Source organism: Mesorhizobium huakuii, from assembly GCF_030160235.1.
In the GTDB taxonomy this organism is placed as follows: Bacteria; Pseudomonadota; Alphaproteobacteria; order Rhizobiales; family Rhizobiaceae; genus Mesorhizobium; species Mesorhizobium huakuii.
Window position 1 is genome coordinate 1 of record NZ_BSNY01000014.1, and the last position, 54,810, is coordinate 54,810.

The following is a 54,810-nucleotide window of genomic DNA, read 5'->3' on the forward strand; positions in this document are numbered from 1 at the left end:
ACCCGCCTCGATACGCCGCCCTTCTCAAACCGTCATCACCCATTTTCCGCCATAGCTCAGACTCACAAGCGCGCAGCCACAGGCGCATTGACGCGAGCTGGACCATGGCGAGGAAGTTGTCGGCGAGCTTGTCATAGCGGGTTGAGACGCGACGGAAGTGCTTCAACTTGGAGAAGAAGCGTTCGATCAGGTTGCGCTCGCGGTAGAGCCGCTTGCTGAAGCAGGGCTTCCATTTCCGGTTGCTCTTGGCCGGGATGTTGGCCGTGGCACCCTGCTCCTGGATCAGTTCCCGGATGCGGTCGGCGTCGTAGGCTTTGTCGGCCAGCACGATGGTGCGTGGGCCAAGATGATCGAGAAGCCGATCAGCGATCTGACCGTCATGTGCCTGTCCTGCTGTCAGGCCGAGCCGGATCGGGAGCCCTTGCGCGTCGACGACGACGTGGATCTTCGTCGTGAGCCCACCGCGCGATCGACCGAGACAATGATCTGGCCCCTCTTTTTTACCGTCGCAGCCTGCTGGTGCGCCCGGATGGAAGTGCTGTCGATCATCTGTATGGCGCCGTCGTGGGCGGCGCTGATGGCGTCCATCAGGCGGTCCCATACGCCTGCCTTCCGCCATCGCACAAACCGGTTGTAGCAGGTGGTCCGCGGCCCATAGCGCTCGGGCAGATCCCGCCACGGCGCGCCGGATCGCAGCACCCAGAAGATACCGTTCAGCACGCGGCGGTCGTCGACGCGCGGAACGCCTCGCGATTTGTTGGGTAGCAGCGGCTCGATCACGCGCCATTCGAAGTCAGTCAGATCATATCGGCTCATCCCGACGCTGAATCAGCTTATCTCGGCTCAGGCAATCCGTTCAATCGATAACGCTGATCGAAACCGGGGTGCCGTCCGGCAGGTCCTTGGTCTGCGCGTAGATCGAGGCCGTATAGCTGATCCACTCACTCCACGAGCACATCCAGATGTTGTCGGTCTTATACTCTCCACCGAACAGGGGAAGCGTCGTGAAGGCGTAGCACTGGGAGGGAGTTGGGTTCATCCCCGCCGACCGGCACTGATCCACCAGCGGGCGCAACAACCAACCATCTTCATCATCGATGCACCGATGACGAAATTCCTCCTTAGAAGCAGCGATCTTTGTGATCGAAGCCGCAGACACTTCCAGCATGTGAACTGCACCGTTGGCATCAGCTAAAAACATGTCGGCGAATAGGTTGGCTCCCACGACACGGCATCGTGCTGGCAAAATGTCCGCCCACCCGCTTAGATCGGCGGCGGTCACCTCATCGGGGAGGAAATCCGAGCGAGCATGGTCCATCACGCAACCATGAACGGTAAGCCGACCGACGACAAGCTGGGACGCCACAGTCTGTATCGTTTATGAGTTTACGACCTAATTAAAGACATGGGTTACCATGGCCTTACCATTCAGCCGAACGCCGGCTGGCTCAATCTATCAGGCAGCAGTCTTTTTGTAAGGGCCGCGCTTTCCCGGCTTCAAACTGAGACACTACCGGATTAGCCCAGATTTTCGAACTTAGTACTCCTGCGCCGTCGGCCTGAACAGGATCTCGTTGATGTCGACCTCATCGGGCTGGCTCATGGCGAATATGACCGTCCTGGCGAAGGAATCCGCCGGGATGGCCACCCGGTCATAGAGCGCGCGCACGCCTTGGGCGACATCGGGCTCGGTGACGCTGTGGGGCAGTTCCGTCGCCACGGCGCCCGGCGAGATGATGGTGGTGCGGATGTTATAGGGCTTAACTTCCTGCCGCAGCCCTTCCGATATGACGCGCACCGCGTGCTTGGTGGCGGCATAGACCCCGCCGCCCGGCCCGACCTTGTGGCCGGCGACCGACGACACGTTGATGATGTGGCCGCTCTTCTGCGTCTTCATGTGCGGCAGCGCCGCGGCGATGCCGTAGAGCACGCCCTTGATGTTGACGTCGATCATCCGGTCCCAGTCCTCGACCTTGCCGCACTCCAGCGGCGAGTGCGGCATCAGCCCGGCATTGTTGATGATCACGTCGACACGGCCATGCGTCTTCACCGCATGGTCGACGAGCCGCCGCACCTGGCCGACATCGGTGACGTCGGTCGAAAGGATCGCGTCCTTGCCGAGCGACAACTCGGCGGCCAGCGCCTCGAGCCGGTCGAGGCGGCGCGCGCCCAGCACCAGCTTCGCGCCCTCCTTGGCCAGCCGCCGCGCGGCGGCTTCACCCAGCCCGCTGCTGGCGCCAGTGATGACGACGACCTTGTTCTTGATGTTCTCGGTCATGGGATTTTCCTTCCGCCTCAGCGATCGATCCGTGCCGCCTGTTGCGGCGAATAGCGCTCGCCCTGCACGGCAATCGCCGAGACCGCGTTTTCGATGTCGGCAAGATCCTGCGCCGCGCGACCGAGGCCGATCCGATGTTCTCCTCGAGGCGGTTGAGCTTGGTGGTGCCGGGGATCGGAACGATCCAGGGTTTTTGCGCCAGCAGCCAGGCGAGCGCGACCTGCGCCGGGGTCACTTTCTTCCGCGCAGCGGTCGCGACGATGGCATCGACCAGCGCCTGGTTTGCCTTGCGCGCCTCCTCAGCGAAGCGCGGCACGGTGTTGCGGAAGTCGCTGCTGTCGAACCGCGTATCGGCATTGATGGCGCCGGTGAGGAACCCCTTGCCCAGCGGGCTGAAGGGCACGAAGCCGATGCCCAGTTCCTCGAGCACCGGCAGGATCGCCTCTTCGGGTTCGCGCCACCACAGCGAATATTCGCTTTGCAGTGCCGCGACCGGCTGCACCGCATGGGCGCGGCGGATGGTGCGCACACCCGCTTCGGAAAGGCCGAAATGCTTGACCTTGCCTTGGCCGATCAACTCCTTCACCGTCCCCGCCACCTCTTCGATCGGCACGACCGGATCAACGCGGTGCTGGTAGAGAAGGTCGATGCGGTCGGTCCTCAGCCGCTTGAGCGAGGCCTCGACGACGTCGCGAATATGCTGCGGCCGGCTGTCCATGCCCCCATGTCCGACCGTGCCGGCAATGTCGATGCCGAATTTGGTGGCGATCACCACCTGATCGCGGATCGGCTGCAGCGCCTCGCCGACGACCTCCTCGTTCGTGAAAGGTCCATAGACCTCCGCGGTATCGAAGAAGGTGATGCCGCGCTCGAACGCGGAGCGGATCAGGCGGACCGCATCCACCGTCTCCATCGGCGCCCCGTAGGACTGGCTGATCCCCATGCAGCCTAGCCCGATGGCCGAGACTTCGAGACCGCTGTTTCCAAGTGCGCGCTTTTGCATTGTCTTGCTCCTTTGTTCAGGCCTGGTACTGCGCGTCGCTGACATGCTCCATCCAGTCGACAGCCTTGCCGTCGAGCGCTTCCTGGATGGCGATGTGCGTCATGGCGGTTGTGGGCGCCGCGCCGTGCCAGTGCTTTTCGCTGGGCACGAAGCGAACCACGTCGCCCGGCCGGATCTCTTCGACCGGCCCGCCCTCGCGCTGCACACGGCCGCAGCCGGCGGTGACGATCAGGAGCTGCCCCAGCGGATGAGTGTGCCACGCGGTGCGTGCGCCGGGTTCGAAAGTGACGGCATTGCCGGCCGCGCGGGCAGGCGCGATGGCCGCAAACAACGGATCGATGCGCACCGTGCCGGTGAACCAGTCGGCGGGGCCTTTCGCGGAAGGCTGCGAGCCGTTTCGCTTGATATCCATGGTTTTCCTTCTCGATGCCGGTCAGGGCACAGCCCGGCCTCCAAGACCGTCGATTTTGGACAGCCTCATTGCGATGACCTCTATTTAGCGCCTGCGATTGATCAGGATTAGGTGCTATATCCAGCATGTACTTATGAGGAGAGCTCATCAATGCCGCGAGACAATCTGAACGAGCTGACCGCCTTCCTCGCCGTCGCGCGCGAAAAAAGCTTCACCCGGGCGGCGGCACAGCTCGGCGTCTCGCAATCCGCGCTCAGCCACACGGTGCGCGCACTGGAGGAGCGGCTGGGCGTGCGGTTGCTGACGCGCACCACGCGCAGCGTGGCGCCCACCGAGGCCGGCGAGCGCCTGGTGCGCTCCGTCGGGCCAAGGCTCGACGAGATCGAGGCCGAGCTTGCCGCGCTCAGCGCCCTGCGTGAAAAGCCCGCCGGCACCATCCGCATCACCGCCGGCGAGCACGCCGCCGAGGCAGTGCTGTGGCCGGCGATCGCGCGGCTTTTGCCTGACTATCCCGACATCAGGGTCGAGATCATCGTCGACTACGGCCTGACCGACATTGTCGCCGAGCGCTATGACGCCGGCGTGCGGCTTGGCGAACAGGTGGCGCACGACATGATCGCGGTGCGCATCGGCCCGGACATGCGCATGGCCGTGGTCGGATCGCCGGCGTATTTCGCCCGACAGCCGAAGCCGCGCACGCCGCAGGACCTCACCAACCACAATTGCATCAATTTGCGCCTGCCGACCTATGGCGGGCTCTATGCCTGGGAGTTCGAAAAGGCTGGGCGCGAGCTGAAGGTGCGCGTCGAGGGCCAGCTGATCTTCAACACGGCGGGCCTCCGCATGAATGCGGTGCTGGACGGCCTCGGCCTCGCCTATCTGCCAGAAGACCAGCTGCGTGCGCATCTGGCCGACGGCCGGCTGGTGCGGGTGCTGGCAGACTGGTGCCCACCCTTCCCCGGCTACCACCTCTATTACCCCAGCCGCCGCCAGGCCACGCCGGCCTTCTCGCTGCTGGTCGATGCGCTACGCTATCGCGGCTAGAACGACTGGACGGCGCAAGCAGTCGTTCTATCTTCGCGATCGGGCGTGATCTTTCCCAAAAGCGCCGGAGCATCGCCGTGACCGAGACGGACCTCTACCGAGGCTATATCGACTGCCTCAACAACCAGGATTGGCAAAGGCTGCATCGCTTCGTCCATGACGAGGTGCACTACAACAGTGAGCGGGTCGGGCTCTCAGGCTACCGCGCCATGCTGGAGCGGGATTTTCGCGAAATCCCGGATCTCTATTTCGATGTCCAGCTGCTGATTGCCGACCCACCCTTCATCGCCAGCCGCCTGCAGTTCAACTGCACGCCGAAGGGAACCTTCTTCGGCCTGCCCATCAACGGCCGGAAAGTCTCGTTCAGCGAGAACGTCTTCTATGAATTTCTGAACGACCGGATCAGGAACGTCTGGTCGGTCATCGACAAGGCGGCCATCGAAGCGCAGCTTTGATGGCGCAACGCCCTGTCAATCACACCGGCTATCATCACTTCGTGCGTTGATTCGTTATTCTGCCGACGCTTGCGCCGCCCCTCATCTGGCTGCCGCCATCTTCTCCCCGTGAACGGGGAGAAGGACGCTGTCATCGGCGGTTTCGCCAATCACCGGCGTTGCAAGAGGGTCGCCGGCGTCGCAGCCAGCTTCTTTCTCCCCGTTTACGGGGAGAAATGCCCGGCAGGGCAATGAGGGGCGGCACCAACTTTTCAAAATGAACCCAATCATTCGCAAAAATCGATCATTCTGACCATAACAATTCGTTGGAAAGATCGTTTCAGGAATGGCATTCCTCCGGCATACCTGCCTGGAGCATTGCATTGTCTTCCCTCACCCACATCGCGAACGATATTCCGAAAGCCTGATGCCGGCCGATCTGGCCGCAGGGCGCAAGCGGCTCGATTCGGTGTGGAACGGCGTCATCCCCGGCGTCGTCCTGGTGGCGATGATCACGGCCGTGGCCTTCTCGGCGCACAATGTCTCCGGCTTCGCCTTGTTCAGCCCGATGATCCTGGCCGTCGTCGCCGGCATGGTCTATTCCAACGTGCTCGGCACGCCGGCGCACGCAAAGGCCGGCATCGCCTTCTCGCAAAAGCGCCTGCTGCGCTTCGCCATCGTGCTGCTCGGCTTCCAGCTGACGCTCGGCCAGGTCGTCTCCATCGGCGCCGGCGGCGTCGGTATCGTGGCGGCGACGCTTGGCGCCACCTTCCTCTTCACCGTCACGCTCGGCCGGCTGATCGGCGTCGACGCCAAGCTGGCGCAGCTGATTGCCGCCGGCACCTCGATCTGCGGCGCCTCGGCCATCGTCGCCACCAACATCGTCACCGATGCGCGCGACGAGGACGTCACCTATGCCGTCGCCTCGATCACGCTGTTCGGCACCGTCGCCATGCTCGGCTTCCCGCTGCTCGCCCCCGCGCTCGGCCTCGACCAGCATGCGTTCGGCCTGTGGGCCGGCGCCTCCATCCATGAGGTGGCGCAGGTCATCGGCGCCGGTTTCCAGAACGGCACCCAGTCCGGCGAGATCGCCACCGTCGCCAAGCTGACCCGCGTCGCCATGCTGGCGCCGATGGTCATCGCGCTCGGCCTGATGGCGCGCCGCAAGACGAGCAGCGACCAGGCGGCCGCGCGGCCGCCCATGCCGTGGTTCGTCGCCGCCTTCATCGCCGTCGTGGCGCTGAACAGCCTGGTCACCGTGCCCGCCGAGGTGAAGTCGGCCATGGCGCTCGCCACCACCATCATGCTGACCATGGGGCTCGCCGCCATGGGCCTGCAGGCCGACATTTCGCAGTTGCGCTCGCGCGGCCTGCGCCCGCTGGCGCTCGCCTTCTGCGCCTTCCTGTTCATCGGCTGCTTCAGCCTGATGCTGGTGAAGTTCGCTTAGGGCTCGGAGGTAGCTCCAAGGCAACGCCGTTCCGCGCCGAGCGGTCCTCAATCGCGATCAAGCACGTCCTCGATCATGATCGAGGTCTCTCCTTGCGTTCCTGTCCGCCGATATCGCGGCGTGAACACAGGCAACCGAACCGCCAATTGGCCGGGCTCCCGCCCTCAGCGCCTGGCACGCGAGATCTCGATGAACTTCTGGACCACGCTCTGCACCCTCCTTGTTTCGGCAATGCTGATGCAACACCCGGCCAACGCCGCCGACGCTGTTGGCGTTCGTCATTTTCCCGCTCACTCGGCCGAACGCGGCATCGATCTCGACGTGACGGTCTGGTACCCGGCGCAGCCGGGCGGCGAAGCGGTGATGCTCGGCGACAGCAAGCTTTTCGTCGGCACATCGGCCATGCGCGATGCACCGATATCGGAAGGAAAATTTCCGCTGATCCTGCTGTCGCACGGCGCCGGCCTGGCGGGAAACCCGCAAACGCTGAGCTGGATTGCAACGCCTTTGGCGAGACAAGGTTTCGTCGTCGCCGCTCCCACCCATCCCCGAAATACCGGGCCTGACAAATCCGCTGCCGAGACGATGAAACTCTGGCTGCGGCCCGCCGACCTCACGGCGACGCTGGACGCGATCGGCAAGGACGGCTTGTTCGGCGATCACCTCGAGCAAGACAAGGTCGGCGTCCTCGGCCTTTCCATGGGCGGCAACACGGCGCTGGCGATTGCCGGCGCCCGCATCGACCCCAAACTGCTGGCGGCCTATTGCGATACGGACCGGCTCAATGCCTCGCTTTGCCAGTGGGTCAGGCAAAGCGGCGTCGATCTCCACGCCATGGATTCAAAGCCCGCCGGCCGCGACAACAGCGACGAGCGCATTCGTTTCGCCATGGCGATCGATCCCGCCCCGGTCGATGTCTTCGATATCAGGAGCTTCGCCGGCATCAAGATACCGGTCGCCATCGTCAATCTTGGCCAACCGGGAAAGATCCCCGCGACCACCGACGCTTCCGGCATCGCTAAGGCGATTGCAAATGCGAGCTACGCGACGATCGAGGATGCCAGCCACTACAGCATGTTCGGCGCGTGCAAGCCCGGCGCTGCCGCCATCATCGCGTCCGAGGGGATCGGCGACCCGGTTTGCGACGATGGCGGCGGGCGATCGCGCGGCGAGATCCACGCGCAGCTGATCGAGATGGCGGCAGCCTCTTTCAGGCGGGCGCTGAAAACGACCCCCGTAGGGCTGACTTGGGCAAGGGCCGGTGACACGCTCTTTCCTTGCGCCAGCACAACGATCGGCCAAACGCCTCTGCTAGGCTTGACGGATGGGAGAGCCACGAAGGAGGAGACGCCCATGCGGATCGATCCGAACATGTCCATGGACGAGGTCATGAAACGATGGCCGGCAAGCATTGCCGTGCTGATCCGCCACGGGATGCACTGCGTGGGCTGCCACATCGCACCCTTCCATTCGATTGCCGAGGCCTGCCGGGATCACCGAATTGACGAAGCCGATTTCCTGAAAGGCCTTGAACGGGCCGTCGCCGGCGGGCCGGTCAGCCGTCCCGATGCTCCGCCAGCATCACCAGGCGATGCGCGTCGGTGATGGTGACACGCTGGCGGCCGCTGACGATGATGCCGCGTTCCTCCCAGGCGCTCAGCAGCCGGCTCACCGTATGCAAGGTCGTCCCCGTCATCTCGGCTATGTCCTGGCGAGAGATCGGGAAGTCGATCTCGATGCCGGCATCGGTCTTGCGCCCCGTCTGCTTCACCAGCCGCAGCAGCGCACTGGCGACACGTTGCTCGACCTGCTCGGTGGCCAGTTCCATGACGCGCGCCTGCGTGTCTTGTAGCCTCGCCCCCACCGTCTTGAATGTCCCTGCGGCAAGAGCGGGAAACCGGGACGACAGATCAGGCCACACGGCATTCGGCCAGACCAGAACCACGCAGTCGACCGCGGCGATCGCGGTTGCCGGATAGGTCAGCCTGCCGAGTGCGGCGGCAACGCCGAATATCTCGCCTTCACTGATGTAGCGGGCGATCACCTGGCGCCCGTCGGGCGTGGCCCGCACGACGCGAATATGTCCCGCCAAAAGCACATAGAACGAGCGCGCCTCGGCCTCCTGCTCGAAAATCGCGGTTTCCTTGGCAAAGCGCACGGACCGGGCATCCCGCAGAATGCTGTCCAGGTCAGCAGGCTCCAGGCCCTCGAACAGCGAAAGCCTCGCGATGATCGACCGGTCAAGCGGCAACCCCAAACCCTCGCTGCCCACGGCTCCAGATGCCGCCGGCGGTCAGTCTATATTTCGTGCGCCAGTTTGCGCCAGCGCAAATCGCCTGTCCGTGCCGTCGGCTAGAAGGCTGCAACGGTTTGAGCCGTGATGCACCCAAGAAAGGACTTACCCATGAAATTTCACCTGATTGCCGCGGCCGCCGCCCTGCTCGCCCTCACGGGCGTCGCAAACGCCGAAGAGCACGTCGTCCAGATGCTGACCAAGGGAGACAAGGGATCCATGGTCTTCCAGCCTGATTTCATCAAGGCGGCTCCCGGCGACACCATCAAGTTCGTGCCGGGCGACAAGACCCATAATGTCGAAACCATCAAGGGAATGCTCCCCGACGGCGCCCAGGAAATCAAGAGCAAGATGGGCGAGACGACGACCGTCACCATGACGCAGGAAGGCGTCTACGGCGTGAAATGCAATCCGCATTACGGAATGGGCATGGTGGCGTTGATCGTGGTCGGCAAGCCCGTGAACCTCGACGCGGCGCAGGCGGTCAAGCAGGTCGGCAAGGCCAAGACCGTGTTCCCCACGCTGTTTGCCCAGGTGACGAAGGCGAACTGATTGAGGCCGACGGCCGCGCGGGCAGAAAGGTTCGTCCGCGCTTGACACCGGAATTGCAAAGTCTTGCGGGAGTGGCGGTGGCGTAGGCACCGTCACTCCCGCAAGGCGTTTTGGCGCCCGGCGCCATGCGGGGTTGCCAATCACCGGCAGTTTCCGGTCTCCCGAAGAGGCGTCGTGCACCCGGCAGAACCAGATCAAGGCAAATGAATTTCAAGTTTGCGCCAGCGCAAAGAAGTCCTGGTGGAAAGGCTTATTCTCCAAACATCGAATGGTTCAAAAAAAGGAGCGGGAAATGCTTACGAGACGCGAAGCCCTGTTAGGGTCTGTTCTTGCGGCGGCAGCCGCCGCGACGGTCGGCTCGATGCCGGCCATGGCCAGCGCCAAGGAAGTCGCCGGCTTGCCGCGGGAAAAGGTGACATTGGTCGCGCCGCCTTTCGTCCATGCCCACGACCAGGTGGCCAAAAGCGGTCCCAAGGTCGTCGAATTCACGATGACCATCGAAGAGAAGCCGATGGTGATCGACGCCGACGGCACCCAGCTCAACGCCATGACCTACAATGGCTCGATCCCAGGCCCCTTGATGGTCGTGCATGAGGGGGACTATGTCGAACTCACGCTGATCAACCCCGACACCAACACGCTTGCCCACAATATCGACTTCCATGCCGCCACCGGCGGGCTTGGCGGCGGCGCGCTGACCCTGATCAATCCGGGCGAACAGACGACGCTGCGCTTCAAGGCGACGCGCTCGGGGACCTTCGTCTACCACTGCGCACCGGGCGGCCCGATGATCCCCTGGCATGTCGTGTCGGGCATGAACGGAGCGATCATGATCCTGCCGCGTGACGGGCTCAGGGACGACAAGGGCAAGCCGGTCCGCTATGACCACATCTATTACATCGGCGAGAGCGACTTCTACATTCCCCGCGACGAGCAGGGCAAATTCAAGAAGTATGACTCGGCCGGCGACAATTACGACGACACGGTGAAGGTCATGCGTGGCTTGATCCCCACCCACGTCGTCTTCAACGGCAAGGCGGGATCGCTGACCGGCGAGAACGCCATGAAGGCCAAGGTCGGCGAGACCGTCCTGATCGTCCATTCGCAGGCCAATCGCGACACGCGTCCGCATCTGATCGGTGGCCATGGCGACCATGTGTGGGAACAGGGCAAGTTCGCCAACCCGCCGGCAAAGGACCTCGAAACCTGGTTCATTCGCGGGGGTTCGGCCGGCGCTGCCCTCTACACATTCCTGCAGCCGGGCGTCTACGCCTACGTCAACCACAATCTGATCGAGGCGGTGGAACTCGGCGCGACCGCGCATTTCATGGTCGACGGAAGCTGGGACGACGACCTGATGATGCAGGTCGAAGCCCCGAGGGCGATTGCGTCCTAGCTGCCGCCACGGGTCCTAAGGTAGACGCGGCCTTGCGCCATTCCCGCAGGGCCGCGAATGCGGGAAAACTGCCATGCCACTCAATCCCATCCTGGCTCTCGGCGGTGTGGCGGCTTGCGCGCTGTTCACGCTGGGCGCGACAGGCGCCGTCGGCTGGCTCCCGGCGCCGGATCAGCAATTCCTGGCGGGTTCCGAACTGGTCACTCTCGCGCCCGGGTCCTTCGCCCATCCGCTGCCCGGCGAATTCCTCAGGCAGAACCACCCCGTCAGTGCTCCCGTGGTCCGGGCAACGGTGGCAATGCCCTTCGAGATCATGAAATACCAGGTAAGCGCTTCCGACTACCGGCATTGCGTCATGGCCGGCGCCTGCAAGCCTGCCGATGGCCATGGCAGCGGCAATGTCCCGGTTACGGGCGTGAGCCATATCGATGCCGAGGCCTACGCCGACTGGCTCTCGGCCGAGACCGGATCGGCATGGCGCCTGCCGACGGACGTGGAATGGGCCTATGCGGCGGGCGAACGCTTTCGCGGCGACATCGAGGCTGGCGAGACCGACCCCAAAAACCCGGCTCAGCGCTGGCTCGTCCAATATCGCACCGAGGCTTCGCTTGGGCGGCAGCCGGACCCGCAGCCGCGGATCAGGGGCGGATTTGGACCCAATTCCAAGGGGGTGGCCGACATTGCCGGCAATGTCTGGGAGTGGACCTCCACCTGTTACGTCCATGCGACGGAAGCCGCCGACGGTGCCGGCATTGCGAGCTCGATCGACAATTGCGGCGTTCATGTCGTGGAAGGTTTCCATCGCACCTATATGTCGAACTTCATCCGGGACGGGAAAAGCGGCGGCTGCGCCGTCGGCACGCCGCCCGACAATCTGGGGTTCCGCCTTGTGCGCGACCGGCTCAACCTCGTGCAAGCCGCCATCCGGTGGCTGCGCCTTTCCTGATCACGACAACAACAGGGCTTCTGAAATGACACTGAAATCGTCGCTCGCGGATCATGCGCGTCCGGCCCCGGAAAAGCCGTTGCATCATGCAGGCGTGAATCGCGCCGCGATCGGCCGGCTCGTTCGCGAATTCTATGCGCGACTGCGCAAGAACGACCGTCTCGGACCGATCTTCGCGCGCGAGATCCCCGGCGACTGGGAACCGCATCTCGAGAAGATGACCGACTTCTGGTGCTCGGTCATCCTCAAGACGGGCGACTATCATGGCCGCCCGGTGCCGGCGCATCTGAAGCTCGGGGACGTGACCGAGGCCGATTTCGACATCTGGCTGGCGATGTTCAGCCAGACGGCGGCCGAACTCTTTGGCCCGGAAATTGCCGCGGTGTTCGTCGACCGGGCCGAACGGATCGCGGCGAGCCTGAAGCTGGCGATGTTCTTCCGCCTGGGGGATCGATCCTAGAGCGCCCGGCCCAGAACCGAACGTGACGCTCAGTCCTCGAACGAACTCGACGCGGCATAGATCGCGGCCAGCGTCTCGATGCCGGCCTGGTCGGCCTTGTCGAAGCGGCCGGGCAGCGGGCTGTCGAGATCGAGCACGCCGAAGACGCCCTCGTCGTCTTCCAGAAGCACCACCAGCTCGGAGCGCGAATCGGCATCGCAGGCGATGTGGCCGGGGAAATCGTGCACATCCTTGATCAGCATCGAGGTGCCGAGTTCGACCGCTGTTCCGCAGACGCCCTGGCCGACGGCGATGCGCACGCAGGCCGGCTTGCCCTGGAACGGCCCCAGCACCAGCTCCTCGTCCGAGGCCAGGAAATAGAAGCCGGCCCAGTTGAGGTCAGGCACCATCTGGAAGATCAATGCCGCGGTGTTGGCGGCATTGGCGATCGAGTCGCTCTCGCCGTCGAGCAGCGCCTTGAGCTGAGCGGCGAGGTCGCGGTAGAACGCGGCCTTGTCCGAGGTGTCGATGGTCTTGGCGGCAAACATGGCTTGTCTCCGTGTTCAGAATCGCGGTTCGCGTTTCCGCAAGCTCTCTGCACCAAACGACCACCGGACGATACTAGCTTGAATTCCAGTCGCCGTGAAAGTCGGAAGACGATGCCCTGTCCGACGCTCGGCAGCACGGCATCGAACCGTGCTGCCTTGATCAAGAAGGCAAATCCGTCAGCCGGCGGGTTTGTACGCGCCGGCAGCCTTCTTGGCGGCGGCGAGCACCGCCTTCATGTCGAGTTCTTCCAGGACAACCATCTCGGTCAGCGAGCCGCTCGCTCGCACCGCAAGGGCCATGCCGATCCCCGCCGACTGGTCCGGCACCTCGCCATTGACGACGACGTCATAGATGCCGCGCGTGAACATCACGCTGCTCATCTTGCCGCCGACGCTTTCAAAAAGCGCCTTGACCGCAGCCTGCCTGTCCGAGCCTTGCATCAATCCTTTGGCGGCATGAGGCGCATAGTTTGCCAAGATCGTCACTTTCATGGGTATTTCCTCCAAATGTCATTGTCTCGTGCCGCTCCATAATTCGAGCCGCACGGAGTGATTTATTTTTCGGAACAATTGCAGGCGCCCTGGGACGCGTTGGCGGCCAAGGGCTCGCTGCCGGACAAATATGCGCTGAAGCTAATATAATGACAATACCGGACACGCCGATGATGCCGACAGGAAGGTGGCCGGCTGGACCACGCCGGGCCAACGGCATCGAGCTCGCGCCGTTGACGCGCGGTGTGGTGCCGAGGTTGAACGGCCAGTGGCGGCGCGGCTTACATCGGGCGCTTGGGCTCGCCCTTTTGTGGCGTTGCCGTATCGGAATCGGATTTCTTGTGCTTGTCGGCGGCAATCCTGCGGATGCGGTCGAAGCGGCTTTCCTCGGTGGTTTCGGTCGTGACGACCGTCTGTGGCTTCTGCGCGAACACGATCATGGATCGATCTCCTGGGCTAGAGGCCTGCGCGCCGGGAGAAAATCCCCCGGCGGTAAGAACCGGCTCCTGGAGCCGGCGCGGATTGAGGTCAGGCCGTTTGCAGGCCGGCCTTACTTGAACCCTTAATAGCCGCCCATGCCGCCGCCGCCACCTGCGGGCGCCGCATCCTTGGCCGGGATGTCGGTGATCATGGCTTCGGCGGTGATCAGGAGGGCGGCGATCGAACCGGCGTCCTGCAGCGCGGTGCGCACCACTTTCGCCGGGTCGACGATGCCGGCCTTGATCATGTCGACATAGGTCTCGTTTTGGGCGTCGAAGCCCTGATTGTGATCCTTGCTGTCAGTGAGCTTGCCGACGACGATGGAGCCTTCGACGCCGGAATTCTCGGCGATCTGGCGGATCGGCGCTTCGAGCGCGCGCAGCACGATCGAAATGCCGGCGGTGACATCGGCATTGGCGCCGTTCAGGCCCGATAGTGCCGACCTTGCACGCAGCAGAGCCACGCCGCCGCCGGGCACGATGCCTTCCTCGACCGCCGCACGCGTCGCATTCAGCGCGTCGTCGATACGGTCCTTCTTTTCCTTCACTTCCGACTCGGTGACGCCGCCGACGCGGATGACGGCAACGCCGCCCGACAGCTTGGCCAGCCGCTCCTGCAGCTTCTCCTTGTCGTAGTCGGAGGTCGTCTCCTCGATCTGGCCCTTGATCTGGGCGACGCGCGCCTGGATGGTCGCCTTGGTGCCGGCGCCGTCGATGATCGTGGTGGTGTCCTTCTCGATCAGCACGCGCTTGGCGCGGCCGAGCATCTCGATGGTGACGTTTTCGAGCTTGATGCCGAGGTCCTCGGAAATCATCTGGCCTGAAGTCAGCACCGCAATGTCTTCCAGCATCGCCTTGCGGCGATCGCCGAAGCCCGGCGCCTTGACGGCCGCGACCTTGAGGCCGCCGCGCAACTTGTTGACGACCAGCGTGGCAAGCGCCTCGCCTTCGACGTCTTCCGAAATGATCAGCAGCGGCCTGCCGCTCTGCACCACCGCTTCGAGGATCGGCAGCATTGCCTGCAGATTGCCGAGCTTCTTCTCGTGGATGAGCACATAGGGCTCTTCCAGTTCGACACGCATCTTGTCGGCATTGGTGACGAAATACGGGCTGAGATAGCCACGGTCGAACTGCATGCCCTCGACGACATCGAGTTCGGTTTCGGCGGTCTTGGCTTCCTCGACGGTGATGACGCCGTCATTGCCGACCTTGTCCATCGCCTTGGCGATCATCTCGCCGACGGTTGCATCGCCATTGGCGGCGATGGTGCCGACCTGGGCGATCTCGGCCGACGACTTGACCTTCTTGGCCTTGGCCTTGATCTCGACGACGACTGCGGCGACCGCCTGGTCGATGCCGCGCTTCAAGTCCATCGGATTCATGCCGGCGGCAACCAGCTTGGCGCCTTCGCGCAGGATCGAGGCGGCCAGCACGGTCGCGGTGGTGGTGCCGTCGCCGGCGAGGTCGTTGGTCTTCGAGGCCACTTCGCGCACCATCTGCGCGCCCATGTTCTCGAACTTGTCGGCAAGCTCGATTTCCTTGGCGACGGTGACGCCGTCCTTGGTGATGCGCGGCGCGCCATAGGCCTTGTCGATGATGACGTTGCGGCCCTTGGGGCCGAGCGTGACCTTCACCGCATTGGTGAGGATCTCGACGCCGCGCAGCATGCGGTCACGCGCGTCGGTGGCGAATTTGATTTCCTTGGCAGACATTTTTTCAATCCCGTTCGAATTTGGAGTGGACGAACCCCGCGCGGAACGCGCGGCGCTCCAGTCAGGCGGCCTTCTTGGCTTCGACGCGCTTCTCGATGACGCCCATAATGTCGGCTTCCTTCATGATCAGAAGGTCCTCGCCGTCGATCTTGACCTCGGTGCCCGACCATTTGCCGAACAGGATCAGGTCGCCGGCCTTGACGTCGAGCGGCACGAGCGCGCCCTTTTCGTCGCGTGCGCCGGGGCCGACGGCGATGACTTCGCCTTCCTGCGGCTTTTCCTTGGCATTGTCGGGGATGATGATGCCGCCCTTGGATTTGATATCGCCTTCGGCGCGCCGGATGACGACGCGGTCGTGGAGTGGCCGAAACTTCATGAAAACTTCTTTCTGGGGCCGGCTTAGGCGGCCGCTTGCCCCATATAGGCGCTTTGGCACTCGATAGATAGGAGTGCCAAAAATTATTCGCAGGACCAATTAAATATTGAAAAGTATTATTTCACCTTGCCGTTTCGTGATATCCGAAGGTGGTCAAATAATTCAAAAAATTGAATTTTGCCGGTCGAGCGCCTATTTATCGGACAAGTTCATTTTCACGATTCCAGGCACCAAGGAGATTTATGCGATGGCCGACGGCAATCAGACGATCATGGAAAAAGCCGAAGCCCGCTTCGTCGACAAGCAGAAGAAGACGGCGGAGCGCAACAAGGCAACCGCCGAGTACATGTCCGAGGCGAAGGCCAGGGAGATCAAGACCGCAAAGCTCAGGACATTGCGCCTGGCCAAGGAAGAGGCGGATCGCGTCGCCGAAGCCCTGAACCCGACGCCGAAGAAGAAGCGGGCGACCAAGAAGGCCGCCGCAACGGAGGCAAAAACATGAGCCTGACCTTCCCCAATCGAAGCCGCAGCTATGACGAAGCCGGCAAGCGCATCCGCTTCGTCGGCCATGACGGCATGTTCCAGATTTCCTTCTCGGTCGCCGCCGATGCCATGACCAGGATGCAGCCGGCAACTGCGGCCAACGAGGCCGGTTACCTCGCCACGTTCGACACCGAGAACAGCGCCATCCGCGACGTGGCCTCGAAGGCCTACGGCCGCACGCGCAAGAGCATGTATGTGCTGACGGCAGACGACTTCGGCTGATCAGCCGAGGTCCATGTCCTCGATCATCGTCCGTATCTTCGCGGCCTTTTCGAAATGGTCGAGGCGGTGGGTCCTGATCCACCATTCCGCTGCTTCCATCAGCAGTTCGGGGTCGTCATTCCTGTTGGCGAAAAACGCGTAGAACGACACGCCGACGGCAGGCCCCTTCTCGGAAATCTTGCGGTCGCAGACCTCCAGTATCTTTTGCCTCAGGCTCGCTCTCACGGGAATCCTCTTGTCTTGGTGCGGCGGGATCTTGGCTCACCCTCTGGGCTGGCGGCAGCAACGTTCACCCCTTGCGCTCCGCCCTCTCCCGACGCCGGATGTCGCCGACATTCATCTGCACGACCATGTCCTCGGCCTCGCGCGGGCTCATGCCGACCATCACTTTCTGCCTGATCACGGCTGGCTGGCCGGTGAAGACATCCACGATGGCCCAGCTCTGGGGCAGATCCATGCGCAGCACGTAGCGATTGGCCATGATCCTCAGCCCTGCAACATGAAAAACACCGTGCCCAGGACCAGCATCGTCCAGGCGATCACCGACAGCTTCAGCGCCATGCCGCCATGCCTGGCCAGAAGTTCCCGCAAGCGCGCTACGATGCCGGCCGAAGCGACAGGCGACGCCACGACGGCGACGGATGCCTTGGCGCCAAGTTTTCCAAAGACCGGCAGCGGGGACGGTTCACGCACGAAAATGACCTCGAATGTCGGGGAAGATCGGAGCGAGCAGGCTCGCGCCCCTGCCATAGCACTCTTTTCGCCAGCGCCCTGCATGCCAAATGCAGATAGGTGGTTTTGACGTCGGCCCTATACCCGCGTGACCAGGGTCGTCGGAGGCGGCGATGGCCGCAACCACGCAAATCGGCCGAGACAGGAGGTCCGGCGCAGGGTCTCGGCTATAAGATTTTTGGAGGCCTCGCCTCGGGATCGAACCGAGGCTTCAGAGATTTGCCGTCTCCAGCGTAGCCGCTCCGCCACGAGGCCATTGCAACCGAACTAACGGGGAAATGCTTGCGGAAAAGTTAAGCCAGACGGCTGTTCTGTCGGCAGTTTGCGAAATGTCGCCTGGCATCGCCCTTCGGCAAGCTCTGTGCCCCGAAACCCCGACGGAGCGCGCGGTGCCGCGCGGACGATAAATGACCGACACGCAGTGCCGCCAGGCGATTCAGAGCTTCAAATCGCAGCCCTATCTCTTTGTTTGCAAACAATTCCAAGGGGAAGCTGTCCAGGCCTTCCCTGAAGAACTCAGGCCTTTACGCCGCAGCACTCCGGCCTTTCGCGCCGGCCTCGGCCTTGAAGATGCGGAACGTGTTGCGCCCTGCCGCCTTGGCGGCATAGAGCGCGGTGTCGGCCTGCGCGAACAGGTCGCAAGGCGAGCCCGCGCCGGCAAACGCAATGCCGATGGAGGCGCCCAGCCTGAGCGACTGGCCGCGCACCGCGAACGGCTTGCCCATCCCGTCGATGATCTCGCGCGCCACGCCGGAAACGGCAGCCCGGTCGAGATGCGAGCCAAGCAGCACCGCGAATTCGTCGCCGCCGACGCGCGCCACCAGATCCGCCTCGCCGCAACCACCGGCAAGGCGCTCGGCCGCCGCCTTCAGGCACTCGTCGCCGACGACATGGCCGAACGTGTCGTTGACCGCCTTGAAGCCATCCAGGTCGATCAACAGCAGCGCGCCGAGTGGACGGCTGGCATCCGCCTGTGCCAGCCGCGCCTGGAACCGGGCGCGGTTGGCAAGCCCGGTCATGGCGTCAAATTCCGCGAGATAGCGCATCTGGTCCGACAGGATCTTTTCCTCGGTGATGTCCTGCTTCATGCCGAAGATGCGCACCGGCACATCCGCCTCGCACTCGACCGTCGCGGTGATGCGGATCCAGCGGCTGTGGCCGGCGAAGGTGGTGATCTCGGCGTCGAGGGTGAAGCCGCTGCGCTCGGCGATCGCGCGGCTGCGCAAAGTGTCCAGCGCCTTGCGCGACTCCGCCGGATAGCACTTGATGATCTCCGAACGGTCGAGTGCCGCGCCGCGCGGCAGGTCGAACAGGTCGTAGACCACATCGGTCCAGTGCAACTGTTCGCCGGGCAGGCTGCATTCCCACACGCCGATGCGCGCGGCGACCGAGGCGCGGTCGAATATCTTGCGGCTGTGCGCCAGCGCAACCTCCTGGCCGGCGATCAGCGCCGCCTGCGCCGCGAGTTCGGCCTTGAGCTTGGAGATGGCGGCATCGCGGCGGCGCTCGGCCGAACGCGCATCCTGCCCACCCTCCCCGCGTCGTGGCGAAGCGGGGGGCCGCGCCGGACCTTTGGGATTGTAGGGTGTGTCGGACATTGCGGGGCTCTGCTGTCTTGGCGGACAGCCACCATGGCGCAGGAGCGATTAACACTTCGCTGACACTTCCAGAGCCGCAGCGGAATCTCCGGCGAAAAATCCGTCGATGCGAAGCATGCGGAGAAGCGATCGCCGACGTCAACTTTTCCCCTTGAACGCTCGCCCGATCTGGCCTAGCCTTGAGTTGAGAAAAGGTTTTTCCAAACAATTCCGATCGGGCTCGGCCATTGGCCGGGCCTTATTCCGGCCCGTAAGAGAAAACCTTTTCCCAACTAAGGATTCTCGGCGCCATGGCAGCGGACGATCAGCCTGTTCCGGTCTTTCCCAAGCCCGTCACCTTGCGTGACGTGGCGGCGCGGGCCGGCGTCAGCGTCGCCACCGCCTCGAAAGCGCTCAACGACCAGGGGCGCATGACCGCCGAGACACGCGAGCGCATCCGCGAGACGGCGCGCAGCCTGGGCTTCCGGCCCAACAGCCTGGCGCAGAGCCTGCTGAGGCGCCGCTCCTTCACCGTCGGCCTGCTCACCAACGATACCTATGGCCGCTTCTCGCTGCCGCTGATGTCGGGCATTTCGGACGCGCTGGTCGACAATGGCGTCTCGGTCTTCCTGTGCAATGTCGAGGAGGATCCGCGGCTGGGCCAGCTGCATGTCGAGGCCATGCTCGACAAGCGCGTCGACGGCATCATCGCCACCGGAAAACGCATCGACCGCCATCTGCCCGTCGACCTCGCCAATCTGCGCATCCCGGTGATCTATGCCTTCACCCAGCCCGATCCCGACGCCGTCGCCTTCGTCTCGGACGATGCCGGCGGCGCGCGGCTGGCGGTCGAACATTTCTGCCGGCTTGGCCGCAGGCGCATCACCCATGTCAGCGGACCGGCGAGCTTTGCCGTGGTGCACGCCCGCGCCCAGGCCTATCGCGACGTGCTCGGCGAAAACGGCCTGCCGGTCACCGAGCCGCTGCTCGGCGCCTGGTCGGAAGCCTGGGGACATGAAGCGGTGGCGCAGCTGTTCGACGGCAGGAGCGAACGGCCCGACGCCGTCTTTTGCGGCAACGACCAGATCGCGCGCGGCGTCATCGATGCCCTGCGCGAGCGCGGCCTCGACGTTCCCGGCGATGTCGGCGTCATCGGTTTCGACAATTGGGAGATCGTCGCCGAAGCGACGCGCCCGCCGCTGACCTCGGTCGACATGAACCTGGTCGCCCTCGGGCGCGAGGCCGGGCTGACCCTGCTTTCCCTGGTCGGCGGTCAGCCCGCCGCGCCGGGCATTCGAAAACTGCCGTGCCGGCTGGTGGTGCGTCAGTCCTGTGGCCGCCCACCGGACGGCTGAAAACGAAAGCGCCGCGTGACCGGCGCCAAGCCGCGCACCGCGGCCAACCTTGGAGGAGGAGAACATGAGGAACCTGATTGCCAAACTGGCCCTTACCGCTGCCGTACTGGGCGGTGGTCTCGGCACTGCCGCCGCCGACACCGCCAACATCTGGGTGCGCGCCGACGGCTCGAATTTCATGCCGCGCATCGTCGACGCCTACAACAAGGCGCATAAGGACCAGATCAAGCTCGACATCATCCCCAATGCCGAGATCATCCCGAAATATGGCGCCGCCGCCGCCGGCGGCACGGCGCCCGACGCGCTGTCGCTCGACCTGATCTACACGCCCTCCTTCGCCGCCGCCGGCCAGCTGGAGGACATCACCGACTGGGCCAAGTCCCTGCCCTATTTCGCCAGCCTGTCGCCGGCGCATGTCAAGACCGGGACCTACAAGGACCACATTTACGGCCTGCCTTTCTCGGCCGACGCCTCGGTGCTGATCTGGAACAAGAAGCTGTTCAAGCAGGCCGGCCTCGACCCTGAGAAAGGCCCCACCAACTGGGCCGAGATCGCCGCCGATGCCGAGAAGGTCAATGCGCTTGGCGGCAACATCAAGGGCTTCTACTTCTCCGGCAATTGCGGCGGCTGCAACATCTTCACCTTCACGCCGCTGATCTGGGCCTCGGGCGGCGATATCCTGAGCGCGGACGGCTCCAAGGCGACGCTGGACAGCCCGCAATTGCGCGGCGCCATCGATCTCTACCGCTCGATGGTCAAGAAGGACCTGGTGCCGGCAGGCGCGCAGACCGACACCGGCGCCAATTTCTTTGCCGCCTTCGCCGCCGGCAATATCGGCATCTCGCCCTCCGGCGCCTTCGCCATCGGCGCGCTCAACACCCAGTATCCCAATGTCGACTACGGCGTCACCTTCCTGCCGGGCAAGGACGGCGGCTGGTCGTCCTTCGCCGGCGGCGACAATTTCGTCGTCACCAAGGGCACCAAGAAGCTCGCCGTGGTGAAGGAGTTCCTGGATTTCGCCTATTCGCTGGAAGGGCAGACCATCCTCGCCAAATATGGCAGCCTGCCGGTGCGCGGCGACATCGCCAAGGACGCGCTGAAGGATCTCGATCCGCGCTACCAGATCGCCGCCGAGGCCATGGCCAAGGGCAAGACGCCCTATTCGGTGGTGTTCAACGATCTGATCAACTCCGCCAACGGCCCTTGGACGCAGATGATCAACGAGGTCTTCTTCGGCGACGACGTCGACGGCGCCATCGCCAACGCGCAGGAGACCATGCAGTCGATCATCGACCAGGCGCCGCAGAAGTAGCGGCCGCCTGCCGGCCGCCCGCCTCTCTCCCTGGGCGGGTGGCCGGCGTGCTCCTTGCCCTCCCCCTTGTGGGGAGGGTCGCTGCGAAGCAGCGGGGTGGGGGTCTGCGCCAGTCCCCCACCCGGACCTGCGGTCCGACCTCCCCACAAGGGGGAGGTAGGGCGCCCAATTGGATCTGCGGAAGCCAGCCATGACCACCATCACCGCAAGCACCACCGCCCCGCCCCGCGCCCGAAAACTCGTCGGCGCCGGGCGCCGGCAATGGATCGGCCTGCTCTACGTCGCGCCGGCCGTGGCGCTGGTCATGGTGTTCTTCGTCATCCCGCTCGGCATGACGGCGTGGATGTCGCTGCACAACTGGCCGCTGATGGGCGAGCACGCTTTCATCGGGCTCGACAATTACTGGGCGATCCTGCGCGACACCAGGTTCTGGAACGCGCTGAAATTCACCGGCTACTATACGGTGGTCGTCACCATCGCGATCTTCGCCGTCGCCTTTCCCCTGGCGATCTTCATCGAGAAACCGCGGCCGCTGACCAACCTCTACCGCACCTTCTTCTTCATGCCGGCGGTGGTCGGTTTCGCCTCGGCGAGCCTTTTGTGGTCATGGCTGCTCAACGTCGATTCCGGCCTGTTCAGCCCGGCCGCCTACGACCTCGGCCTGATCGACAAGAAGTTCAACCTGCTCGCCACTTTCCAGCCGGCCTTCTGGTCGATCATCGCCATGGTGGTGTGGAAGGTCGCCGGCTTCACCATGATCATCCTGATGACCGGCCTGCAATCGATCCCGCAGGATCTGCAGGAGGCCGCCGTCATCGACGGTGCCGGGCCGTTCGCGCGGTTCCGGGCGATCACGCTGCCGCTGATGCGCCGCACGCTGGCGCTGGCGCTGATCCTGTCGGTGGCAGGCTCGATCCTTGCCTTCGACCAGTTCTACATCATCCTGCGCGGTGGGCCGCGCAACCAGACGCTGACGGCGGTCTACTGGATCTTCAACCAGTCCTTCGTCTCGTTCAAGCTTGGCTATGGCGCCGCACTCTCCATGGTGCTGCTGGTCATCCTGGTGGCGCTCAGCCTCATCCAGCTGTGGCTGCTGCGCAAGCCAGAGGGCCTCGACTGATGGCGCAGGCAATTTCAGCCCGAGGCAAGTTCGCCGCCCGCCTCGCCAGGCACTCCACCGGCATCATCGCCTCGGTGCTGTTCGTCGCGCCGATCGTGTGGACGGCGCTGTCGGCCTTCAAGCCGGCGGCCGAAGCGCGCCTGCCGCCGCTGCCGCCATGGCCGACGACGGGCTTCTCGCTCGAGAATTATGCCACGCTGAACTCCTTCGGCGACGGGCTGTGGGCCTCGGCGCAGAACAGCATCTATGTCTCGGTGATGACGGTCCTGCTGTCGGTCATCGTCAGCGTGCTGGCCGGCTACGGCTTTTCGCGCTTTCGCTTTCCGTTCAAGGACCTGTTCTTCGTCCTCATCCTGTCGACGATCATGATCCCGTTCCAGTCGATCCTCACGCCGATCTTCCTGGTGCTGACCAAGCTTGGCCTGCACAATACGCTGACCGGCCTGGTCGGCGTCTATGTAACGCTGCAATTGCCGTTCTCGATCTTCATGATGCGCAACGCCTTCGACGCGGTGCCGCGCGAGATCGAGGAGGCCGCCCGCATGGACGGCGCCGGCAACGCCACCATGCTTTTGAAGGTGATGCTGCCGCTGGTCTGGCCGGGCGTCGTCACCATCGCGCTTTTCGCCTTCCTCGGCGCCTGGAACGAATTCCTCGCCGCGCTGGTGCTGATGACCGACCAGTCGAAATTCACGCTGCCGGTGATGATGACGGCACTGCAGTCGGGCCGCTTCGGCGCCATCGACTGGGGCGCCGTGCAGGCGGGCGTCACCGTGATGATGGTGCCGTGCCTGATCCTGTTCCTTGCTTTGCAGCGCTTCTACATCCGCGGCCTGATGGCCGGGGCCGTGAAGTAATCGCCTGACGGCCTCGGCCGTCAACCAATCGATGGAATAATGGAGTGAGTTCATGACCGCATCGCCATCCCCCCGCCCCGCCACGAAGGGGAAGCCGAAACTTGCCTTCCGGCCGCTGCCGGTGCCGCAGGTCGATGTGCATGGCTTCTGGGGCGACCGCGCCGACGCGGTGGCGACCCGCACCGCCGACATCCTCTATGAGCGCTGCGTCGAGGCACGCATGCTGGAGCAGATCGACCCGGACCGCCCCTCGCCCGGCATCGTCATTCCCTTCCACTCGCCATCGCCCGATGAAGCGGACCGCCAGGGCGCCGAATTCACCGGCTCTACGGTGACGACGCAGATGTTCTGGGATTCCGATCTCGGCAAGACGATCGAGACCGCGGCCTATTCGCTCTACCGGCGCAAGAACCCGGAACTGGAGAAGAAGATCGACGCCGTCATCGACATGTACGGCAAGCTGCAGCAGGAGGACGGCTATCTCTCCAGCTGGTACCAGCGCATCCAGCCCGGCAAGCGCTGGACCAACCTGCGCGACTGCCACGAGCTCTATTGCGCCGGCCACCTGATCGAAGGCGCGGTCGCCTATTACCAGGCGACGGGCAAGCGCAAGCTGCTCGACATTATGTGCCGCTACGCCGACCATATCGCTTCGGTGCTAGGCCCCGAGCCCGGCAAGAAGAAAGGCTATTGCGGCCATGAGGAGATCGAGCTGGCGCTGGTCAAGCTGGCGCGGGTGACGGGCGAGCGGAAATACATGGAGCTGGCCAAATACTTCATCGACCAGCGCGGCCAGCAGCCGCATTATTTCGACGAGGAAGCGCGCGCCCGTGGCGCCGACCCCAGGGCCTATCATTTCAAGACCTATGAATACAGCCAGTCGCACAGGCCGGTGCGCGAGCAGGACAAGGTCGTCGGCCATGCGGTGCGGGCCATGTACCTCTATTCGGGCATGGCCGACATCGCCACCGAATATGGCGACGATAGCCTGCGCGTCGCCCTCGACCGGCTGTGGGACGACCTCACCACGAAGAACCTCTACATCACCGGCGGGCTCGGCCCGTCGGCGCACAATGAGGGTTTCACCAGCGACTACGACCTGCCCAATGAGAGCGCCTATGCCGAGACCTGTGCGGCGGTAGGCCTGGTGTTCTGGGCAAGCCGCATGCTCGGCATGGGCCCGAACGCCCGCTACGCCGACATGATGGAGCGCGCGCTCTACAATGGCTCGATCTCCGGCCTGTCGCTCGACGGCTCGCTGTTCTTCTACGAGAACCCGCTGGAAAGCCGGGGCCGGCACAACAGGTGGAAATGGCACCGTTGCCCCTGCTGCCCGCCCAATGTCGGGCGCATGGTCGCCTCGATCGGCAGCTATTTCTATAGCCTGGCGGACGATGCGTTGGCCGTCCACCTCTATGGCGACTCCACCGCCCGCTTCGACATTGCGGGCACGCCGGTGAGCCTGACGCAGGCGAGCCGCTACCCCTGGGACGGCGCCGTCGAGATCACGGTCGATCCGCAAGCGCCGGTGGAGTTCACACTGCACCTGCGCATCCCGACATGGAGCACCAGCGCGATGCTTCAGATCAATGGCGAGGCGGTCGACCTCGAAGACATGACCAGCGACGGCTATGCCGCGATCCGGCGCAGCTGGAAAAAGGGCGACCGCGTCCGGCTCGACCTCGAAATGCCGATCGAGCGGCTCTACGCCAATCCCGAAGTCCGGCAGGATGCCGGCCGCGTCGCGCTGTCGCGCGGGCCGCTGATCTACTGCGTCGAGGCATCGGATAATGACAGCCGGCTGCATCGCCTGACCCTGCCGCGTACCGCAGGCATCGAGGCGCATGAAGCGCCCGGACTGCTGGGCGGCGTGGTGACGCTTTCGGCCATGGCGCGAGCCGATGCCGGCGACGGCTGGCAGGCCGGGCTCTATCGCTCCGAACCGCCGGCCAGCGTCGAGACGCGGCTGACCGCCATCCCGTATTACGCCTGGGACAATCGCGAGCCCGGCGAGATGCTGGTGTGGCTGCGGGACGGCTGAGGCTCGCCTGTTTCAAAAATCGCTCTGGCGAGTCATATGATGGTGGCAATGGTGGCGACATTCAGCTCAAATCCGTTCCTCATGGCAAACAACTGTATGATGGGCCGGCAGGCAGGAGAGCGAACTCATGCGCCATTTTACTGAATTTCCACCTGGAAGAGCTATTGATCTCGAGTTTAATATTCAATGTTCGGCGACTGGCCCTGAAGAAATAGACGAGCCAATCAGAATGATTATCAAGGGCTATGAACTGAAAACGCTGAAAGACAACAAGAGCCGGGTATTTGTGATTTACGAGTCAATTTATTCAAAAACAGAAATATTTGGTGGCGTCAGGATAATTGAAGATGTAATCGGCCATCAACGCACCACTACTGTTGGAGATATCCTTGAGATGAAGGATTTTTGCAGATTTACCGGATCGAATTTCGAGTTCTTACGATACCTCGGTTCGGGGGTCGTCGGCTCTTCAAGCTTGCTAGAGAGCCATCGTGTTGTGGCGTTGGCGCGGGATGATGACCTTCATGCAAAAATAGAAATACCTGAAGACGTTCAGAGGAATCGATCTGGGATGATCATCTTGGCTGACAGCAAGGACGCGTTCATCCGATAAGCTCTCCGGCAGCAGGCAGCGCCGTCTTCGGTGCCGCTTGCGGCGCGCTGTTGTCGATATGCGCCCAGGCCGGCCGCTCGAACAGGAACATGCCGAAGCCAAAGCGTTTGACGATGAAGTAGAGCACCACAGGGCTGATGATCGAGACCAGAAGCACCGCCAGGCTGAGCATGCCGGTGTCGGTCAGCAGGCCGCTTGCCAGCGCAGCGCCACGAAAGAGCGACATCGGAATGGTGAAGGCGACATAGACGACCAGCGAATGTTCGCCGAGCCAGCGGAGCCATTCCATGACAGGGAATGTCGACAGCAAGCCGCCAAGCACGCAGAGCGCCACCGCGCCGGCGACGGCCAGGGTGAGATGCAGCGGCGGCCATGCCGCCAGCCCCATCTGCATACCGACCGGATGCATAGCATATCCAGGCGAATAGACGAGCAGACCGTTCACGATCGCCCACACAAGCAGGCCGGCGACGGCCAGCATCGGGCGGGGTTGCGTCCACTCGACGAGGCGGAACACCAAGGGTGCCATGACGAAGCCGACATAGAAGAACACGAAATAAGCCGCGAACTGTTCAACCGCATAGCTGTCGGGATGCGGCGCCCACATCTGCAGGGCGGCGGCGATCGGGATGACGATCCAGGCGGGAACGCCGAACTGCCGCAAGAGCTTGGCCACAAGGCCAAACACCGCCAGCATGTAGATGAACCACAGCACGCCATAGGGTTGGACGACGGCCATTGCGAGGTCATGCAGCATGCCGCCGGGATCGCGGCTGAAGATGCCGATCTTCAGCCCGATCGAGATGATCGCCCACAGCACGTAGAAATAGAGATAATGGACGACGCGCCGGTCGATGTAACGCCGCCACGGCCGGTCGATCACCTGCGACAGGAACAGGCCTGAGATCAGGAAGAATTCCGGCATGCGGAACGGCGTAGCAAAGCCGATGACATAGTGCAGGAAGCCGACACCGCCCGTGTACTCGCCCGTATTGTAGGCCGAGTACATCATGACCACGAGGATGATCGAGAGGCCTTTGGCCGTGTCCACCCACGGCATGCGCATCGGGCTGTTCATGGCAAATCCATTCGGGGCCGGCCAACGAGGCCAGCCATCATCCCGAGATGTCTAGCACCATCAAGCTTCCCAGATCGTAAACACGGATGGTCTTGGGGGCTTGGCTGACTGCGGCCTGCGGGCCGCTCCTGCCATGTTGAAGTCATTGGCAATCTTCTGCCGTCAGCGCTGCCCCTCACCTGCCTGTGCCGGCATCCTCTCCCCGTAAACGGGGCGAGGGAAGCTGTTGTCGCTGCTTTCGCCAATCGCCAGCGTTGCAGAAAAGTCGCCGGCGGCGCTGCCAGCCCCTCTCGCCCCGTTTACGGGGAGAGATGTCCGGCAGGACAGTGAGGGGCAGCGCCGACGTTGACCGCTATGCGTATTGGCGATGACACAGCAGAATTACTTCCGCCCCTTCGACTTGTTCAAAGCCACGGCAGCCCGCACCAGCGCCTTGAACGCGTCCTCGTTGACCTCTTCACCCTTCTGGAAATCAATGGCCCGCCGCGTATTGCCGTCGAGGCTGGAGTTGAACAGCCGCGTGGGGTCGGGCAGCGCCGCGCCCTTGGCGAAGGTGAGCTTGACGACGCTCTTGTAGGTCTCGCCGGTGCAGATCATGCCGTCATGCTCCCACACCGGAACCCCGCGCCATTTCCAGGTCTCGACGACATCGGGATCGGCTTGATGGATGAGCCCGCGCAGCCGGCCAAGCATGTCGCCGCGCCAGTCGCCGAGTTCCGTGATCCTGCCGTCGATCAGTTCGGAGGGAGATTTGCTCTCTTGCGATACGGTCATGCTGTTTCTCCTCGAGACATGAACAATAAAGCGCTCACATGCGCTCGCCAGGCAATTGGCTGGCCTGCTTCACCCAGGCGCTGAATTGCGCCTCGTCGAACGCGTCGTCCTCATGAATGTCGAGGTAGCGCGTTTCCTCGCTCCTGGATTCGCCCGGCGGCACCGGCTTCAGCGACGCGCCGCGAAAGAAGGCCACCTTGATGTATCTTGTGAAGCAATGGACGCCGAGGAACCAGCCCTCGCCTTCGATGCCATAGAGCGGCGAGTTCCACTTGACCGCCTTGTGCACGCCGGGCACGGCGCGCTCGATGAGCGCATCGAGCCGCCCGCCCATCTCGCGCTTCCAGCCCGGCATGGCCGCGATATAGGCCTGGACGGGAGCATCGCCATAACCCTTGGCGATTTGCGGATTGCCGCCTGAAAGCAGCTTCGGCTCAGCCTTGGCCGGGGTCGACTTGGCCATGCGCTTTCCTCCTATCCGTTGGCCCGCTCTGTGCTGCGTCCTTTCGCGACATAGGGCAGCACGAACATATAGAGGCCGCTGAACAGCATAAGGAAGAGCGGCGGCAGCGGCGAATAAACCACCCAGGCGGGCGGCTGTCCAAACGCCATGGTGACGAAATTGGCGACGACGGTCGCCGTGAAGACGATCGACAGCCAGCGATGCGCTTGCCTGATCCATGTGCTCCAGTCCAAGATAACCTCCCGTGAAAAATGCATAAAACCAGCGGGGCGCGCTGCTACCAGCGCGCCAGTTCGGTGATCTGGATGAGATTGCCGCAGCCGTCGCTCAGCTTGGCGATGGTCGAGCCGGTCGCCTCGGTCGGCGCCATGGCGAAATTACCGCCGCGCGCCTTGATGCGCTCATGATCGCCCTTGATGTCGTCCGTGAAGAACATCACCGCCGGCTGGCCCTGCTCGAACATCGCCTGCTGATAGGCCTTTGCCGCCGGCTGGTTGTTGAGCGCCAGTTGCAGCTCGGTGCCCTCGGGCTCATCAGGCGAGGCGACCGTCAGCCAGCGGAACGGCCCATTGCTGAAATCGGCCTTCTTGGCCAGGCCGAGCACGCCGGTGTAGAAGGCAAGCGCCCTTTCCTGGTCGTCGACATAGATGCTGGTCAGTTTGATCTTCATCGTCTTTCTCCATAGGTTTTGCTGGCGGCCAAGCCGCCCGGTGAAGTCAAGTGTTGGGTTCAATGGGCCCGGTCAGTCAGTCCGGTCGAGAAGCTGCTCCAGCTTCTCGAAGAATTGCGGCCAACCCATCTTGGCGCCGCCATAGGCGCGCCGCTGCTCCGGCCGGAAGCCGGATTGTTCCATGCGCAGATGTGTCCCGGACGAGGTCGGGGTGAGCGTGAAGGTCACCACGCTTTGCAGATTGAACGCCGGATCCGGGTGCGCGAGGTTCCATGTGTAGGACAGCGTCTTGTTGGGCTCGACGGCCAGCACCTCGCAGTCGAGCATGCCGCCCCAATCGGCGCTGATGTTGAAGCGGTGGCCGACAGCGGGCTTGAAATCGTTTTTCATCAGCCACTCCTCGATCAGATGCGGTTGCGTCAGCGCGCGCCAGAGTTTTTCCGGCGGATGGGATATCTGCCGCTCGACGACGACAGTGCGGTTTTCAGTGGCACTATCGTTCACTGGTCCATCCTTTTGAGCAAATCCTCGAGATCATCGAACCGAGCCTCCCAAAACCCGGCCATCTCACGTGTCCAGTCCATCAGCGGCGCCAGCGCGCCGAGCTGCGCGCTGTAATGCGTCTGGCGGCCCTCGTGGCGGTCGCGCACCAGCCCGGCCTGCTTGAGCACGCCAAGATGCTTCGACACGGCCGGCTGCGAGACGCCGGACTGGCTCGTCAGCGCCCCCACCGTCTGTTCGCCCTGGCGGCACAGCCGTTCGAAGATCGCCCGCCTGGTCGGATCGGCGAGCGTCCTGAAGAGCATGTCATGGGTATCCGGCATCTCAGATCGATAACCCGTTGGCTATTGGTTGACGTATAACCGCAGGGATATATGTTCGTCAAGCGGTAGATTGCAGCGCCCGAAGTATCGGCGGACGGCTAGCCTGCCGCATGCGCTCGCCCGATCTCCTGCGCCACCAGTTCCTGCAACTGCCACAGATTGCGGTCGCGTATGCCGCAAGCGTCGAGGTGGCGGATCGTCTCGAACAGATATTGCGCACCCGAGCCCCAGTGGCCGACGGCCCTGGCCAGCGTCGCCGCCACGGCAGGCTTGTCGAGCTTGCCGGCATAGCGCGGATTGGCGGGATCGACGACGAAGCCGAGCGCCCGGCTCGCCCGGCCCTCGGTGCTGACCTGCAGCCAGCGCGGCACGTTGACTGCGGGCAGGATGGTCATCTCGCGACGCAGCAGCGCTTCCAGATTTTCGGCGACCGGCTCGGCGATTTCGAACACCATGCCCTGGCACTGGCCGCCACGGTCGAGCGCCATCATCAGGCCGGGCTGTTCGAGCGTGCCGCGAAAGCGCTGCACCGTGAAGCAGAACGACCGGTGCCAGCCCCGCGCCACCGCGCGTTCGCCACCCCTGACCTCGCCCGCCGGCTTCCACAGCAGCGAGCCATAGGCGAACAGCTTCAGCTGTCCAGGCGGTGCCGAGGCCAGGATCCCGTCGCGGAACCGCGCATAGTCGGCGTCCGTCATATGGACCATGCCCGGCGTCGGCCCGGCATCCTCGACCACCCGCATGGTCCGCGCCACCAGCGCCTCGGTCAGCGCCATCGGCGCCTTGCGCGGTACGGACTTGCCCGGTGCGACGGAAATGGCCTTGCTCATCCTTGCGCTCCCAGCCTTGCCGCCATGTTGCCGAAGGCTGGGGGATTCTCAAGGGCGACCGGCACGAAATCCGCCGGCTGATGCCGGGCGTGCGCGGCACGCAAGCCCGGCAGGTCTGCTCTAGTGCTTGGTGCTCTTGCCGCCAATGGGGATGCGCTTCGCCTTGCTCTGCGCCTTCTCGGACTTCGGCAAGCTCACGGACAGAACGCCGTTGCGGAAATCGGCCGCGACCTTGTCCTCCGCGACTTCGAAGCCGATCGGGATGCGACGTTCGAAGCGGCCATAGAACCGCTCGGAGAACTGACGCTCCTTGTCGTCGGTTTCGGAGTGTTTTTCGCCGCGCAACGTCAGGACGCCATCATCCAGCAACACCTCGATGTCCTTCTCCTCCATGCCGGGTATCTCGGCTGTCACGCGGATCTCCTTGTCCGTTTCGGAGATTTCCACGCTGGGCCAACCGGTGCCGGCGGAAGAGAACCTGCCCATGGACGGAAGCCGCGACTCGAAGCCGCGGAACATGTCGTCGACCAGGCGGCTCATCTCGCGATGCAGGCCCATGAACGGGTCCCGGTCGGCATCGCGCAAGAGGCTCGGAGACTGGCTGGTGTCGCGGCTCCACGGCATGAGATCACGAATGGTCATTGCATTTTCTCCTTTCTTGATCCTGTTTCTGGTACGTTCGTACGCACTGGCTGCCATGCTCCGGAGGACAACGCGCCGTCTGAAGCCGGCATCGCTCCCCGCCCCATCTGTGCTGCTTTTTTGGCTCTGCTTCTGGTCCGATCCGCTCAACCTTTGGGAACGCCCTCGCCCAGTCGCGGGTCTCCTGCAACGTCATCGCTTCCGGCACATGATGCCCGAGTTCGACGGTCACGAGACCACCGCCCCGCGCGCCGCCCGCGTCTGCACCGGCTCATCTGGCGGCGGCATGGTCGATCTGGGGTTCGTTGCGAGGGGGTCAAGACCTGGTAATGCAATGTGATCGTGGAAAGCAAAGCGCGCCTAACGCCTCATGCACCCGGCGATATCCTCATAGACCTGGTCAGCATTAGAAAACATGGGCTTGAGCGGCTGGCTGCACGATGTGCGCGAGCGACCGCCGTTGTGTTCGGCGATCGTTGCAACCGCCTGATTGGATTCAGGAATGCCGCGACGCCGGCTAAGGGCTTCTGGCCTGGGTTGAATCGTTCTGCCGCATCGGCTCCACCGTCCATCCGAGCTGATCCATGAAGTGGACGAACCGCCGCACAACGGCATCGGGCGTCGCCTCCCTGTGCCATTGTCGTCGCGCGATCCTCGTGTCGACATAGCGGAATTCGATCCGCCCTGAATGCAGCGGGCTCACCCTCAAATAGGGTCCGGAATAGGGCTCGACATCGACCTGCTGGATGCAGAGGTCGAACATGGATGTCCACCCGTACAGAACCGAGCTCAAGGGACCGCTTGCTATGAACGAGGCAAGCGCCTCCACACCGCCGAACGCCGAAGCGAATAGATTGGCTGGTGTGAAGCGCCTCTCTCGAATGGAAGCGACAATATCTGGCCAGCAGTTCTGCATCGGCTGAAGGTGCGGGGACGGGGCGCGGCTTGTCAACAGGACGAGTGGCGCGCGTCAGGCTCAGCGGCTGTGACCGCCAGCTACGACACCAGCGGCATCGGCACCTTCAGCCCGTCGATCAGCGCATCTCGAAACAGCGCGATCGGCCGGGCGAGCCGTCCCGCCGGCGGGCGGTGCAGCAGCCAGGCGCGCACTTGCGGCGTGAAGTCTGGGCAGTCGAGCACCTCGACCTTGTCGCGCCAGCGGCTGTCGGCGAAGGCGCCGGGCGTGACGATGCCGATGCCATGGCCGCGCGCCACCAGCGACATTCTGAGGTCGACGCTGAGCGCCTCCACCCCGACCTGGAATGGCAGCCTTGCCGCCTCGAAACTCTGGCGGATGAAGGCGCGGAAGCCGCAGCCGTTTTCGTTCATCACCCAGGCAAAGCGCGACAGGTCGGCGAGCTTCGCCGGCTTCGGCACGCCAAGGCTGGGGGACGCGACCAGCAGCACCGATTGCGCGCCGAGATCGTCGCAGGCCAGCTCGTCCGGCGGCGCCAGGCCTTCGGCGAGGCACACCGCCACGGCGTCGAGCTCGCTGCGCGCCACCTGCTCCACCAGCCTTGGCGACCAGCCCGAGGTGATGCGCAGCGTCAGTTGCGGAAAAGCGGCGCGCAGGGTGTCGAGCGGCACGGCAAGTGCGGCGTCGGAGAGATAGGGCATGACGCCCAGGCGGAACTCGCCCTTGACCTCGCCTTGCGGCGACACGCCCGCCCTGAGATCCTCCAGCGAGCGCAGCACCCGCCTTCCATGCTCATAGGCCTCGCGCCCGGACGCCGTCGGCTTCAGCGGCTTCGACTGGCGGTCGAGCAGCGCTGTCGCCAGCCCATCCTCCAGATTCTGGATGCGGCGGGTGACGCCCGGCTGCGTCAGGTTGAGCCTGGCCGAGGCGCCGACGATCGAGCCGGTTTCCACCACGGCGATGAAGGCTTCGAGGTCATGGATGTTCATGCACATCTCGCATAATCATTATCGAATTGATTGAATTGTAGCATGATAATGCTTCAGCATAAAGTCCTCTCACAATATGCAAACTTTTGAGGACTCAATGCTCGACACCAAGGACGGCCAGCTGTGCGAGCGGCTGCCCGCCGGCACCATCACCGGCCCGCAGACGCTGCTCTTCGCCACCTCCACCGGCATCATCGTCACCAATCTGTTCGCGTCGCAGACGCTGGTCGGGCTGATCGGCCCGTCGCTCGGCGCCAGCGCCGCCAGCGTCGGCCTCGTCGCCATGGCCACGCTGCTTGGCTATGCCGCCGGCCTGTTCTTCCTGGTGCCGATGGCCGATCTCGCCGAAAACCGCGCCCTGATCCTGCGCATGCTGGCCGCGGCCGCCCTTGCGGCTGGCGTCGCCGCCTCCGCACCCACCATCGGCTCGCTGCTGGTCGTCCTGTTCATCCTTGGCGCAGCCTGCTCGGCGATCCAGATCCTGGTGCCGATCGCCGCCTCGATGGCGCCGCCCGGCGAGGCCGGCCGCGTCATCGGCGATGTGATGAGCGGACTGATGATAGGCATCCTTCTGGCGCGGCCGCTGGCCAGCCTGATCGCCGACGCCTGGGGCTGGCGCGCCTTCTATGGCCTCAGCGCCGCCGCGCTCGTCCTGCTCGCCGGCGTGCTCGCCTTCACCTTGCCGCTACGCCGCGCGGAAGCAAAATCGACCTATGGCGCGCTGATCGTCTCGCTGTTCGGCCTGCTGCGCGACGAGCCGGTGCTGCGGCGGCGCGCACTGACGGCGGCGCTTGTGATGGCGGCGTTCAGCCTGTTCTGGACGGCGGTCGCCTTGCGTCTTGCACAGCCGCCTTTCGGCCTTGGCCAGCGCGGCATTGCCCTCTTCGCGCTCGTCGCCGCCGGCGGCGCCGTGGTCACGCCGCTGTTCGGCCGCGCCGGCGACCACGGCTGGACACGATCCGCCACCATCTTCTGCCATCTGGTGCTGATCGGCGCGATGGCGCTCGCCGCCTGGGCCGGCGCCTCTCAGTCCGAAGCGTCATGGCAGCCGCTGGTGCTGATGGGCGTCAGCGCCGTGCTGCTCGACATTGGCGTCACCGGCGACCAGACGCTCGGCCGCCGTGCCGTCAACCTGCTTCAGCCCCAGGCGCGCGGCCGCCTCAACGGCCTCTTTGTCGGCATCTTCTTCATCGGCGGAGCCGTCGGCTCATTGCTGGCCGGTGTCGCCTGGAGCTGGGGCGGATGGACTTGCGTGTGCACCATCGGCGCGGTCTTTGGCGCCGCCGCGCTGCTGGTCGACTGGATCGGCGGACCGGAATGATCGGACGTTCTCAGAACCGTGCCGAGAAACTCGCCTTGAAGGCGTTCTCCATCGCGCCTGAGGCGAACTGGCCGTCATAGGTGAAGCCGAGCCGGCTTGCCTGGCCGACGGCGAGATCGATACCGGCCTGCAGCGCCAGCGCATCCCTTGCAATCGGCACGCCGGTGACCGTGAAGGAGTCGCCGCCGGCAAAGGACCGCCGCGCTGCCGGCAGGTCGGCAAAGGCGTGACGCCAGCCAAGTGACGCACGCGCCTCGAGCGCCGAGCCGCCGATCGTGATCTTCCGCGAGACCCGCGCGCCGAGCGTGGTGAAGGTGGCGTCATTGCCGATGCCATCCGAGGCAAGTGCGGCGGCTCCCCCTTCCTCGCCAAAGCCATCGGTCGACAGATGGACATAGGCCAGCCCCGCGAACGGCTCGACTTTGAGTGCCCCGACATCGAAAGCGCGCGACGCCTCGCCGAACAGCTGCACGGTGCTTGCGCCATAGCTTGCTTTCAGTTGGTCGCTGAAGCCGGAAAAGGCCGGATTGCGCGTGGTGTTGATGTCGTGGTGGGTGTAGCCGGCGCCGAACTTAAGCTGCACGTTGCCGATCATGCCACCGCCATAGGCGCCAAAATGCACGCTGGTGATATCCGCCGAGGAAGCGCGGTCGTCGACATCGAGCTCGGTGACGCTGATGCCGCCGAGGAAGCCGAGCGTCCAGCCGTCTCCCACAGCGCCGTCCGCGCCGGCGAAGAAGGCGCCGGTGCTGGCATCGACATCGGCGGCATTGCCGTCGCTGCCGAGTGAGCGGGCAAGGCCGGTGCCCTGCATCCAAAAGCCCCTCGCCCCGGGCTCGGCGATTGCAGCACCCGTCCGCGCCAATGCGGCGTCGCGCAGCAACCGGCTTTCGTCGAGCAGCAGGCCGGACACGGCCGCGTGCACTTCGCCCGACAGCTGGTCGAAGGCAAAGCGCGCGCCGTCAGCCGAAAGCGGGGCCACGGCGTTATAGACCGGGTTGCCGGCGCCGAGCGCCTCGATGCCGCCGGCCGCCGCCTTCTGGTTCGGCGTTTCGGCGACGGACGAGAAGTCGACCGCGTTGCGGGTCAGCGTCAGCACGACATTGTTGCCGTCGCCGCCGGTGTAGGTCACGTTGGGCGTCAGGAAGGCGTAGACATGGCTGATCGCGGCGAACGGACCGGTCACCGCGCCGGCGCCCTGATTGTCAATGATGGTGTAGGTCTGGCTCGGCTGCCAGCCGGTGCCGGTGAGTTCATGCAAAGCGAGCGTGCCGCCGGTCACGTCGACAGTGCCCGTCACCACGACCTTGTCGGCACTAGCGGTGTCGACCTCGATGTCGAGCGTGCCGGCCAGCCTGTAATTGCCATTGATGGTCTGCGTGCCGATCGAGGCGCCGGGCGCATGATGGCCGCCGGCCTGGATGGTCACGGTGCCGCCGGCCAGCCCTCCGATCGAACCATTGCCGCCAAGCGTCGCGCCGCTCGCCACTCTAAGATCGGCCGAGCCCAGCGAGCCGTCGACCTGCAGGATGCCGGCGTTGACGGTCGTGGTGCCAAGATAGGTGCTGGCGCCCGACAGGATCAGTCTGCCGGTGCCGTCCTTGGTGAAGCTGCCCTTGGCCAGCGCCCCGCCATCGGAGATGACGGCCGAAATCGTCTCGTCGAGGTTGAGCGCCCCGGTCTTGAGCATGTGCGCTCCGAGCGCGATGTCACCGGCGCCGGAGACCGAGCCCAGCGAAACGCAGTTGCACAGGCCCGCCGCGTCGAAGGTCGAGAGATCGAGCTTGCCGCCGGCCTGGTTGATGATCTTCGCCGCATCGGATGTGTTGTCGCCGCGGAACGCCGTGGCGCCGCCGCCCTGGTTGGTGATGACGGCCGAACCGGCGCTGCTGCCGGCCAGGAACACCGTCCTGCCGTTACCCTGATTGGTGATGGTAGCGGTGCCCGCGCTCGACTGGTTGTCGAAGACGACGGAACCGTTCTGCGTCGAGATCGACAGGCCGCCGGCGCTGACCTGGCCGGCAAAGCGCAACACCGGCTTCAGCGTTGCCGCCGGCGCGCCCGACACCGAAACCCCACCGGTGCCGAGCGCGCCATTGGCCGCCGCAACGAGTTCGCCCTCCTTGATGGTCGAACCGCCCTGGTATGAATTGGCCACGCCCAGCGTGAGTTTGCCGTCGCCGAGCTTGACGATGCCGCCCGTGCCGGCGATGCCGACATTGATGATGGCGCTGTTGACGCTGGCCCCGGGATCGGCGGCGACGATGATCTCCGTGGCGGCTGAATTGGTCACCAATGCGCCACCGGCGCCGGCCGACAGCGTGTAGGTCCAGTCCGTCGGATGCGAGACGAAGCGCAGGCCGGTGAAAGTCTGCGAACCGACCACCGTCACGGTGCCCGGCGTGCCGGCGAACACCGCCTTCTGGCCGGCCCAGGCGGCGTTGATGTCGCCGGCGGCATTGGTCCAGTTGGTGCCGGAAGCATTCCAGGTGCCATTTCCGCCGCGCCCATTGGCGATCACGCCGGGCGTCATGTTGGCGCCGTCCCAATATTGTTCGCCCGCACCCGTCGCAACCAGCAGGTTGACCACGCCGCCGCCGCTCTGGATCGACCAGTCGCCCGGGTTGAAGCCCGGCGGCACGGTGCCGATGACGAGGCCGTTATTGGTGAACGTGCCGCCATAATTGGCGATGCGATAGGTGCCATTGCCGAAGCCGCCGGCGTCGCTCACCGAAAGCTTGCCGTCCAGCGTCAGCGCACCGGTGACGTCGAACAATGGCGTGGTGCTGGCCGCGCCCAGCGAGACATTGAGGTTCGAGGTGTCGTTGAGCGCCAGCGAGGCCATGGTCAGCGTCTGGCCGGCGACGCCGAGCAACGTGCCGCCATTGGCGATTGTCGTCGCGCCGAGCGTGCCGGCGCCGCCGAGCGTGCCGCCGGCATTGACCTGGAACGAGCTCGACGCCATCGAGCCGTTGACGGCAAGTGTGCCGGCATTGACGTTGGTGGCGCCGGAGAAATTCTTGTTGCCGGTGATGGTCATCGCGCCCGGGCCTTGCTTGGTGAAGGTGCCCGTGCCGTTGATCTGCCCCTGGTAGAGCGTGTCCGCCGCGGCACCCGCGGTGAGCGTGCCTGTCCGGATCTCGAGCCGGCCATAGCCGGAAAGATCACCGACAGTCTGGTTGAACCCGTTGAGGTCCAGGACACCACCATTGCCGATGATCGCGCCTGTCGTGGCCAGCCGGTCGTTGCCCCCCAATATGAGGCTGCCGAACGACAGCTTGGTGCCGCCGGTGTAGGTCTGCACGCTGCTCAGCGTCAGCGAGCCATTGCCGCTCTTCTCGAAACTGCCCTCGCCCGAAATGACGCCGGAATAGGACGGCGTGCCGTTGAAGAACACCGACAGCTTGGCATGGTTGACATAGTCGCCGACGAGCGCGCCATCGGTCGAGAAATTGCCGATCCTGAGATCGCCTGAATTGATGATCGTGCCGCCGCTGTAGCTGTTGGTGCCGGTCAGCGTGACCATGCCGGTACCGTTCTTGACCAGCGAACCATTGCCGCTGACGGCACCGGCATAGGTGACGTTGGCCGAGGAACGATTGAAGATCAGCGTGCCATTGTTGGTGACATTGCCGGTGATACCGCCCGTCGTGCCGCCATTGCCGAGCTGCAGCACCGCGCCGGCGCTGATGGTGGTGAGCGGGGTGTAGGTGTTGTCGGCGGTGAAGATGGTGGTGCCGGCAATGACGTTGACGGCGCCCGGCCCGTTGCCGTCGATCTTCGGCGCGAAGACATAGTTGCTGGAGGTGTGGTTGAAATTGATCGCTTGCGGCGCCGTGGCTGTGGTCGAGAATATCGCGGTTGCCGCCTCGAGCGTGCCTGGCGCAGCAGCCGGGCTGGCGGCGGCGGCGCCGATGTTGAGCGTGCCCGACGAACCGGCCAGGGCGCCGATGCCGACCGTACCGGTGCCGCCATTGACCCTGACGACGCCGCCGTCGGCGATGGTCAGCGTGCCCTTGCCGGCGCCGCCGATGGTAAGCCCCTGCAGGTCGCCGGCACCGGAGCCAAGCGTGTCGCTGATCGTCCAGAGCGAACCCGCGCCGGTCACCGTGACCATGTCGGCGGTGGCTGCCGTGGCGTCGCTGGCGCTGGCGATGTTGGTATAGCCGGTGTTGAGCTTGCCGCCGCCCGAGACCGTCACCGTTGCGGTCGAATTGGTGGCGTTGCCGAGATAGAGGCGGTAGGGCGTGGTGAAGCTCGACCCCGCGCCGTCGATCGTGATCGCCGCCTTGGAATTGGCTGTGTTGGCGATCCTGGCGTCGCCGTTGAGGAACCCGCTGGCGGTGGAATCGATCAGCACCGTGCCGCCGGCCAGCACGTTGAGTTCCGAGGTCTGGCTGGTCGCGCCCATCGCCAGCGGCACATTGCTGTAGGCGCCCGTGATCTTCCACTGCGAACCGGCGCCGGTGACCGTCACCTTGCCGTTGACGATGTTGGCCGCGGTGCTGGCCCCAACCGTGTAGGTGGTGGTGAGCTTGCCGCCGCTGGAGACGGTCAGCGTGCCGGTCGCCGTCTGGCCGACGAACAGATTGCCGGTCGACCATGATGCGCCGCCCGAGACCGTGGCGGTGCCGACGCCGCTGGTGCCGACATTGCCGCCGACATAGGTGCGGATGGTGGTCGCCGTGGCATTGTCGAGCAGCTGGAAATCGCCCTTGCCGGTCGCGCCGATGACGAACTGGGTGGCTATGGATCCGGTCATGGCGAAGTTGGAACCGCTGCCGGTGACGATCAGCTGGCCGTCCGCAAGCGCGGAACTTTCGCCGACCATCACATTGCCGCTGGACGACAGCCTGCCGCCGGCCTCGACCCCGACGCGGCCCACCGCGCCGGCATCGGCCGAGATCGACAGGAAATTGTTCGTCCATTGCGATCCCGCGCCCGTGATTGTCACCGTGCCGGAGGAGGACGGGTTGTTGGCGACGACACCGCCGGCGCTGGTGATCTTGCCGCCGGCCGACACGGTCAGCGTGCCGGTGCCGAAATCGCCGACGATGAGATAATTGCTCGCCACCGACAGCGTGCCGGCGCCGGTGACCACAAGCGCCCCGTTCGAACCGGCCGAGCTGCCGATATTGATTGTCCTGGCCGCGGCACCGGCCGAACCGACGGTCGCGGTGTTGACGCCGGCACTGTTGATGGTGAGGTCATCGCCGGCGCTCGGCACCGAGGACGGTGTCCAGTTGCCCGACGTGAACCAGTTGCCCGAGCCAGACCCATTCCAGGTCAGCGAGGCGCCCAGCGCCAGGGACGAACTGGACATGAGCAGCCCCGCCAGCCCCAGCGCGAGCGAGGCACATCGGCCTGCCATCGGTCGATTGTCCATTCCGTCCCTGCCCCCACGGCTTGCAGGCCGGCTGTCCGACCCGCGCAACATCCCCTCGGGCGCACCGGCCGGTGGCCCTCCGAAACGCTAGAGGCGTGCGCCGATCGTCGATACCGGCAGTTAGGGACAGATACGGACAATTCAGGACAACGCCGCGTCATCCGGCCCGCAATGGCGGCCCCGGTGCTCTCGTCGGGGCGAAATTGCTCCGGTCGCGCCGACAGGCGAATCGCCGCGCTTCGATACAGCGGCCAGCGGGGAACAATGTTGCCGGCAAACTGTTTTAGTTCTTGCCGGAGGCTGCCATGAACGATGCGTCGGCGACGCCCGTGGGTCCCGTCCTTTCATCGACGGAGCGCGTGAACACGCTGTCGCATTTCCACCGCGCCGAGATCGCGCGCATGGCCGGCTGGCGCGATCGGCTCGACAGGACCACGAACTGGGCGATCACCGTGGTGGCGGCGATGCTCTCGGTCTCGCTGTCGACGGCCAGCGCCCATCATGGCGTGCTGTTGTTCGCCATGCTGCTGATCCTGCTGCTTTTGTGGATCGAGGCGCGCCGCTATCGCTTCTTCGACTTCTACCGGGCCCGCGTGCGCCAGTTCGAGCGCCACTATTTCGCGCAGATCTTCTCCCCGCAGCCCGACTTCGCCTCGGATTGGCTGCTCATCGTCGGCGAAGGCCTGCGCGCGCCAAAATTCCTGCTGTCGCAGCGCGCCGCCCTGGCTCGCCGTCTGCGCCGCAATTACATCTACCTCTTCTTGATCCTGCTCTTGGCATGGGTGCTGAAAATATCGACGCCCAGCCTTCAGGTCGGGGGTGTCGGCACAGGCTTCGTCGGCTCGCTGCGCTATGCCGTCGACAGCGCCGCCCTTGGCCCCATTCCCGGCGTGGCGATCGTGGCCGGCGTGGCGGCATTCTATGCCTGGCTGTTCGCCATCGTCCTCTTCGCGTCAGGCGGCGACGGCGAGCTCACCTTTGGTGACGTCCACGTCTGACTTCGAATTCGGGCAACCGGCGGCTGCAACGCAAAGGCCGGCTATGCGTTGTCATGGTCAGTCCGCCGCGACGTTTGAGGGACCCCATGAACCGGCAACCGGCAACGACGTCAGGCCGCCTCGCGGCCACCCTCGTGCTGGCTACCGTTGCCCTTGCGCCGGTAAGCCGCGCCTTCGCCGCCCAGGCGCCCGGACATGCCTCTGGCATGGGCGGCTCGGCCGAGGGCCTGTTCGTCGCCGAGATCGTGCTTCTCCTGCTGGTTGGACGAGGCCTCGGCGAAATCTTCCAGCGTTGCGGCCAGCCGGCGATCATGGGCCCGTTGATCGGCGGCATCCTGCTCGGTCCCTCGCTGTTCGGCTGGATATGGCCCGACGCCCAGCACCTGATCTTCTCCAGCGATCCGGCGCAGAAGGGCATGATCGATGCGGTCTCCCAGTTCGGCATCCTGCTTCTCCTCCTCCTGACCGGCATGGAGACGGATCTGCGCCTGGTGCGCCGCGTTGGGGTGGCCTGTTTTTCGATCTCGATCACCGGCGTCGTCGTGCCTTTCGCCTTGGGCTTCGCGCTGGCGCATTTCCTGCCGGACTCGCTGCTGCCCGACCCGAGGCAACGCGTCGTCGCCGGCCTGTTCCTCGGCACGGCGCTGTCGATCTCCTCGGTCAAGATCGTCGCCATGGTGGTGCGCGAGATGAACTTCATGCGCCGCAATCTCGGCCAGGTCATCATCTCCTCGGCCATCATCGAGGACACGATCGGCTGGCTGGTCATCGCCATCACCTTCGGCATAGCCACCCATGGCAGCCTGCAGGTCGTGCCGCTCATCACCACCGTGGCCTCGGTGGCGCTGTTCATGGTGTTCTCCTTCACCATCGGCCGCCGGCTTGTCTTCACGCTGATCCGCTGGAGCAACGACTCTTTCCGCAGCGAATATGCCGTCATCACGGTCATCCTCATCATCATGGGCGTGATGGCGCTGATCACCAACCTGATCGGCGTCCACACCGTGCTCGGTGCCTTCGTCGCCGGCATACTGGTCGGGGAATCGCCGATCCTGTCCGACCACATCGAAAGCCAGTTGCGCGGCGTCATCACCGCCCTGTTCATGCCGGTGTTCTTCGGCATGGCCGGCCTGTCCGCCGACCTCACCGTGCTCACCGATCCGACGCTGGCGCTGCTGACCCTGGCATTGGTCGCCATCGCCAGCATCGGCAAGTTCGGCGGCGCCTTCCTCGGCGGCCGGCTGGCCGGCATGTCGCTGAAGGAGGCCACCGCCGTCGGCAGCGCCATGAACGCCCGCGGCTCGACCGAGGTCATCGTCGCCAGCATCGGCCTGTCGATGAACATCCTGTCCCACAATCTGTTCACGATGATCGTCACCATGGCCATCATCACGACGCTCGCCATGCCGCCCATGCTGCGCTGGGCGCTCGGGCGCCTGCCGGTCGGCCATGCCGAGAAGCAGCGCGTCGACCGCGAACTGCTCGACGAGCGCGGCTTCGTTTCCAGGCTGGAGCGCCTGCTGCTGCTGGTCGACGACAGCCCGGTCGGCAAGTTCACCGCCTACCTGGCAGGCCTGGTCGGCGGCGGCAGCGGCATGCCGACCACCCTGCTTCATCTCCAGGACGGCGGACTCGCCGGGCAGGTCGGCGACAAAGGTCCGGAGCGTGCGTCAAGGGAGGTCAAGAAAGGCGCCGCCAGGAGTGCGAGGGCCATCAGCAAGGCCGAGGACACGCTTGTCGACAAGGTCCATCTCACCGCCCGCACCGAGCTTCAAGCCAGCGCCGAGACGATCGCCGCGGAAGCCCGCAAGGGCTATGGGCTTCTGCTGGTCGGACTGGAGAACACGCTGACCGACAAAGGCACCTTCAGCGGCGTGCTGAAGGACATCAGCAGCGGTTTCGACGGCCCGCTCTGCCTCGTGCTGAACGGCACCAAGGCCGATGGGAAGATGCCGGCGCTGCGCGCCGGAACGACGATACTGGTCCCCGTCAACGGCACCGAGGTCGCGCGCCGCGCCGCCGATTTCGCGCTGGCGCTGGCGCGCCCGCACCGGGCTCGCGTCAAGGTGCTCTATGTCTCGCAAGTCAGGCAGGGCAACCGGCCGGGCACGGTTTCGCACCGCCGGGAGGAAGCCGTGCTCAAGGATGTCGCCGATCTCGCGGATCGCTACGGCGTCACCGTAGACACCGCAATCCGCACCCGGGCCACGCCGGACAGGGCTATCGCCAGGGAGGTGGCCAAAGGGGCCGCTATGGTGGTCATGGGTGTCACCCAACGGCCGGGCGAAGAGCTGTTCTTCGGCGACACGGCGACAGCCGTGCTCGCCGCGGTCGCCTGCCCGGTCGTGCTGCTGGCCAGCGAACGCGTCAAGCGGGCCAATGCCAACGCCGATGACGCGGCAGCCGAAATCAGTGGCTGATATTTCGGCCGGGCTATCGCAACCTACAGGCCGAAGAACTGTCGCCCGATCATGTAGCCCAGCGCCGCCGCGATGAGCGGAAACAGCGCCGGCGCCACCTTGCTGAAGAAGGAAACCTTCATGTCCCTGGGCGGCACATAGCGTGCGTTGCCGAGATTCTTGGTCATTGCGTACCCCGCGCCAAACCAATCAGTTTCGCGCATGCCGTTATCCCAAAACCGCTGCGCGGTTCTGGTCGACATGCATTAGAAGACACTTAATCACAGCATGGCCAAATTAACGGCTTGCAAAGAAATTCGATCGAATAGGCGACTTTGCGTGGTGAAATTCGCAACTCATTTGTCGCTGTCCTTGCGCCGGCTGAAGCGTCCCGGAAGAACCCGGCCGCGCGCGGGAAACCCCTACGCCGGCAGCGTTGGCTCGGTGTTCGGCTCCAGCGCCTCTTCCGCCTCATGGTCGTCCGGCAGCACCTCGCCATGCACCGCCAGCGGGCGGCCGATCCAGACCGGATCGACCAGATGGTCGCGCTTGGGGTTCTCCGTGTTCGGGTGGATGAGGATGCTCAGGCCGCCATGGTTCAGCATCAGCCACGGAACCAGCGCGCCGAAAATCTCGTTGGCGAAGGAGACCTGGTACATGGCCTGGTCATGCGGGCCGACTTGTTTGTCGTGCCAATTGCCCAGGCGCACGCGGAAACGCTCGCCGATGCGCAGCCGCAGCCATTCGGCATGCCGCCGCTCCGCCTCCCCGTCGAAATAGATATGCGCGTGATAGCTGGCGATCTCGGCAAGTGGCCGTGGACTGTCTTGGCTCATCTCGATGCCCTCCTCGCGGCGTATCGCGCCATTCAGCCCAAGAACAAGGGTTTAGGCAAGGCCACCCGATCCGCAGGCAGGATCGGCAAGGGCTGGTCGCGGTTCACATCAGCCAGCCATCCCGTCACGCCCGCTCGCGGCGCGAGGCTTTCGGCCCCGCGCGCATCGTGTAGTCTGACGGTTTTCCCAGGGAAACATGACACGATGAACACTGCCGAAACCCTGCCCTATCTGTCGTCGGCGGTTCTCGATCGCCTGGCGGTCTCCACGCCTGAACTCGTCGACGAGATCGAGCGCCAGATATCAGGCCAGCGGCGGGGCGAAGTCTGGTGCGCGCCCAAGGCCGCCGTGTGGCCGGGCGACGACCGCTATTTCATGGCCACGCTCGGCGTCGCCACCGTGCCATCCGTGCTGGCCACCAAGTCGCTGGTGGTGAACCCGCGCAACGCCGCGCGCGGACTGGCCACGATCAATTCGCTGATCACGCTGCTCGACGCCGAGACGGGCCTGCCGCTGGCCCTGGTCGACGGCAATTGGGTGACGGCCAAACGCACGGCGGGCCTCAGCGCCGTCGCCGCCCGGCGCATGGCAAGGCACGATGCGTCGTCCGTCGCCTTCATCGGCTGCGGGGTGCAAGCGCGCGGCCATCTGGAGGCCTTCGCCGACCTCTTCCCGCTGCGCGAAATCCGCGCCTTCGGCCGCGGAACAAGCAATCGCGACGCGCTGTGCGAAATGGCGCGCTCGCGCGGCCTGGAAGCAATCCCCTGCGACACGGCAAGGGCCGCGGTGGAAGGCGCCGACATGGTGGTGTCGACGGTGACCCTGGTGCCCGAACCCGAACCGTTCCTCGACGCCAACTGGCTGAAGCCGGGAAGCTTCACCGCCATCACCGACCTGGCCCTGCCCTGGCAGCCCGCAACCATGCGCCGCCTCGACCGCATCGTCGTCGACGACCTGGAGCAGGAGAAGCAGATGCCCAAACCCATGGTCGACGCAGCGCTGGTCGCCGGCGACCTGACGGGCCTGGTCTGCGGTGATTTTGTGGGGAGACAGAGCGCAGGTGAGGCCACGGCGTTCGTGTTCCGGGGGATGGCCGTGGGGGATCTGGCGGTGGCGGGGTTGGCTTACGTGCGGGCGCAGGCGGCGGGGGTGGTCTCCTAGGAGGGGTGGTCTACGAGGAAATAGACAGGATCTCGAGTTCGCGCTGCCCTAGCTGGACAACATCGCCAACGCTCTTGCCGATCAGCGCGATGGCAACCGGCGAACCATGCGATATGGAAGCTTGCGCCGGGTTGGCCTCATCCTCACCGACGATCCGGAAGGTCTGGGTGCGGCCATCATCGCGCGCGAAGGTGACGGTGTGCCCGAAGGCGATCACGTCATGAGACGTCGGCACCGGCATGAGCTGAACCGTGCGGACGCGTTCGGCATAATAGGTGACATCGCGAACCGGAACCGCCGACTGCCGCCGCCTCTCATTGACATCTTCCAGCACGCTGGCCGCCTCGAGCGCCTGCCGGGCGCGCGCCAATTCATCATGCAGCATCCTGAGACCCGCCTCGGTGACGAGGTTGATCCGATCGGAAATCGGCCGAGCCGGCAGCACGGTTTCCGACGCCGCCTCCGCACTTTCCTCCTTGGCAAAGGCTACGCTCAATTGGTCGCAACTCCGTGTCGAATGGTTTTGGCTAGGGGATAGACCATAGGCGACGATAAAGCTTCAAAAATTCGACGGGTGGCTTCGATGGAAACGGAATCGTCGCCAACGCCCAGGCGCTGGCGCGGCTGGGCCGCGAGGTCTGCGCCCTGGAAGACCTGATCCCCCACCGGCCGGAAAACGACAGCATGGCCCAAACGCTACCGGCAGGAAGCGGGCACTCTGGCCGCCCTGGCGGAGAAGGACGCGGTGCTGGTCGGCCAGGCGGAGCTGCTGCGCTCGATGCTGGAAGGTGTGGCGGGGGATGCGATGCTGGCCGGCAGGCGCGAGAACAAAGTCTAGGCCACTGACACCAACGGCCCACGGCAGCCCCAGGGCGAATGCGCGAGTGATCTTCATCTATGCGACCGGCGCCAAGGGCTTGGCCCGGCTTAACATCTGTTCTATCACTACGAAGGGTGCTCCGTCGTACAAGTCCATGCGATCGATAAGCGGGTGGGGTGAACCCCCACGGCGAAGTTAGCGGGATTAAGATGGGGATTCAGGAACTGCCAAGTCGCAAGCTGCTAGGTCAGTTCTTTACCCCCGCGTTCGAAGCAAACTCAATTGTCTCCTGGGCTGTTCGCACTGGGCATGAACGCATCCTCGAACCGAGCGTCGGGGAAGGAGGCCTGCTACTTCCTGCACTCGAACATGCACGAACGCTACATCTCACTCCCAAGGTCAGAGCCATAGCATGTGACGTAGACAAATCTGTAATCGACGTGCTGAGAACGACGATTGGCCCTGAAGTCGATTTGATCTGTTCCGACTTCTTCGAGCTTGACCCGGAAATCACTGCTGCGGTCGACGTGGTCTTAGCCAATCCCCCTTTTACCCGAAACCATCAGCTTAGCGTCGAAGAGCGAACACGGCTCAAGAAGCGGTACCCCGCCAAAGGAGCGGCAGGGCTCTGGGTGTACTTCGCACTGCACGCACGGAAGTTTTTGCGGCCGGGTGGGCGAATGGCCTTTCTCGCACCAGCTGCCGCGAGCTTTAGTCGGTATGGAGAAGATCTTTTGCTTCAACTGCAAAACGAATTTCGGGAACTTTCTTTGCAGGAACTCCCCCACAAACCTTCGTGGATTGGGTCGGCAGAAGAACGAGGTGTGCTAGTTTTGGCGGATGGGTATCAGGAGGGACCGGCGCCCGCGATAGTTCGTGGTGTTTGGAACTACGACGGCCTGGCGCGCGGGGCATTGAGCAGAGCCTACGCTAAGATCCCCTCGTTTGACGCGCTTAGCAGGGCCTCTCGACCGCTTGGGGATATCGCTAACCTCTCTATCGGCCTTGTGACGGGAAAGAACGCCGTATTTCTCCTAAACCAGCAAGATATAGGTAGACATAGGATTGATCAGAACGACCTGACACCCGTAGTCACACGCGCCAAGCACGTTTGCGGGATTTTTGTTGAGAAGCAAGATCTTTGCACGCTTGGCCAGACCGGTGAGAAAACATGGATGCTCACGCCACGCGAGTTGGGCGAACGAGGTAGCGGTGTTAGATCAAGATTGGCGTTGATCGACGCAAAGGCAAGGCGGGAAACGCTGTGGCTCAATAAAAGATCACCTTGGTGGATGGTCGGCAAGACGCAACGATGTGATGCCGTTTTCACATATATGAACGATAAAGGCCCTCGCTTAGCGTTGGTAGAAAGCGGTGTGTTCTGCACAAACACGTTACATCAAGTGACTTTCAAGGAAGCCACCAGCAAGGACGACCGACTTTCTGCAGTTGTTTCTATATTGTCGACATTTGGTCAGTTATGTGCTGAAGGAATTGGCAGAGGATACGGTGGTGGTCTACTAAAGTTCGAGCTGCAAGAGGCGCGATTGATGCCAGTCTTTACGCTTGCCGATGGTGTGGCCTCCAAGGCAGTTCTCGCAATCGACCAACACCTCCGCAGCGGCCACGTGGACGAAGCTCGTCGCCTCGCAGACACTACGGTACTTCCGCCGATCCTCGGCGGGGAATGGCTGACAACGGCCCGCCAACTCGAAGAAATGCTCGAACACGTTCGTAGCGCACGACGACGCGGAGAAGCCCGCCAATTCGAGTACGGCAATGTCTGAGATCGTTAACTTTCATGCCGATGCGGCAATTGTGAACCGGCTTGGGCGCGAACTCGTTGCAAAGCAGGAAACAGCTCTCGTTGAGTTGGTCAAGAATGCCTATGACGCCGACGCAACCTCTGTGACGGTCTCGTTCGACGGGAGGGGCGCTCCAGGCGCCGTGCTGTCGATAAAAGACAACGGCATCGGAATGTCGCGTGATGATATCGTAAAAGGCTTCTTGAGGCTCGCGTCGGATCTAAAGGTCGTTGAGCCCAAATCACCAAAGTACCGACGCACGCGAGCCGGTCGAAAAGGAATAGGGAGATTCTCGGCTCAACGCCTCGGCAATCGCCTCGTTCTTACGACGCAGGTCGATGGCGCACCATCGGCATGGCAACTCGTTGCAGACTGGACCCAGTTTAAACCGGGGAAACGCCTTGATGACGTCAGCGTCATCCTCCGCGAAGCGCCTCCTACCGAGTCGGGTACCACGCTAAGAATTGAGGGCCTGAATGACGACTGGTCGTCAGCTCAAATCAAAAGTTGTTGGCGAAGTGTCTTGGCACTACAGCAACCCTTTCCAGTTACTCGTGTCAAGGATCCAATGATCGATCCTGGATTTGCCGTGGAGTTCCGCGATGGCGGCGGCCTTTTCCAAGATGACACTGTTGTCGCTAACATGCAGACCGAGATACTTGACCACTTACCTGTGATTATTGAAATGCGGATCGACGATCTCGGTCAAGCGATGTGGCGAATAACCAAAAATGCCTTTGGCGAGCTAAGGGATTGGCGACCTATACACCATGAGGCTCGCGATAATTCTGAAGCCGCCACCTATAAGTCACTTCGAAACGTTGCAATGAAAACTTACCACGTCATCCTCGATCCTACTTTACTGCCCAGTGTCGTCTTTACTCGAGTCAGGGATATCCTGTCTCGAGAAGGGGGTATTAGGCTCTATAGAAATGGCTTTAGGGTAACACCTTACGGTGAGCGAGACGACGATTGGTTGAGACTTGACGAGGTCTATAGTCGTCGAGACTTCCTCGCACCGATCGCGAACAGGAATTTTTTTGGCGTTGTTGAGATTTCCGACCCTGAGGGTGCTTTGTTCGAAGAACACACCTCTCGCGAGGGTTTGATAGAAACTGCGGCATTCCGAGAGCTTCGAAACGTCACTTCCTCTACGCTCATCACAGCGGCGACTGAAATCCAAGCCGACCGTGGACGCAAGACCAGGACGAGCACACCTTCTCCGCGGCCGGAGGTAACGACAGCTTTATCCGAGGCGCGTGCTGCCATGCGTGCTGCCCGCAAAGCAGCTGAAAGCGTCGCCAATTCTTCATCCGATCCCGGACCTGCAAAGCTTTTGGTTGAGACCGCTGCAGCGGCAGAGAAAGTAATCGAGCAGCAAGAGCTTATTATTGCAACCGAGCGGCGTCGGGTTGCCGATGCTGGCGCGATGATGAGGCTTCTCTCCTCCCTAGGTATGACAACTGCCGAATTCAGCCACGAGACGGGAATGGCATTCGAAGCCTTCAGGTTAGACCTGGACCGCGTTTTTGACGTGGCGGTTTCGGCAAAGCAAGGCGATAAAAAATTCTTAGATTTGGCTTCGCGAGCGCGAGAAGCTTTGGTTCGTTTGGACACATTAACGGGCTACCTGAACGCTACGGTGGCGAGCCGCGCGCTTCGGGAGATTCATCCTGTGAGCTTGAGCAAAGCAGTTGAGGACTTTGCGCGTGGGATACGAGCGCTCGCGGAAACTCAAGCTACAAAAATCGAGGTTAAGACGCCTCCGTTGGATCCCCTTTACACGGCCCCGATGCACGAAGCGGAGCTCGCGTCAGTCCTTTTGAATTTTCACACCAATGCACTAAAGGCGATGAAACGAACCAGCAACGCAAGAAATATCTTGGTAGTAGCCGATCGAGACACAGAGGAAAGCAAAGTTCGACTCCGATTCTGCGATTCTGGTGATGGTGTAGCTACTGACATGCGTGAGCGGATATTCGAGGCCTTCGTCACTCGACAGAGTGCTCCGACTTCGAGTGCGTCGGACAATGAACACGCTCAGGGCACGGGACTGGGCCTTTGGATAGTTGAGCAAATTGCTACCAATGCCGGTGGGAGCGTGGCGGTCGTCGATCCACCTGAAGGGTATTCAACATGCTTTCAGCTTCTCCTGCCAGAAGAGAGTGACAATGGCTGACAGAGGCGATGTTGAGGGAAAGTGGCTCTTTGTTGACGATGATGACGCGAGCGCCGCCTCTTATCGGGATGCGTTCGCGGAAGCAGCTGATCCGCTCGAGATCGTTGTTACCCGGCCGTCGGTGGGTCGTGAACTGCTTTTAACGGGAGCTAACCCAAAGGGCGTTCTGATGGACGTCGAGCTATCTGGCGAGGCGGGCGAGCATGGTACCGGCCTCGGTCTGGCGCAGGACATACGGGCACTCCAAAAATCCGGCGGCCCAGAATATCCAGTTATTCGGTTTGCGAATATTCTCCCGATACAGAGAAATGTTTTAGGAGACCCCGCTAGCGATGATCTTTTTGACGATAAGATCAATAAGTCCGAAGTCGGAAAGCATCGTGACAAGTTTGCGCGTAGAATTGTCGGCACACGAGCTGTCTATGAAGGCCTTCTTGCATTCGACAAAGGCAAGTTGGAGTTCAAGCAGCTATTTAACGTAGACGACCAAGGCATTGAGGAGTGGCTTCACCCCGGCTTGCTTGCTCGATTGGAGGATGGACATTCTCATGCCACGCACATTGCCGCAGGGGCGTTCATCCGCTCATTCCTAGGGCCTCCAGGTCTTCTTATCGGTCACCACCTTCTGGTTACACGTCTAGGTATAGATCCGGAAAGTGCCAAAAAGCATTGGGATAGAATAGCCTCTTTCGTTGCCGGATTTGCTTATACTGGATTGGGACACGGGTTTTCGCCCCGATGGTGGGCACGGGGTCTTGAGCTAGCGTGGATGTCGTTGAAGAGCGCAGAGAACCCTTTGGCATCCACGCCTATAGGCGAACGTGCGGCAGTTCTCTCGAAGGAGTTAGATGTGGAACTTGCTGGTCTCAAGATGCCTCCTATAAGCCCCGGCGATCGTCCGTGGCGGTGGTGTCAATTGAGTAACGAGCAAAATCCGCCTGGGTTTTTGCCAGTTGATCCGAGATATGGAGTGCGTCTTACGCCTCGGTCAGATCTGGCACCATGGGTCGATCCACTTTATGCGTCGATCGGCTTGGCGCTTCGAAACAAGGACGACCGGCGGCTGAACCGCCGCGATCTTGACCGGTTGGCGGCGGAGCTGCGATAGCCGTGCTAGATTCGATTATAGAAGATATTATCGAGCTTCAAAACCCGCTACGCCGGGTTCCTGAGACAGAGATGATCGCTGACGCAATCGCGGGTCTTCACGGATCTTTTCAGGGAGCATCTCGCAACGGTAAAATGCTTGCAGGCATGGTGCCGATGGTGCTTCCACGGCAAGGTATTCATCCTCCAAAAACCGAATTACTCAACGCCAGCATCTCGTTTCGTTTTGGAAGTTCGATCTCAGACGACAGCACGATCGAAGACGTATTTTCCGAAATCCAGGTTTGTGTTCGAGGTAAACTGCCAATCGATGGTGGCTTTGCTACACTGGAAGATCATTGGAGAATCGACACTCAGGTTAAACAGAATGGCAATTCCCCAAAAGAGTCCCACCCTCTGTTCCATTTTCAAAGAGGCGGACATGCTCAAGACGCTTTTGCCGGCACCCCTGGTTTTGCCCCAGGGCCTGACTTAAAAATCAGCGGCTTCGAATGGAGGGGGCTGATGCAAAGCCCGAGCCCGAGAATACCAGTTGTCCCGATGTGCCCCTCTACAGCGATTAATTTTGCGCTGGCTCAACACGATGGCGCCGTTTGGCGGAAGCTTATGAACGACCCAGAATACTCAAATGTAATCGATCGCTGCCAAAACCGCTTGTGGGTTATGTATGCCGACGCGCTGTTGGATGAGAAACGCAGACGAATATTGCTGGGACATTTTATCCACTAACCACTAACGGAAATTCTAGCGCTGAGACACTGATTCGGTCTTGCACCTCGCTGAGGTGCTCGGAAGGCCACATGCCAGGCAGAGCTGCCTTTGCGGCGGCATATGAAACGGCAGCTTGTGGTTGCTGTCACTCGGTCGGGTGCCTACCCCCCAGCCAGCCTCGGCAGCAGAAAAATCTCCGCCCCCTCCGGCAGCTTCTTCGACCAGGTATCCCGATAGATCGTCCCGTCGATCGCCACCGCAATGCCACGATCGATCCATGGCTCGAACCCGGGATACTGTTCAGCCAGTTTCCTGAACAGTTCCCTGATGTCCTTGGCTTCGACCTCGACCTTGCTCTTGCCGCCGGCAAGCTGGCCGAGCGCGCCCCAGAGGGTGACTTCGACCATTCGCCAGACCTCGCTCTATTCCTGATGGAGCATGATGTTATCCGAAAACCGCTTCGCACTTTTCGGCATCATGCTCAGCCTCCCCGTTCCGCCTCGATCGCCGCCAGGATGCGTGGCGGCGACATCGGGATGTGGGTCATGCGCACGCCGGCCGCGTTCGACACCGCGTTGGCGATCGCCGCCAGCGGCGGCACGATCGAGGTTTCGCCGACGCCGCGCACGCCATAGGGGTGGTTGGGGTTGGGGATTTCCAGGATCTGCGTGTCGATCATCGGCAGGTCGGAGCACACCGGGATGCGGTAGTCGAGGAAGCCGGCGTTCTGCAGCCTTCCGTCCTTGCCGTAAATATACTCCTCGTTGAGCGCCCAGCCGATGCCTTGCGCGGCACCGCCCTGGTACTGGCCCTCGACATAGGTCGGGTGCACCGCCTTGCCGGCATCCTGCACCACCGTGTAGCGGATCACCCGGGTCGAGCCGGTCTCGGGGTCGACCTCGATGTCGCATATATGGGTGGCGAAGGAGACGCCTGCGCCGTCGGCGACGAGCTCGCTGTGGCCGGCGATCGGCCCGCCGGTCTTGCCGGATTCAGCCGCGATCTCCTTCAGCGACAGTTTGCCGAGATTGCCGTGCTTATCGCCCTTGGCGACCGCATGGCCCTGTTCCCAGACCACGTCGTCGACGGAAATGTCCCACATCTGCGCGGCGCGCTCGCGCAGGATCTTGATCGCGTTGCGGGCGGCCGAGATGGTCGCCATCGAGGAGGAGAAGGTGCCGCGGCTGCCGTCGGTCATGTCGTTGTAGCCGAGGGAGGAGGTGTCGGCGACGACAGCCTTGAGCTGGGCATAGTCGATGCCGAGCTCCTCCGCCGCCACCAGCGACAGCGACGCCCGCGAACCGCCGACATCCACCGTGCCGACGGCCAGCGACACCGAGCCGTCCATGCCGATGTTGAGGTCCACGCAGGTCTGGCCGCCGAAATTGAACCAGAAGCCGCAGGCCATGCCCCTGCCCTGGTTCTTTTTGAGCGGCGCCTTCATGTGCGGATGGTTCTTCACCGCCTCCAGCGTCGGGCCGATGCCGATCGGGCCGTAGACCGGGCCATAGGACGAGCGTGTGCCTTCCTGCGCTGCGTTCTTGATGCGGAAGTCGACCGGATCCATGCCGAGCTCCTTGGCGAGCTCGTCGACCGCGCTTTCCACCGCGAAGGCCGCCATCGGCGCCGACGGCGCGCGATAGGCCGCGGTCTTCGGCCGGTTGACCAGCACTTCGTAGCCCACGGTCTTGACGTTATCGAGCTTGTAGCAGGCGAACGCCGTCATGGCGCCGATCTCGGCCCAGGAGCCGGCATAGGGGCCGGCGCTGTAGCGCAGCGTCGCTTCCGCCGCGGTGATGGTGCCGTCCTTGCGGGCGCCGATCTTGACGTCGATCGAGGTGGCGCTGGTCGGACCCGAGGCGCGGAACACCTCGTCGCGGGTCATGACAAGCTTCACCGGGCGGCCGGCCTTGCGTGACAGGGCAAGCGCCACCGGCTCGGCCCAGACATGGGTCTTGCCGCCGAAACCGCCGCCGATCTCGGAGGAGGTTACGCGCAGCTTCGAGGCCTCCATGCCGAGCAGCTGGGCGCAATGCTGGCGGTAGACGAAATGGCCCTGCGTGCAGACCCACAGCTCGGCGGTGCCGTCGGACGAGACGCTCGCCACGCAGGCATGCGGCTCGATATAGCCCTGGTGCGTCTGCTCGGTCTTGAAGGAGCGCTCGACGATGAAATCGGCGTGGCCGAAACCCTGATGGACATCGCCATGGCCGAACTGGCTGCGCTTGGTGACGTTGGAGGGCTTTACCGGCTTTTCCTCCAGCCCCTCGGTGAAGATCGTGTCGTTGATCAGCGGGGCGTGGTGCTGCATCGCCTCGTCGACATCGGTGACATGCGGCAGGATCTCGTACTCGACCTCGATCAGCTTCAGCGCCTGCCTTGCCGTGCGGGCATCTATCGCCGCGACCGCGGCCACCGCATGGCCGTCATAGAGCGCCTTGGTGCGCGCCATGCAATTGTCGAGGATGTCGTACATGGCGGCATCGCCACCGGTGAGGTCGGGCAGGTCTTTCGCCGTGATCACCGCCTTCACGCCGGCAAGCTTTTCCGCTTTCGACGTGTCGATCTTGAGGATTTTGGCATGCGCGTGCGGGCTGCGCAGCACGCGGCCGACCAGCTGGCCGGCCATGTTGAAGTCGGCGCCATAGCGGGCGCGGCCGGTCACCTTGTCGACGCCG

At 63.5% G+C, this 54,810-nt stretch carries 54 protein-coding genes and 3 pseudogenes (1 of these 57 only partly in view); 25 read left to right on the forward strand and 32 right to left on the reverse strand.

The features are described 5' to 3' along the window. The 5 genes and pseudogenes from QQK95_RS07595 to QQK95_RS07615 form a co-directional block, all read right to left on the reverse strand. A protein-coding gene (locus tag QQK95_RS07595; RefSeq protein WP_409371662.1) for an IS5 family transposase occupies positions 1-816 on the reverse strand; the annotation gives its coding sequence in 2 pieces (ribosomal slippage) (positions 1-469 and positions 472-816; 814 coding nt annotated over the 2 pieces). This gene is flagged as partial in the annotation. Between the two features lie 40 nt (positions 817-856). Further along, positions 857-1,318 carry a T6SS immunity protein Tdi1 domain-containing protein gene (locus tag QQK95_RS07600; protein WP_284270589.1) on the reverse strand — a complete coding sequence of 154 codons (462 nt, stop codon included), beginning with the start codon at positions 1,316-1,318 and terminating at the stop codon, positions 857-859. A gap of 219 nt (positions 1,319-1,537) precedes the next feature. Beyond that, entirely contained in the window at positions 1,538-2,278 is a 741-nt protein-coding gene (locus tag QQK95_RS07605; RefSeq protein WP_284270590.1) for an SDR family oxidoreductase, read from the reverse strand. A gap of 17 nt (positions 2,279-2,295) precedes the next feature. After that, a pseudogene (locus QQK95_RS07610) lies at positions 2,296-3,281 on the reverse strand (aldo/keto reductase). Positions 3,282-3,297: 16 nt separating this feature from the next. Continuing rightward, the gene (locus tag QQK95_RS07615) at positions 3,298-3,693 is read right to left on the reverse strand and encodes a (R)-mandelonitrile lyase (RefSeq protein ID WP_284270592.1); all 396 of its coding nucleotides are present in this window, start codon (positions 3,691-3,693) and stop codon (positions 3,298-3,300) included. 150 nt (positions 3,694-3,843) lie between these two features. Between QQK95_RS07615 and QQK95_RS07620 the strand changes: the two genes are divergently transcribed. The 5 genes and pseudogenes from QQK95_RS07620 to QQK95_RS07640 all read left to right on the forward strand — a co-directional run. Next, a complete protein-coding gene (locus tag QQK95_RS07620; protein WP_284270594.1) occupies positions 3,844-4,737 on the forward strand; it encodes a LysR family transcriptional regulator in 894 nt (297 codons plus the stop codon). 77 nt (positions 4,738-4,814) lie between these two features. Further along, entirely contained in the window at positions 4,815-5,192 is a 378-nt protein-coding gene (locus QQK95_RS07625) for an ester cyclase (RefSeq protein WP_284270596.1), read from the forward strand. 406 nt (positions 5,193-5,598) lie between these two features. After that, a complete protein-coding gene (locus QQK95_RS07630; protein ID WP_284270597.1) occupies positions 5,599-6,618 on the forward strand; it encodes a YeiH family protein in 1,020 nt (339 codons plus the stop codon). 189 nt (positions 6,619-6,807) lie between these two features. Next, positions 6,808-7,854 (forward strand): annotated as a pseudogene (locus QQK95_RS07635) (alpha/beta hydrolase family protein); the annotation flags it as partial. Between the two features lie 135 nt (positions 7,855-7,989). Next, positions 7,990-8,223, forward strand: a pseudogene (locus QQK95_RS07640) (DUF1858 domain-containing protein); the annotation flags it as partial. Here the strand turns inward: QQK95_RS07640 and QQK95_RS07645 are convergent. Further along, positions 8,174-8,869, reverse strand: coding sequence for a Crp/Fnr family transcriptional regulator (locus QQK95_RS07645; protein ID WP_284270601.1), 696 nt, complete (start codon positions 8,867-8,869; stop codon positions 8,174-8,176). The pseudogene QQK95_RS07640 and the gene QQK95_RS07645 overlap by 50 nt on opposite strands. A gap of 153 nt (positions 8,870-9,022) precedes the next feature. Between QQK95_RS07645 and QQK95_RS07650 the strand changes: the two genes are divergently transcribed. The 4 genes from QQK95_RS07650 to QQK95_RS07665 all read left to right on the forward strand — a co-directional run bounded on the left by QQK95_RS07650 (position 9,023) and on the right by QQK95_RS07665 (position 12,265). After that, positions 9,023-9,463, forward strand: a complete 441-nt coding sequence (locus tag QQK95_RS07650; RefSeq protein ID WP_284270604.1) for a pseudoazurin — start codon at positions 9,023-9,025, stop codon at positions 9,461-9,463. 292 nt (positions 9,464-9,755) lie between these two features. Further along, on the forward strand, positions 9,756-10,859 hold the full coding sequence (gene nirK, locus QQK95_RS07655; RefSeq protein WP_284270606.1) for a copper-containing nitrite reductase: 1,104 nt from the start codon (positions 9,756-9,758) through the stop codon (positions 10,857-10,859). A 73-nt stretch (positions 10,860-10,932) separates the two neighbouring features. Continuing rightward, on the forward strand, positions 10,933-11,805 hold the full coding sequence (locus QQK95_RS07660) for an SUMF1/EgtB/PvdO family nonheme iron enzyme (protein ID WP_284270608.1): 873 nt from the start codon (positions 10,933-10,935) through the stop codon (positions 11,803-11,805). Between the two features lie 25 nt (positions 11,806-11,830). Next, positions 11,831-12,265: a group III truncated hemoglobin gene (locus QQK95_RS07665; RefSeq protein ID WP_284270610.1), complete on the forward strand. Its 435-nt coding sequence runs from the start codon at positions 11,831-11,833 to the stop codon at positions 12,263-12,265. 29 nt (positions 12,266-12,294) lie between these two features. Here the strand turns inward: QQK95_RS07665 and QQK95_RS07670 are convergent, their stop codons facing one another. The 5 genes from QQK95_RS07670 to QQK95_RS07690 form a co-directional block, all read right to left on the reverse strand. After that, positions 12,295-12,792: a GAF domain-containing protein gene (locus QQK95_RS07670; RefSeq protein WP_284270612.1), complete on the reverse strand. Its 498-nt coding sequence runs from the start codon at positions 12,790-12,792 to the stop codon at positions 12,295-12,297. Positions 12,793-12,969: 177 nt separating this feature from the next. Then, on the reverse strand, positions 12,970-13,284 hold the full coding sequence (locus QQK95_RS07675; RefSeq protein WP_284270615.1) for a GYD domain-containing protein: 315 nt from the start codon (positions 13,282-13,284) through the stop codon (positions 12,970-12,972). A 281-nt stretch (positions 13,285-13,565) separates the two neighbouring features. Beyond that, on the reverse strand, positions 13,566-13,724 hold the full coding sequence (locus QQK95_RS07680) for a hypothetical protein (protein WP_019859659.1): 159 nt from the start codon (positions 13,722-13,724) through the stop codon (positions 13,566-13,568). 122 nt (positions 13,725-13,846) lie between these two features. Further along, positions 13,847-15,475, reverse strand: coding sequence for a chaperonin GroEL (gene groL, locus QQK95_RS07685; RefSeq protein WP_284270619.1), 1,629 nt, complete (start codon positions 15,473-15,475; stop codon positions 13,847-13,849). A gap of 61 nt (positions 15,476-15,536) precedes the next feature. Continuing rightward, positions 15,537-15,851, reverse strand: a complete 315-nt coding sequence (locus tag QQK95_RS07690) for a co-chaperone GroES (RefSeq protein WP_284270621.1) — start codon at positions 15,849-15,851, stop codon at positions 15,537-15,539. A 247-nt stretch (positions 15,852-16,098) separates the two neighbouring features. On the opposite strand from QQK95_RS07690, the gene QQK95_RS07695 reads away from it, so the two are divergent. Together QQK95_RS07695 and QQK95_RS07700 are read left to right on the forward strand one after the other, a co-directional pair. Then, the gene (locus QQK95_RS07695; protein ID WP_010910765.1) at positions 16,099-16,353 is read left to right on the forward strand and encodes a hypothetical protein; all 255 of its coding nucleotides are present in this window, start codon (positions 16,099-16,101) and stop codon (positions 16,351-16,353) included. Beyond that, positions 16,350-16,616, forward strand: a complete 267-nt coding sequence (locus QQK95_RS07700) for a DUF1488 family protein (protein ID WP_284270623.1) — start codon at positions 16,350-16,352, stop codon at positions 16,614-16,616. Before QQK95_RS07695 ends, QQK95_RS07700 begins: the two co-directional genes overlap by 4 nt. Here QQK95_RS07700 and QQK95_RS07705 read toward each other — a convergent pair whose 3' ends face one another. The 4 genes from QQK95_RS07705 to QQK95_RS07720 form a co-directional block, all read right to left on the reverse strand. Beyond that, the gene (locus tag QQK95_RS07705) at positions 16,617-16,841 is read right to left on the reverse strand and encodes a DUF6500 family protein (RefSeq protein WP_010910767.1); all 225 of its coding nucleotides are present in this window, start codon (positions 16,839-16,841) and stop codon (positions 16,617-16,619) included. Positions 16,842-16,905: 64 nt separating this feature from the next. Further along, positions 16,906-17,097: a hypothetical protein gene (locus tag QQK95_RS07710; protein WP_284270631.1), complete on the reverse strand. Its 192-nt coding sequence runs from the start codon at positions 17,095-17,097 to the stop codon at positions 16,906-16,908. Positions 17,098-17,102: 5 nt separating this feature from the next. Then, complete coding sequence (locus tag QQK95_RS07715) at positions 17,103-17,309, reverse strand: hypothetical protein (RefSeq protein WP_284270633.1); 207 nt, start codon at positions 17,307-17,309, stop codon at positions 17,103-17,105. A gap of 563 nt (positions 17,310-17,872) precedes the next feature. Then, positions 17,873-18,946, reverse strand: a complete 1,074-nt coding sequence (locus QQK95_RS07720; protein ID WP_284270634.1) for a diguanylate cyclase domain-containing protein — start codon at positions 18,944-18,946, stop codon at positions 17,873-17,875. Between the two features lie 290 nt (positions 18,947-19,236). Here QQK95_RS07720 and QQK95_RS07725 point away from each other — a divergent pair, with 290 nt between their 5' ends. The 6 genes from QQK95_RS07725 (at position 19,237) to QQK95_RS07750 (ending at position 26,223) form a co-directional block, all read left to right on the forward strand. Next, a complete protein-coding gene (locus tag QQK95_RS07725; protein WP_284270636.1) occupies positions 19,237-20,280 on the forward strand; it encodes a LacI family DNA-binding transcriptional regulator in 1,044 nt (347 codons plus the stop codon). Between the two features lie 64 nt (positions 20,281-20,344). After that, entirely contained in the window at positions 20,345-21,592 is a 1,248-nt protein-coding gene (locus QQK95_RS07730; protein ID WP_284270639.1) for an ABC transporter substrate-binding protein, read from the forward strand. A gap of 190 nt (positions 21,593-21,782) precedes the next feature. Beyond that, entirely contained in the window at positions 21,783-22,712 is a 930-nt protein-coding gene (locus tag QQK95_RS07735) for a carbohydrate ABC transporter permease (RefSeq protein ID WP_284270641.1), read from the forward strand. Next, positions 22,712-23,569 carry a carbohydrate ABC transporter permease gene (locus tag QQK95_RS07740; protein WP_038648472.1) on the forward strand — a complete coding sequence of 286 codons (858 nt, stop codon included), beginning with the start codon at positions 22,712-22,714 and terminating at the stop codon, positions 23,567-23,569. The genes QQK95_RS07735 and QQK95_RS07740 overlap by 1 nt, the downstream gene beginning before the upstream one ends. A gap of 52 nt (positions 23,570-23,621) precedes the next feature. Beyond that, a complete protein-coding gene (locus QQK95_RS07745; protein ID WP_284270645.1) occupies positions 23,622-25,610 on the forward strand; it encodes a glycoside hydrolase family 127 protein in 1,989 nt (662 codons plus the stop codon). A 127-nt stretch (positions 25,611-25,737) separates the two neighbouring features. Further along, on the forward strand, positions 25,738-26,223 hold the full coding sequence (locus tag QQK95_RS07750; protein ID WP_284270647.1) for a hypothetical protein: 486 nt from the start codon (positions 25,738-25,740) through the stop codon (positions 26,221-26,223). On the opposite strand, the gene QQK95_RS07755 is transcribed toward QQK95_RS07750, so the two are convergent. The 11 genes from QQK95_RS07755 to QQK95_RS07805 all read right to left on the reverse strand — a co-directional run bounded on the left by QQK95_RS07755 (position 26,213) and on the right by QQK95_RS07805 (position 33,409). Continuing rightward, positions 26,213-27,301: an acyltransferase family protein gene (locus QQK95_RS07755; protein ID WP_284270649.1), complete on the reverse strand. Its 1,089-nt coding sequence runs from the start codon at positions 27,299-27,301 to the stop codon at positions 26,213-26,215. The genes QQK95_RS07750 and QQK95_RS07755 overlap by 11 nt on opposite strands. A 381-nt stretch (positions 27,302-27,682) precedes the next feature. Continuing rightward, positions 27,683-28,075: a DUF1801 domain-containing protein gene (locus tag QQK95_RS07760; RefSeq protein ID WP_284270651.1), complete on the reverse strand. Its 393-nt coding sequence runs from the start codon at positions 28,073-28,075 to the stop codon at positions 27,683-27,685. Between the two features lie 34 nt (positions 28,076-28,109). After that, positions 28,110-28,538: a DUF1801 domain-containing protein gene (locus QQK95_RS07765; RefSeq protein ID WP_284270653.1), complete on the reverse strand. Its 429-nt coding sequence runs from the start codon at positions 28,536-28,538 to the stop codon at positions 28,110-28,112. Between the two features lie 11 nt (positions 28,539-28,549). Continuing rightward, positions 28,550-28,771, reverse strand: coding sequence for a hypothetical protein (locus tag QQK95_RS07770; protein WP_284270654.1), 222 nt, complete (start codon positions 28,769-28,771; stop codon positions 28,550-28,552). Positions 28,772-28,815: 44 nt separating this feature from the next. Continuing rightward, the gene (locus tag QQK95_RS07775) at positions 28,816-29,208 is read right to left on the reverse strand and encodes a VOC family protein (protein WP_284270656.1); all 393 of its coding nucleotides are present in this window, start codon (positions 29,206-29,208) and stop codon (positions 28,816-28,818) included. 72 nt (positions 29,209-29,280) lie between these two features. Next, the gene (locus tag QQK95_RS07780; protein ID WP_284270658.1) at positions 29,281-29,712 is read right to left on the reverse strand and encodes an SRPBCC family protein; all 432 of its coding nucleotides are present in this window, start codon (positions 29,710-29,712) and stop codon (positions 29,281-29,283) included. Further along, positions 29,709-30,032 carry an ArsR/SmtB family transcription factor gene (locus QQK95_RS07785; protein ID WP_010910781.1) on the reverse strand — a complete coding sequence of 108 codons (324 nt, stop codon included), beginning with the start codon at positions 30,030-30,032 and terminating at the stop codon, positions 29,709-29,711. The genes QQK95_RS07780 and QQK95_RS07785 overlap by 4 nt, the downstream gene beginning before the upstream one ends. 98 nt (positions 30,033-30,130) lie before the next feature. Then, positions 30,131-30,862, reverse strand: coding sequence for a gamma-glutamylcyclotransferase (locus tag QQK95_RS07790; protein ID WP_284270669.1), 732 nt, complete (start codon positions 30,860-30,862; stop codon positions 30,131-30,133). Between the two features lie 120 nt (positions 30,863-30,982). Continuing rightward, entirely contained in the window at positions 30,983-31,504 is a 522-nt protein-coding gene (locus QQK95_RS07795) for an Hsp20/alpha crystallin family protein (RefSeq protein WP_284270725.1), read from the reverse strand. A 517-nt stretch (positions 31,505-32,021) separates the two neighbouring features. Continuing rightward, entirely contained in the window at positions 32,022-32,267 is a 246-nt protein-coding gene (locus QQK95_RS07800) for a hypothetical protein (protein ID WP_284270671.1), read from the reverse strand. 233 nt (positions 32,268-32,500) lie between these two features. Then, a complete protein-coding gene (locus QQK95_RS07805) occupies positions 32,501-33,409 on the reverse strand; it encodes a LysR family transcriptional regulator (RefSeq protein ID WP_284270673.1) in 909 nt (302 codons plus the stop codon). A gap of 97 nt (positions 33,410-33,506) precedes the next feature. Between QQK95_RS07805 and QQK95_RS07810 the strand changes: the two genes are divergently transcribed. Then, complete coding sequence (locus QQK95_RS07810; protein ID WP_284270675.1) at positions 33,507-34,730, forward strand: MFS transporter; 1,224 nt, start codon at positions 33,507-33,509, stop codon at positions 34,728-34,730. 10 nt (positions 34,731-34,740) lie between these two features. Here QQK95_RS07810 and QQK95_RS07815 read toward each other — a convergent pair whose 3' ends face one another. Continuing rightward, positions 34,741-40,053: an autotransporter domain-containing protein gene (locus tag QQK95_RS07815; RefSeq protein WP_284270677.1), complete on the reverse strand. Its 5,313-nt coding sequence runs from the start codon at positions 40,051-40,053 to the stop codon at positions 34,741-34,743. 368 nt (positions 40,054-40,421) lie between these two features. Between QQK95_RS07815 and QQK95_RS07820 the strand changes: the two genes are divergently transcribed. Both QQK95_RS07820 and QQK95_RS07825 read left to right on the forward strand, forming a co-directional pair. Continuing rightward, positions 40,422-41,114 carry a DUF2270 domain-containing protein gene (locus QQK95_RS07820; protein WP_284270680.1) on the forward strand — a complete coding sequence of 231 codons (693 nt, stop codon included), beginning with the start codon at positions 40,422-40,424 and terminating at the stop codon, positions 41,112-41,114. A gap of 86 nt (positions 41,115-41,200) precedes the next feature. Further along, complete coding sequence (locus QQK95_RS07825) at positions 41,201-43,534, forward strand: cation:proton antiporter domain-containing protein (RefSeq protein ID WP_284270682.1); 2,334 nt, start codon at positions 41,201-41,203, stop codon at positions 43,532-43,534. Positions 43,535-43,557: 23 nt separating this feature from the next. On the opposite strand, the gene QQK95_RS07830 is transcribed toward QQK95_RS07825, so the two are convergent. Both QQK95_RS07830 and QQK95_RS07835 read right to left on the reverse strand, forming a co-directional pair. Then, positions 43,558-43,701, reverse strand: a complete 144-nt coding sequence (locus QQK95_RS07830) for a hypothetical protein (RefSeq protein ID WP_284270684.1) — start codon at positions 43,699-43,701, stop codon at positions 43,558-43,560. Positions 43,702-43,935: 234 nt separating this feature from the next. Then, complete coding sequence (locus QQK95_RS07835) at positions 43,936-44,349, reverse strand: DOPA 4,5-dioxygenase family protein (RefSeq protein WP_284270686.1); 414 nt, start codon at positions 44,347-44,349, stop codon at positions 43,936-43,938. Positions 44,350-44,553: 204 nt separating this feature from the next. Between QQK95_RS07835 and QQK95_RS07840 the strand changes: the two genes are divergently transcribed. Next, on the forward strand, positions 44,554-45,510 hold the full coding sequence (locus tag QQK95_RS07840) for an ornithine cyclodeaminase family protein (protein WP_284270688.1): 957 nt from the start codon (positions 44,554-44,556) through the stop codon (positions 45,508-45,510). Positions 45,511-45,520: 10 nt separating this feature from the next. Here QQK95_RS07840 and greA read toward each other — a convergent pair whose 3' ends face one another. Further along, positions 45,521-46,006, reverse strand: coding sequence for a transcription elongation factor GreA (gene greA, locus QQK95_RS07845; protein ID WP_284270690.1), 486 nt, complete (start codon positions 46,004-46,006; stop codon positions 45,521-45,523). Positions 46,007-46,539: 533 nt separating this feature from the next. Here greA and QQK95_RS07850 point away from each other — a divergent pair. The 4 genes from QQK95_RS07850 to QQK95_RS07865 all read left to right on the forward strand — a co-directional run bounded on the left by QQK95_RS07850 (position 46,540) and on the right by QQK95_RS07865 (position 52,150). Next, positions 46,540-48,117 carry an N-6 DNA methylase gene (locus tag QQK95_RS07850; protein WP_284270693.1) on the forward strand — a complete coding sequence of 526 codons (1,578 nt, stop codon included), beginning with the start codon at positions 46,540-46,542 and terminating at the stop codon, positions 48,115-48,117. After that, positions 48,110-50,314: an ATP-binding protein gene (locus QQK95_RS07855; RefSeq protein ID WP_284270695.1), complete on the forward strand. Its 2,205-nt coding sequence runs from the start codon at positions 48,110-48,112 to the stop codon at positions 50,312-50,314. The genes QQK95_RS07850 and QQK95_RS07855 overlap by 8 nt, the downstream gene beginning before the upstream one ends. Then, on the forward strand, positions 50,307-51,422 hold the full coding sequence (locus QQK95_RS07860; protein ID WP_284270697.1) for a hypothetical protein: 1,116 nt from the start codon (positions 50,307-50,309) through the stop codon (positions 51,420-51,422). The genes QQK95_RS07855 and QQK95_RS07860 overlap by 8 nt, the downstream gene beginning before the upstream one ends. Positions 51,423-51,493: 71 nt before the next feature. Continuing rightward, positions 51,494-52,150, forward strand: a complete 657-nt coding sequence (locus QQK95_RS07865) for a hypothetical protein (protein ID WP_284270699.1) — start codon at positions 51,494-51,496, stop codon at positions 52,148-52,150. 143 nt (positions 52,151-52,293) lie between these two features. Here the strand turns inward: QQK95_RS07865 and QQK95_RS07870 are convergent, their stop codons facing one another. Then, entirely contained in the window at positions 52,294-52,539 is a 246-nt protein-coding gene (locus QQK95_RS07870) for a MoaD/ThiS family protein (RefSeq protein ID WP_019859698.1), read from the reverse strand. A gap of 74 nt (positions 52,540-52,613) precedes the next feature. Beyond that, positions 52,614-54,810: the 3' portion of a xanthine dehydrogenase family protein molybdopterin-binding subunit gene (locus QQK95_RS07875; protein WP_284270708.1), read on the reverse strand. Its footprint extends 68 nt past the window's final position; only the last 2,197 of its 2,265 coding nucleotides appear in the window; the start codon falls outside the window, past its right edge; its stop codon occupies positions 52,614-52,616.

What these genes read in the sequence shown, in the direction of transcription:
- QQK95_RS07695 (WP_010910765.1), top strand. Translation starts at nt 16,099, where the DNA reads ATGGCCGACGGCAATCAGACGATCATGGAAAAAGCCGAAGCCCGCTTC.
- groL (WP_284270619.1), bottom strand. Translation starts at nt 15,475, where the DNA reads ATGTCTGCCAAGGAAATCAAATTCGCCACCGACGCGCGTGACCGCATG.
- QQK95_RS07730 (WP_284270639.1), top strand. Translation starts at nt 20,345, where the DNA reads ATGAGGAACCTGATTGCCAAACTGGCCCTTACCGCTGCCGTACTGGGC.
- QQK95_RS07615 (WP_284270592.1), bottom strand. Translation starts at nt 3,693, where the DNA reads ATGGATATCAAGCGAAACGGCTCGCAGCCTTCCGCGAAAGGCCCCGCC.
- QQK95_RS07800 (WP_284270671.1), bottom strand. Translation starts at nt 32,267, where the DNA reads ATGTTCGACCTCTGCATCCAGCAGGTCGATGTCGAGCCCTATTCCGGA.
- QQK95_RS07725 (WP_284270636.1), top strand. Translation starts at nt 19,237, where the DNA reads ATGGCAGCGGACGATCAGCCTGTTCCGGTCTTTCCCAAGCCCGTCACC.
- QQK95_RS07740 (WP_038648472.1), top strand. Translation starts at nt 22,712, where the DNA reads ATGGCGCAGGCAATTTCAGCCCGAGGCAAGTTCGCCGCCCGCCTCGCC.
- QQK95_RS07650 (WP_284270604.1), top strand. Translation starts at nt 9,023, where the DNA reads ATGAAATTTCACCTGATTGCCGCGGCCGCCGCCCTGCTCGCCCTCACG.
- QQK95_RS07865 (WP_284270699.1), top strand. Translation starts at nt 51,494, where the DNA reads ATGATCGCTGACGCAATCGCGGGTCTTCACGGATCTTTTCAGGGAGCA.
- QQK95_RS07710 (WP_284270631.1), bottom strand. Translation starts at nt 17,097, where the DNA reads ATGGCCAATCGCTACGTGCTGCGCATGGATCTGCCCCAGAGCTGGGCC.
- QQK95_RS07755 (WP_284270649.1), bottom strand. Translation starts at nt 27,301, where the DNA reads ATGAACAGCCCGATGCGCATGCCGTGGGTGGACACGGCCAAAGGCCTC.
- QQK95_RS07760 (WP_284270651.1), bottom strand. Translation starts at nt 28,075, where the DNA reads ATGACCGTATCGCAAGAGAGCAAATCTCCCTCCGAACTGATCGACGGC.
- QQK95_RS07835 (WP_284270686.1), bottom strand. Translation starts at nt 44,349, where the DNA reads ATGAGCCAAGACAGTCCACGGCCACTTGCCGAGATCGCCAGCTATCAC.
- QQK95_RS07790 (WP_284270669.1), bottom strand. Translation starts at nt 30,862, where the DNA reads ATGAGCAAGGCCATTTCCGTCGCACCGGGCAAGTCCGTACCGCGCAAG.
- QQK95_RS07670 (WP_284270612.1), bottom strand. Translation starts at nt 12,792, where the DNA reads ATGTTTGCCGCCAAGACCATCGACACCTCGGACAAGGCCGCGTTCTAC.
- QQK95_RS07795 (WP_284270725.1), bottom strand. Translation starts at nt 31,504, where the DNA reads ATGACCATTCGTGATCTCATGCCGTGGAGCCGCGACACCAGCCAGTCT.
- QQK95_RS07850 (WP_284270693.1), top strand. Translation starts at nt 46,540, where the DNA reads ATGGGGATTCAGGAACTGCCAAGTCGCAAGCTGCTAGGTCAGTTCTTT.
- QQK95_RS07765 (WP_284270653.1), bottom strand. Translation starts at nt 28,538, where the DNA reads ATGGCCAAGTCGACCCCGGCCAAGGCTGAGCCGAAGCTGCTTTCAGGC.
- QQK95_RS07600 (WP_284270589.1), bottom strand. Translation starts at nt 1,318, where the DNA reads ATGGACCATGCTCGCTCGGATTTCCTCCCCGATGAGGTGACCGCCGCC.
- QQK95_RS07750 (WP_284270647.1), top strand. Translation starts at nt 25,738, where the DNA reads ATGCGCCATTTTACTGAATTTCCACCTGGAAGAGCTATTGATCTCGAG.
- QQK95_RS07825 (WP_284270682.1), top strand. Translation starts at nt 41,201, where the DNA reads ATGAACCGGCAACCGGCAACGACGTCAGGCCGCCTCGCGGCCACCCTC.
- QQK95_RS07665 (WP_284270610.1), top strand. Translation starts at nt 11,831, where the DNA reads ATGACACTGAAATCGTCGCTCGCGGATCATGCGCGTCCGGCCCCGGAA.
- QQK95_RS07870 (WP_019859698.1), bottom strand. Translation starts at nt 52,539, where the DNA reads ATGGTCGAAGTCACCCTCTGGGGCGCGCTCGGCCAGCTTGCCGGCGGC.
- QQK95_RS07745 (WP_284270645.1), top strand. Translation starts at nt 23,622, where the DNA reads ATGACCGCATCGCCATCCCCCCGCCCCGCCACGAAGGGGAAGCCGAAA.
- QQK95_RS07700 (WP_284270623.1), top strand. Translation starts at nt 16,350, where the DNA reads ATGAGCCTGACCTTCCCCAATCGAAGCCGCAGCTATGACGAAGCCGGC.
- QQK95_RS07620 (WP_284270594.1), top strand. Translation starts at nt 3,844, where the DNA reads ATGCCGCGAGACAATCTGAACGAGCTGACCGCCTTCCTCGCCGTCGCG.
- QQK95_RS07605 (WP_284270590.1), bottom strand. Translation starts at nt 2,278, where the DNA reads ATGACCGAGAACATCAAGAACAAGGTCGTCGTCATCACTGGCGCCAGC.
- QQK95_RS07840 (WP_284270688.1), top strand. Translation starts at nt 44,554, where the DNA reads ATGAACACTGCCGAAACCCTGCCCTATCTGTCGTCGGCGGTTCTCGAT.
- QQK95_RS07820 (WP_284270680.1), top strand. Translation starts at nt 40,422, where the DNA reads ATGAACGATGCGTCGGCGACGCCCGTGGGTCCCGTCCTTTCATCGACG.
- QQK95_RS07805 (WP_284270673.1), bottom strand. Translation starts at nt 33,409, where the DNA reads ATGAACATCCATGACCTCGAAGCCTTCATCGCCGTGGTGGAAACCGGC.
- QQK95_RS07775 (WP_284270656.1), bottom strand. Translation starts at nt 29,208, where the DNA reads ATGAAGATCAAACTGACCAGCATCTATGTCGACGACCAGGAAAGGGCG.
- QQK95_RS07810 (WP_284270675.1), top strand. Translation starts at nt 33,507, where the DNA reads ATGCTCGACACCAAGGACGGCCAGCTGTGCGAGCGGCTGCCCGCCGGC.
- QQK95_RS07855 (WP_284270695.1), top strand. Translation starts at nt 48,110, where the DNA reads ATGTCTGAGATCGTTAACTTTCATGCCGATGCGGCAATTGTGAACCGG.
- QQK95_RS07785 (WP_010910781.1), bottom strand. Translation starts at nt 30,032, where the DNA reads ATGCCGGATACCCATGACATGCTCTTCAGGACGCTCGCCGATCCGACC.
- QQK95_RS07630 (WP_284270597.1), top strand. Translation starts at nt 5,599, where the DNA reads ATGCCGGCCGATCTGGCCGCAGGGCGCAAGCGGCTCGATTCGGTGTGG.
- QQK95_RS07860 (WP_284270697.1), top strand. Translation starts at nt 50,307, where the DNA reads ATGGCTGACAGAGGCGATGTTGAGGGAAAGTGGCTCTTTGTTGACGAT.
- QQK95_RS07720 (WP_284270634.1), bottom strand. Translation starts at nt 18,946, where the DNA reads ATGTCCGACACACCCTACAATCCCAAAGGTCCGGCGCGGCCCCCCGCT.
- QQK95_RS07735 (WP_284270641.1), top strand. Translation starts at nt 21,783, where the DNA reads ATGACCACCATCACCGCAAGCACCACCGCCCCGCCCCGCGCCCGAAAA.
- QQK95_RS07690 (WP_284270621.1), bottom strand. Translation starts at nt 15,851, where the DNA reads ATGAAGTTTCGGCCACTCCACGACCGCGTCGTCATCCGGCGCGCCGAA.
- QQK95_RS07660 (WP_284270608.1), top strand. Translation starts at nt 10,933, where the DNA reads ATGCCACTCAATCCCATCCTGGCTCTCGGCGGTGTGGCGGCTTGCGCG.
- QQK95_RS07680 (WP_019859659.1), bottom strand. Translation starts at nt 13,724, where the DNA reads ATGATCGTGTTCGCGCAGAAGCCACAGACGGTCGTCACGACCGAAACC.
- nirK (WP_284270606.1), top strand. Translation starts at nt 9,756, where the DNA reads ATGCTTACGAGACGCGAAGCCCTGTTAGGGTCTGTTCTTGCGGCGGCA.
- QQK95_RS07830 (WP_284270684.1), bottom strand. Translation starts at nt 43,701, where the DNA reads ATGACCAAGAATCTCGGCAACGCACGCTATGTGCCGCCCAGGGACATG.
- QQK95_RS07675 (WP_284270615.1), bottom strand. Translation starts at nt 13,284, where the DNA reads ATGAAAGTGACGATCTTGGCAAACTATGCGCCTCATGCCGCCAAAGGA.
- QQK95_RS07815 (WP_284270677.1), bottom strand. Translation starts at nt 40,053, where the DNA reads ATGTCCAGTTCGTCCCTGGCGCTGGGCGCCTCGCTGACCTGGAATGGG.